Raw genomic sequence first — 56,074 nt, forward strand, 5'->3', positions numbered from 1 at the left:
TCACAGGCGACCGAACCAGGCCGTCACCCCGGCTCCCGCCGAGTCCCTTCCACAAGACCCTACGCGGGCCTCGCAGTAAGGATGGTGCCCTAGTGACCGAGCCGGCCGAGGTCGCCGACGTACCCGGCACCGTACTCGTCCGACCGAGGAGGGCGGAGGCATGACCACCGCCGTACCCGTCCGACCGAGGAGGGCGGAGGCATGACCACCACCGTCGCGCCCCCCGTGACCGCCGCCCCCGCCGCCAAGCCGCGGGTCAGGCGCGGCTGGACCCAGCACGGGCTGGTGTTCGTGGCGCCCTTCCTGCTGATCTACGTGGTGTTCCTGGTCTGGCCCACGCTGCTCGGCTTCAAGATGAGCTTCTCCAGCGTCAACATCGCGGGCGGCAACGACCACTTCGTCGGGTTCGCCAACTACGCCGAGGCCTTCGCCGACCCGCGCATGTGGCGCTCGTTGTGGAACACGCTGGTCTTCACCGTGCTGAGCACGATCCCGCTGGTCCTCCTCGGCCTGGTGTTCGCGCTGCTGGTGCACCACCTGCGCTTCGTGCAGTGGTTGTGGCGGCTGTCGTTCTTCGGGCCGTTCCTGCTGCCCTCGGCCGTGGTGTCGATCCTGTGGCTGCAGATGATCTACCCGCCCGAGTACGGCCTCATCAACGGCACGCTCGGCACCGACGTGTTGTGGCTGGGCGACCCGTCCGTGGCCATGTGGTCGATGGTGCTGACCACCGTCTGGTGGACGGTCGGCTTCAACTTCCTGCTCTACCTCGCCGCCCTCCAGGCCATCCCCCGGCACCTGTACGAGGCCGCCGCCATCGACGGCGCCACCGCCTGGGACCGGCTGCGCTCCATCACCCTGCCGCTGCTCGGCCGCACCACCACGCTCATCGTGGTGCTGCAACTGGTGGCCTCGCTGAAGGTGTTCGACCAGATCTACCTCATGACCGGCGGCGGCCCGCAGGACGCCACCCGGCCGATCATCGAGTACGCCTACGACATCGGCTTCACCGGCTACCGCACCGGCTACGCCTCGGCCGTGTCGTACATCCTGTTCGCCCTGATCGTCATCGTCTCCCTGGCGCAGCTCCGGCTGTTCCGCAAGCGCGAGGAGGTCGCGTCGTGACCAAGCGGTTCAGCTTCAGCCAGCTCGTCCTGCTGGTGGCCGCGCTGGTGCTGGCGGCCCTCTGGCTGGCCCCCATCGCGTGGGCCGTGGCCACCTCGCTCAAGCCCGAGTCCGAGACGACCGTGCTGCCGCTGCGCTGGTTCGGCAGCGAGATCACCTTCGAGGCGTACGCGCTGGTGCTGAGCACCGGCGGCATCCTCAAATGGGCGATCAACTCCACCGTCACCGCCGTGATCGTCACGTTCATGACCGTGCTGTTCTCGGCGATGGCGGCGTACGGGTTCGCGCGCACCCGGTTCAAGGGGCAGCGGGCGCTGCTGGGGCTGATCCTGGCCGGGATCATGGTGCCGCCCCAGGTGCTGATCGCGCCGCTGTTCGCCGAGATGGTCGCCTTCGGGCTGGTGGACACCTGGTGGGCGATCATCCTGCCGCAGGTGGCCGCGCCGCTGATCGTCTACATCCTGGTCAAGTTCTTCCAGGACGTGCCGGTGGAGCTGGAGCAGGCCGCCTTCGTGGACGGGGCCGGGCGCTGGCGGGTCTTCTTCACCATCGTGCTGCCGCTGTCGCGGCCGGTGCTCGCCGCCGTGTCGATCTTCACGTTCATCAACACCTGGAACAACTTCCTGTGGCCGTTCCTGGTCTCCACCGACCCGAACACGATGACGCTGCCGGTGGGGCTGGCCAACGTGGTCCAGGGCACCTTCGGCCTGCGCTACGCCCAGATCATGGCCTCGGTCGTGCTGGCCGGCCTGCCGCTGCTGGTGGTCTTCATCCTCTTCCAGCGCCAGATCATCCGAGGCGTCGCCCACACCGGCCTCGCCGGCCAGTGACCTCCCACCCACCGTCCCTTCGCCGGCCCGCTACCCGGCGGCCGGACACGGGTTCATCGGCCACCGGCCGCGCGTCCGCACCGGGAGCCCTGGCCGGGACGGACGTGACGTGAGCCAGGCGACGAGGGCTCCCGCCCCAGCGGGGAAGCGGCTGGGGGATTGCGCCCCGGCTGAGACGCGGACCGGTCGAGACAGAACAGAACGAACTCAGCCGGGGCAGCTCATGCGGCTCCGTTCAGAGCCTTGACCTGCTCGTCGTCCAAGACCCCTCCGGCCCAGACCCAGGGACCATGCGGTTGATTCGCGGGTACGGGACTGAGCCCATCGAACCTGCCCATCCTCGCTGCCTCCTTGAACACCTCGTACGCCAACGCGGAGGTGTAGACGTGCTGGAGGGCCTTGCTCACCGCCCGGTCCTGGATCGTGATGATGACCTGGGCGCCATCGCTCTCCGGCGTGTAGAGGCCATGCGCGACCTCGTCCTTCCAATCGACCCAGTACTTGGCGCTCATCAGGGCCAGGCGCTCGGGGCACGTCAGGTCGCAGAGCTGGACCATGGTGGTCCGGCCAACGCGGCGGACTGCGAGGCAGGTGTCGGGGGATGTCTCGGCGGGCACTGTCATCGGGGTCTCCGTGCTGCGGCTATCCGGGTAACGTGCTTCGACGGTAGGAGTCCGGCCAGAGTCCGAGCTAGAAAATTTCCCGAGATTGCAGCAGCCTCCGTGCGGCGTCGATCTCTGCTCGTGCGGTCTCGCCGTAGACGGCTTGGGACTGCAACAGCTTGAAGATTCGTAGGTACGTCTCGATCTCTCCTGGACGCTTGGTGCGGTAGCCGCCAGTCCAGTGCTCGCTGCGGACCAGCGCCTCGTCATAGACGTAGAACCCTTCCCCCGGCCAGATGGTCCGGAGCCGGCCGAGGGGGATGACGCCCAGCGCCACGTTGGCGAAGGCGGCCGCGCGTTCGAGGTAGTCGAGTTGATCCAGCATCACGGCGACGCTGCCGCGTTGGGCGTAGAGCGCTCCGGCCTCAACGACCAAGGAGAACATGCATGTGCCGGACTCAAGGACGCGCAAACGGTTCAGCCGCCCCTCGACGGCTTGGTCTATGTCGTCGGTCAGCCCGTGGAATCGGGACACGTCTTCGATGACGGCTCGCGTGTATCCCGGTCGCTGGAGGAAGCCGGGAATGGTCTGCGGCTCGTAGGCGCGTATCAGTTTGGTTCGTTCATAGAGCGGCTTGATGCGCTCGCTCTGTTGCTTGAGACCGGCTCGCAGTGTCTGCCGGTGTTCCTCCCACATCTCGTCAATCTGCCGGTGTGCGGCGATCAGCTCCGGTATCTGATCCTCTGCGTCACACGCACGGCACCAGATCCGTATGTCGTTCTCCGTAGGGTTCTGCCGACCCAGTTCGATCCGGGAGATCTTGGAGTCGCGCATCCCGGATCGAGCTGAGAGCTGTCGGCCGTTGAGGTTGGCGTCCAGGCGTATGCCGCGAAGTCTCTGCCCGAACGCCTGACGGGCAGCTTGTACCTGGTCTTGTTCGGACAAGGGCGGACGTGGGGTTAGGCGGGACAGTGGTCGCGGTGCGGGATGGCCGACTCCCAGAGTGCGGAGAAGGCGTCCGCGCGGTACTTCACGATGACGGGATCTCGGCCGAGCGGGATCTCGGCGCGCTGGTCCATCCCGTCGAAGACGTCGAACACGACCATCTCGCCGTCGAGCAGCCAGAAGTCGTTTCCTGGCAGGCTGACTCGGTCACACCATGGCCTGAGGACGCGTGGCACTTCCTTCCTGCCGCCTGCCTGCCAGTTGGCCGACAGCTCGGCATCGCTGCCGTAGTTGTCCCGTCCCCTGGGGGAGATCGACTCCATAGTGCTCCCTCACGTACTTCCGAACAAATGTGTTCATGGTGCGCTCGGAGAGTTCTCCGAACGTTTCATCTTCCCCGAGTCCGACGAGCTGTGCCCCGACCTGGGGCCCGCGCTTCTTGACCTGGACGACCCAGGAGCCTTGATCCGTCCGGTAGAACGTCTCGCACTCGTTGTCCTGGTTGGACTCGGGGTCCTTGCAGTAGAAGCTGACGGAGAGATCGTCTCCATCACCGTTGGATTGCACGGAGCGTTACCCTCCCGGTCTACATCGTGAGCCCACTAAGAGTGACGCGTCGGGTGCACAGAGTCAAGATGTCGATTCTCGTGATCTGACCTGGGGATTCAGTGATGCTGGGGGCGGCGCTCGTGCTGATGTGCAGGGCGATCACCGGTGAACGGCAAAAGCCCCAGGGTCGCGGTCGTGACCGTGAACCTGGGGCTTCGTCTCGCCTGTGGCCAGGTCGGACCTGGCCTGCCAGAAGAGTGGTGGACGATACTGGGATTGAACCAGTGACCTCTTCCGTGTCAGGGAAGCGCTCTCCCGCTGAGCTAATCGTCCTTGGAGGTGGCGACGGGATTTGAACCCGTGTGGACGGCTTTGCAGGCCGCTGCCTCGCCTCTCGGCCACGCCACCGAGTCAAATCCTCTCCGAGCGGAAGACGGGATTCGAACCCGCGACCCTCACCTTGGCAAGGTGATGCTCTACCACTGAGCCACTTCCGCGTTGCTTCGTGGTCAACAATAGCGCGTTTCTCGACCGGATGCTTACTCGTGGGCCGGAGCTAGGGCCGGGGATCCTTGCGGAGCTGGCGGGCGACGCTGCGCTCGGTGGCCGGCAGGGTGAGGAAGATCTCCAGGATGCGGGTGAGGCGGTGGACCTCGATGCGGTGGAAGGCCGGGCCCTCCGAGCGGGCCAGCAGGAGCGTGAGCGCCAGCGGCGGCAGCGGGGCGTGGATGAGGTGCAGCCCGTCGTCCAGGGTCAGGGCCGTCGGGCGGGAGGGCGCCGCCTCCGGGACGACGACCTCGCGCGGGGCGCGCCAGCTCGCGTAGACCACGCGGTGCTCGGCCGTCGTGGTGGCCGCCCAGTCGGCGCTGAACAGCACGGGCAGCGAGTCGATGAGCGTGGTCAGCGCCCGGTCGCCCGCCGTGGTGATGTACTTGAGTATCTCCAGCTCCGGGTAGGTGCCCGGCGCCTCGCGCGTGGTCCAGATGCCTTCGACCGCCACGCCCTCGACGCTCTCCAGGCTCTTGACCAGGGACTGCCGTGGGGTGTTGTCGGGGCAGAAGACGGTGATGTCGTCGACGGCCTGGCCGGCCCCCCGGTCGAGCACCGTCACCTGGGTGATGTCGGCCCCCGCCACGCCCAGGACCTTGGTCACCTGCGCGAGGGCCCCCGGCCGGTCGGGCAGCGCGACGCGTACACGAAGAAGCATCCATCCCCCTCAGCCGAAGATGCCGATCACAGACTATCCACGAAATACCGGTTGCGGCTTGACCTGCGCTACAACTGAACGGGTGAAGATTGGGCCGATCGAGGTGTGGCCGCCGGTGGTGCTCGCGCCCATGGCGGGGATCACGAACGCGCCGTTCCGGGTGCTCTGCCGCGAGCAGGGCGCGGGGCTGTTCGTGTGCGAGATGATCACGACGCGGGCTCTCGTCGAGCGCAATCCCAAGACGATGCGGATGATCAGGTTCGCCGACTCGGAGAAGCCGCGCAGCATCCAGCTCTACGGGGTGGACCCCGGCATCGTCGGCCGGGCGGTCCGGATGATCGCCGAGGAGGACCTCGCCGATCACATCGACCTCAACTTCGGCTGCCCGGTGCCCAAGGTGACCAGGCGCGGGGGCGGGTCCGCGCTGCCGTACAAACGCAACCTGCTGCGGCGCATCCTGCGCGAGGCGGTGGCCAACGCCGGGTCGTTGCCCGTGACGATGAAGATGCGCAAGGGCATCGACGACGACCACCTGACCTACCTCGACGCCGGCCGGATCGCCGCCGAGGAGGGCGTCGCCGCGATCGCGCTGCACGCCCGCACCGCCAAGCAGCACTACGGCGGCGTCGCCGACTGGGAGGCCATCGCCCGGCTGAAGGAGGCCGTCGCCGAGATCCCGGTGCTGGGCAACGGCGACATCTGGTCCGCCGACGACGCGCTCAGGATGGTGGCGCGCACCGGCTGCGACGGGGTCGTGGTCGGGCGCGGCTGCCTGGGCCGGCCGTGGTTGTTCCGGGATCTGGAGAACGCCTTCAACGGCGACCCCGAGCGGGCCCGGCCGACGCTCGGCGAGGTCGCCGAGATGATGGCCAGGCACGCCGAGGGGCTGACCGCGTGCTTCGACGTCGAGCGGTACGCCGTGGCCGACTTCCGCAAGCACGTCGGGTGGTATCTGAAGGGGTTCGCGGTCGGGGGCGAGCTGCGGCGCGAGCTGGCCAGTGCCGAGTCGCTCGACGGGCTGCGGGAAGGGCTGGCCAAGCTGGACCACGACCAGCCCTGGCCGCCCAACACCGACACGCCCCGGGGCAAGTCGGGCGAGCGCTCCAAGGTGCTGCTGCCCGACGGCTGGCTGGACGACCCGTGGGACTGCCCCGTGCCGGAGGGCGACGCGGAGTCCGACATCTCCGGCGGGTGATCCGAGTCCGGCCGAGGTCTCCGGCAACCGGCCCGGGGCCACGTCTCCGGCGGGTGATCGGAGCGCGTCAGTGCGGGCCGGCGGCCTCCGTGCCGCAGGGGCCGCCGCCGAGCGCCGGTTCGAGGCGCACCGGCTCGCCCGACATCGTCAGCGTCGGGTAGTACTCCGCGATCCGCTCCGCCGAGCGGCCCACGTAGTGGCAGATGAAGCTGCGCCGGAAGCGGTCGGCGGTGCTGTTCGGCTCCGAGCCGTGCACCAGGCTGCCGTTGAAGAAGAGCACGTCGCCGGGGTCCATGTCCACGGGCACCTTGGCCAGGCCGGGCGGCGGGGGCACGTACTCGCGGGTGAACGAGACGTCCTGGTCGGCCTCCTCCGGGCAGAACAGGTCCATCAGGTGCGTGCCGGGGACGACCTCCAGGCCGCCGTTGGCCCGGTCCACCCGGTCGAGCGCCACCCAGGCGGCCACGCAGGTGCCCGGCTCCACCCGGAGGTAGAAGTTGTCCTGGTGCAGCGCCTGCCCCCTGGCGCCCGGCGGCTTGAAGTAGAACATGCTCTGGGCTGCTATCGGCTCCTCGCCCAGGAGGTCGCGCAGTATCGCGCCGATCCGCGGGTCGAGCAGGTGGCGCAGGGCCAGCTCGTTCACCTGGTGGGGGTGCATGATCCGGGGATAGTCGCGCAGGATGTCGTACGGCTGCCCGGGCACCTGCGGCTGCGGCGCGAAGTGACCCGGGATCGGGCCCCGGGCGTGCAGCGCCATGAACTCCTCGCGCAGCTCGGCCACCTCGCCGGCGGAGAGCAGGCCGGGCACCAGCACGTACCCCTGTTCGTGGAAGTCGTTGAGCTCCATGACTCTCACGCTAAGGAGCCGGTTCGTGCGACGGTATGCCTGTGACCGCTGAGAACCTGTCTGTTCCTGCTGCCGAGCTGATGATCGTGGGCCACTACGACAAGGCGCCCGGCTACGCCACGCGCCGGCCCGGCGGGTCGCCGAGCTGGTTGTTGCTGTGGACCGAGGCGGGCGCGGGGGTGGTGACGCAGGGCGGGGCGTCGTTCGAGGTGGGGGCCGGGGATCTGGCGGTGCTGGGGGCGGGGGAGGCCCAGCACTACCGGGTGGCGCCGGGGGCGGGGCGGTGGCGGTTCTGGTGGGTGCACTTCCAGCCGCGCGCCTCCTGGACGGGCCGGCTGGCGCCGTACGCCAGGGGCGGTGGGTGTCATCTGGTGGCGGGCGTGCCGGGCACGGTGCACGAGCGGATCGACCTGGCCTTCCAGCGGGCGCTCCGGGACGCCCGCTGGACCCCCGACGCCTCGCCCTCCGCCAGGCCCTCCGCCGGGCCCTCCGCCGGGCCCTCCGCCGGGCCCTCCGCCGGGTCCTCCGCCGGGTCCTCCGCCGGGTCCTCCGCCGGGTCCGGCGACCCGCCTCCTGCGGGCTCCGCCGTCCCGGGCTCCGCCACGGGTTCCGCCACGGGCTCTGCCGTCCCGGGTTCCGCCGCGAGGGCGGGCGGGGCGGCGCGGGTGCCGGCCGTGGTGGTGGGCGGGGCGGCGCGGGAGCTGGTCATGGGGGCCGTGGAGGAGGTGCTGGTGCTGGCCACCGCCACCGTACGGCCCGGCGGGGGGAGGGGCGAGGAGGGGGACGAGCGGGTGCGCAGGGTCCTGGCGATCATCGCGGCCGAGCCGGGCGCGCCGCACTCGGTCGCCTCGCTCGCCCGCGCCGTCGCCCTGTCGCCCTCCCGGCTGGCCCACCTGTTCGCCGAGGAGACCGGGCAGACGCCGATGCGGGCGGTCCGCAGGGCGCGGGTGCGCCACGCCGCCGGCCTGCTGGAGGTCACCGACCTGGACGTCGGCCAGGTGGCGGCGGCCTCGGGCTTCGTCAGCCCGTTCCACTTCAGCCGCGCCTTCAGGAAGGAGTACGGACTGCCGCCCCGCGACTACCGCGCCCGCCTGCGACCCCCGCCCGCCTGATCCCGCCCGCCTGACCCGCCCGCCTGACCCCGCCCGCCTGACCCTGGACGTGCTCGTGCCGGGTCAGCGGGTGACCGGGAGGGGGCCCTTGTCGGGGGTGAAGAGCTGTTCGTCCAGGTGCTCCACCGCGTAGTCGATGGCCCCCATGACCACGCACTCGTCGCCCAGCGTGGACGCGCGCACCTCCGGCATCCGCATGCACTTGCGCTCCAGCCGCGCCCGCAGCCGGTCGAGCAGCACGTCGGCCGAGCGCGAGAACCCGCCCCCGAGCACCACCATCTGCGGGTCCAGGATGAGGACCATCGCCGCCGCGCCCACCGCGAGATCGTCGACGTAGCGCTCGACCGCCTCGATCGCGACCGGGTCGCCGTCGCGGGCGGCGGACAGGGTGTGGCCGGCCGCGTCCTCGGGCGGGGTGCCCGCGGGCACCGACGCGCACGTGTTCAGGTGCTCGGGGGCGTCGAACCAGCGGGCCTCCGGCAGCATCGAGATCTCGCCGGCCGCCGCGCCGAAGCCCCTGTGCACCTTGCCGCCGAGCATGATGCCGGCCCCCATCCGCCGCCCGACGTGCAGGAAGACCACGTCGTTGGCGCCCCTGGCGACGCCCCGCCTGCTCTCGGCCATGGCGGCCAGGCGGCTGTCGTTCTCGATGAGCACCTGGCAGGGGAACATCCGGCCGAGCTCGCCCGCCAGGTCGAGGTCACGCCAGGCGGGCACGGCGGCGGAGTAGATGACGCGGCCCTCGATGTCGATGACGCCGATGGTGCCGACCGCGATGAGCCACAGGTCCTCCATCCGGGTGCGGCTGAGCGTGAGGCAGCCGGTGACCGCGCGTTCGATGGCGACCAGGCGGTCGGCGAGCGGGGCGTCGAGGCTCACCGGCTGCCGGGTCTCGGCGAGGACCCGGCCGTCGAGGTCGGACAGGGCGGCGCGGATGTTGTGACCCCCTATGTCCACCCCCACCAGGTGGCCGCTGTCGGCGCGAAAGCGGTAGCGGCGGGCCGGCCGGCCCATGGTGCCCTGGCTCGGGGGCACCTCCTCCACCCAGCCGAGCGCCATGAGCTCGGCGGTGACCTCCTTCATGGACGGGCGGGACAGGCCGGTGCGCTCGGCCAGCGCCGACAGGGTGAGCGGCCCGGACCCGCGCAGCTCGCGGATCGCGGTCAGCGAGTTGAGCTGCCGCAGCCGGGAGAGGTCGCCGCCGCGTAGGTCCGCCATGGCCGTCCTTAAGTAGGTCTCCTCTGTAATCAAGAATTATGCCAGCGCCGAGCCGCTGGGCGCGCCCCTCTCCCACCGGCATTTGCCGCGAAGTCCAGGAAATCGGGCGTTGACCCTCCGGAAGCGTCGGTGCTACTAATGAAGCGCTCCTTCGTAAGTGCTGAGGAAATGAGGGACTGATGCCGTTCGCGGACGTCGGCGAGATCAGGTGCGAGCCCGGACGGGCCCGGGTGTTCGAGCACGGCTGGCAGTCCTGGAGTCCCACGGGCAGCTACCGCTGGGACGACACGCCGCCCCGCCCCGCCACCGAGACCATCCAGGTCCTCGCCTACCGCCCGGAGACCCCCATTCCGGACGGGACCTTCCAGGGGGAGGGGCTGCTCGCGGTCGAGCCGGGTGACGGCTCGGTCGAGCTGTGGTCGGCGCCCGACCCGCTCACCGTGCCCTCGATCCGGGTCCGGCAGGAGCGGGGCCGGCTGGTCGTCTCGGCCGACGGCCCCGTACGCCACCACCGCTCGGAGGCCGGCCTCGGCCGGGCGCTGCGCGACTGGGCCGCCTCCCTGGCCCCCGGACGGGACTTCCCGGCCGTGCCGCCCATGTGGTGCACCTGGTACGGCTACTGGGACAAGGTCACCGACGCCGACGTCCTGGAGAACCTCGCGCTCTCGGAGCGGCTCGGCCTGGGCGCCGACATGTTCCTCATCGACGACGGCTACGAGGCCGAGATCGGCGACTGGCTGGAGATCAGGCCCGGCTTCGGCTCGCTGCGGCGGGCCGTGGACGCCGTGACGGACGCGGGCCGGCGGGCCGGGATCTGGATCTCACCGTTCCTCGTCGGGCGCCGCTCCCGCGTCTTCCGCGAGCACCCCGACTGGCTGGTCGGCGGCGCGTACGCGGGCCACATGTGGGACCAGGAGCTGGCCGTGCTCGACGTCACCCACCCCGACGCCGCCGCGCACCTGGTGCACGTCTTCGAGACGCTCGCGCGGATGGGGATCACCCACTTCAAGCTCGACTACCTGTACGCCGGCGCGCTGGCGGGCAGGCGGCACGAGGACCTCGACCCGATCGCCGCCTACCGCCTGGGCCTGGAGCTGATCCGCCGGGGCGCCGGCGCCGGGGCCACGCTGCACGGCAGCGGCGCGCCGATGCTGCCCAGCATCGGCCTGATCGACGTCATGCGGGTCAGCCCCGACATTGCCCCGACCCTGCACCCGCGATCGGGCGACATCAGCCAGCCCTCCCAGCTCGGGGCCCGCCTCACCGGCGCCGCCCGCGAGTTCCTGCACGCCCGCTGGTGGGTGAACGACCCCGACTGCATCATCGTGCGGCCCGAGGTGGAGGCCCGGGAGGAATGGGCCGCGCACATCGAGGGCACGGGCGGGCTGCGCGGGGCGAGCGACCCGATCGCCTCCCTCGACGCGTGGGGCCTGGAGACGACCAGGCGGCTCATGGTGCCGACGGCGACGGATCCGTCGTGACAGGCAACCGCAGCACCGGCAGCCCCCGCAGCACCGGCAACGCAAGCAGCACCGGCAGCTCCAGCAGCACCGGCAACAGCGTCATGACCGGCGATACTGCCGGGACCGGCCCGGCACGTGATCACGCCGGTGGGGCCCCGGCTCCCGGCGACGGCGGGGCGCGGGCGGAGTCGCCGCGCGGCCACGCCGCCGGGCCGCGGCGCAGGCGGCTGGGCGACGCCTGGCACGCCTACCTGTTCATCGCGCCGAGCCTGTTCGGCGTGCTGGCGTTCCTGCTGGTGCCCATGCTCATCGTGATCGTGCTGAGCCTGTTCGACTGGGAGCTGCTGTCCGCCCCCGAGTTCGTCGGCCTCGACAACTACGCCCGCCTGGCGGCCGACGGGGAGACGTGGCACTCGCTCTGGGTGACCGTCGCCTACGTCCTGCTCTGCATCCCCCTGCAGACCGCGCTGGCCCTGGGCCTGGCGATGCTGCTCAACCGGCGGATCAAGGGCGTGCGGTTCTACCGGTCGCTGTTCGTGGTCCCGTGGATGGCCACGCCGATCGTGCTCGGGCTCATCTGGAACTGGATCTTCGACCCGCGCGACGGCGCGCTCAACGGCGCGCTCGCGCTGGTGGGGATCACCGGGCCGGACTGGCTGTCCGACCGGGCCTGGGCGCTGCCGGCCGTCGCGCTGGTCAGCGTCTGGCAGCACACCGGCTACAACATGCTGTTCTTCCTGGCCGGGCTGCAGGGCATCCCGAAGGAGCTGCACGACGCGGCCGAGACCGACGGCGCGACCGCGGCGCAGCGGTTCTGGAAGGTGACGCTGCCGCTGCTCAACCCGACGATGTTCTTCGTCACCGTGACGAACCTGATCGGCGCCTTCCAGGTGTTCGACACCGTGTACGCGATGACGAACGGCGGCCCCGGCCGCAGCACCGAGGTGCTCAACTTCAGGATCTTCGAGACCGCGTTCAAGCAGTTCGACTTCGGTTACGCCGCCACGCTGTCCACGCTGCTCTTCGTGATCATTTTCCTGGTGACGGTGGTGCAGGTCCGGTTCTTCGGCAAGCGCACCACCTACGACCTGAGCTGAGAAGGCATGACCAAGCGCATCCTGCTCTACGCCACGCTCGCCGTCGGCGCGTTCGTCTCCGTCTTCCCCTACCTGCTCGTCGTGCTGACCGCGTTCAAGACGCAGGCGCAGCTCAGCTCGACCCCGCCGTGGCTGCCGGGGCTGCCGCCGACCGCGGACAACCTGGCCGAGATGCTCGGGGGCGACTTCCCGCGCTTCATCCTCAACACGGCCGTGATGACCGCGCTGCTGACGGCCGGGCAGCTGGTGTTCACCACCTTCGCCGCGTACGCGTTCGCGCGGCTGCGCTTCCGCGGCAGGGACGTGCTGTTCTGGCTGTTCGTGGCCACGATGATGGTGCCGAGCGCGGTCACCATGATCCCGCTGTTCCTCATCATGCGGGAGCTGGACCTGGTCAACACCTGGTACGGCCTGCTCGCGCCGTACGTGCTCGGCACCCCGTACGGGATCTTCCTCATGCGGCAGTTCTTCAAGAGCCTGCCCGCGGGGCTGGAGGAGGCGGCGCGCATCGACGGGGCGGGGTCGCTGACGATCCTGCTGCGCGTCATGCTGCCGCTCTGCCGCCCGGCCCTCGGCACCCTCGCGATCATCACGGTCATCTCGTCGTGGAACAGCTTCCTGTGGCCGCTCATCATCACCAGCGGCGACGACACCAAGGTCATCACCGTCGCGATCGCCACGCTCAAGGACGGCATCGGCGTGGACTACCACCTCATGATGGCCGGCAGCCTGATCGCGCTGGCGCCGATGGTGGCGATCTTCATCTTCTTCCAGAAGTACATCGTCAGGTCGGTGGTCCTCACCGGCCTCAAGTAAAAGAGGTCAGCCGATGCGCAAGAACCCCCCGATGCGCCGGGCCCTGCTCACCACCGCCGCCCTGCTCGCCCCCGTGCTCGCGCTCACCGCGTGCGGCTCGGGCGGCGGGGGCGGCGAGCCGGAGAAGGTCACCCTGACCTACCGGCTCTGGGACGACCAGCAGAAGGCCGGCTACGAGAAGGTGATGGCGGCCTTCGAGAAGGCCAACCCGGGCATCGACGTGCAGATCGAGCTGCTGCCGTTCGACCAGTACTGGACGAAGCTCACCGCCGACGCGGTGGCCGGCACCGCGCCGGACGTGTTCTGGATGACGCCCACCCAGTTCCCCGAGTACGTGACCAAGGGCATCCTGACCCCCGTCCAGGTCGACACCGCCAAGTACCACCGGACCGTCGTCGACTCCTTCACCTACGAGGGCAAGCTCTACGGCGTCCCGAAGGACTGGGGCATCGTCGGCCTGCTCTACAACAAGGACCTGTTCAAGAAGGCCGGGGTCGAGATGCCGGACAAGCTCACCTGGTCGGCGGACGGCACCGGCACCCTGCTCGACACGGCCCGCAAGCTCACCGTGGACGAGGCCGGCAAGCACCCCGGCGAGTCCGGCTTCGACCCGGCCAAGGTCAAGACGTACGGCTTCGCCTCCTGGAACCACTACCAGACCCAGTGGATGAACTGGGTGGTCTCCAACGGCGGCAAGCTGGTGGACAAGCCGTTCGGCACGTACGCCTTCAACGACCCGGCCGCCGTGCAGGCCCTGCAGTTCGGCGTGGACCTGGTCAACAAGCACCACGTCTCCCCGCCCGCCACCCAGACCAACCCGCCCACCGGCAAGGTCACCGACATGTTCAAGGCGGGCCAGATCGCCATGTTCCCCGCCAACAACGCGCTGCTGCCGTTCGTGGCCCCCGAGGCGACGTTCGAGGTGGGCGTCGCGCCCATGCCGGAGGGCCCGCAGGGCCGCGCGGTCAACCTCAACGGCCTGGCCGAGGCCGTCTACGCCAAGAGCGACCACCCCGAGGAGGCCATGAAGCTGGCCGCCTACCTCGGCACCGAGGAGCCGCAGAAGCTGATGGCCGACGGCGGCTACGTCCTCCCCGCGCACAACGGGCTGTCGCAGGGCTACGTGGACTTCTGGAAGGCGAAGAAGGTCGACGTGACGCCGTTCGTGGAGCAGGCCGAGGGCACCACCTTCCCCCTGCCGATCACCACCGGCTTCACGGGCTTCGAGACAAAGCTCAACCAGATCTTCAACGAGATGTACCTCGGTGAACTCACTCCGCAACAGGCGGCCGACCAGGCTGTCGCCGAAGGCAACGCGACCGTCAAGTGAGGACCCCCATGATCACCCGGCGTTCACTGCTCGCCGGGGGAGCCGGCCTGGGCCTGTCCGCCGCGCTGGGGGCCACCCCGGCGCGCGCGGCGGCCCGCCGCACCCCCCTGTCCGACCCCTTCCAGCTCGGCGTCGCCTCCGGCGAGCCCACGCACGACGGCGTGGTGCTCTGGACGCGGCTGGCCATGGACCCCACCGCGCCCGACGGCTTCGGCGGCGTGCCGGACCGGCCCGTGCCCGTCCACTGGCAGCTCGCCAAGGACGAGAACTTCCGGCACGTCGTGCGCGGCGGCATCACGATGGCCCGCCGCGAGGCGGCCCACAGCGTGCACGTCGAGCTCGACGGGCTCGACCCCGGCGCCGAGTACTTCTACCGCTTCAAGGCCGAGAGCGAGATCAGCCCCGTCGGCCGCACCCTCACCGCGCCCGCCCCCGGCGCCCGGAGCAGGGCGCTGAACCTGTCGTTCACCTCCTGCGCCGACTACCAGGCCGGCTGGTTCACGCCGTACCGCAGGATGGCCGAGGACCAGCCCGACCTGATCGCCTTCCTTGGCGACTACATCTACGAGTACGGCGACTACAAGTACCCCGTCCGCGACCAGGCCGGCGGCGAATGCCTCGACCTGGCCGGCTACCGCCTGCGCCACGCCCAGCACAAGGCCGACCCCGAGTCGCAGCTCGCCCACGCCATCGCCCCCTGGGTGGTGGTCTGGGACGACCACGACATCGAGAACGGCTGGGCCGGCGACGTGCCCGAGCAGCCCGACCCGCCGTTCCTCAAGCGCCGGGCCGAGGCGTTCCAGGCGTACTACGAGAACATGCCGCTGCGCCGCGCCCAGAAGCCGGACGGGGCCGCGCTCCGGCTCTACCGCAGCATCCGGTGGGGCGAGGTCGCCAACCTGCACCTGCTCGACACCCGCCAGTACCGCGACCTGTACGCCTGCACCGGCAGGAGCGGCACGGTCGGCCCCGACTGCGTGCAGCGCTTCGAGCCCAACAGGACGATGCTCGGCCGCGAGCAGGAGGCGTGGCTGGACGACCGGCTCAGGAGCTCGCGCGCCACCTGGGACCTGCTCGGCCAGCAGGTCTTCTTCATGGAGATGGACTGGACCGGCGGCGCGGGCAAGGGCTACTCCAACGAGGGCTGGGACGGCTACGTCGCCTCCCGCGACCGCCTGACCGCCGCCGTCGACGCCTACCGGCGCAACGCCGTCGTGCTCACCGGCGACGTGCACTCGCACTGGGCCGGCGAGGTCAAGCGCGACTTCCGCGACCCCGAGTCGAAGTCCGTCGCCGTGGAGCTGGTCACCACCTCGGTCACCAGCGCGGGCAACGGGCTCGACGAGTATCCCGACACGCAGACCCTGCTCGCCGAGAACCCGCACGTGAAGTTCTTCAACGGCCGCCGCGGCTACGTGCGCACCCGGATCGACCAGCGGGAGATGAAGGTGGACTTCCGCTCGCTCTCCCGCGTCACCGAGCCCTACGCCCCCGCCTACACCTCCGGCTCCTTCGTCATCGAGCCGGGCGACCCGACGCTCCACCCCGCCTGAGGACAGGACCTCCATGCGCATCCTGACGGCCGCCGCCGCGGCGGCCCTGCTCGCCATGCCGTTCTTACCCCTGCCCAGCGCCGCCGCGGCGGTCTCCGGCCCGCCGATGGGCTGGAGCAGCCGCTCGCTCGGCTGCTCTGTCTCCGAGCAGTCCGTGCGCGGGGCCGCCGACGCCCTGGCCCCCCTCGCCCCGCTCGGCTACCGGTACGTCATCATCGACGGCTGCTGGCAGGCCGCCGGGCGGCAGGACGGAGCCCTGGCCCCCGACGCCGCCCGCTTCCCCTCGGGCATCGCCGCGCTGGCCGCCTACGTCCGCGACAAGGGCCTGAAGCTGGGCCTGAGCCTGTCGGCCGGCACGAAGGCCTGCGCGGGCGGCGGCCCCGGCTCCTACCGCAGCGAGGCCGCCGACGCCGCCCAGGTGCGGGCGTGGGGCGTGGACTACGTCAAGTACGACTGGTGCAACGTGCCCACCGGCGACTTCCCCGGCCAGAACGTGCGGCAGATCGCCGAAGCCCTCTACCCGCCCATGCGCGCGGCCCTCGGCCCCGACGTCGTGTTCGCCATGAACAACGAGGACGGCAGCACCGTGCCCTGGTTCTGGGGCAAGGACGCCGGCGCCACGACCTGGCGTACCAACGTCCACAACCGGCCCATCGCCGACAGCTACCCGAACATGGTCGACATCTGGGAGGTCAACCAGCTCAGGGCCGAGTACGCGGGCCGGGGGAGCTGGGCCGACCCCGACCTCATCCAGGCCGGGCGCGGCGGGATGACCGAGACCGAGTACCGCGCCCAGTTCACCCTCTGGGCGATGGGCGCGGCGCCGCTCATCCTCCAGGCCGACCCGGCCGCCGCGCCGCCCTCGGTCGTCGCCGACCCCGAGGTCATCGCCGTGGACCAGGACCCGCTCGGCGCGCACGGCACCCTCGTCAAGAGCGACGGCTGGTACCACGTGCTGGCCAAGCCCCTGCAGAACGGCGACCGGGCGATCGCGCTGTTCAACGAGAGCGACCGGGCCGCCACGATCTCCACCCACCTGGGCAAGGGCCGCCACCGCGTGGAGGAGCTGTGGTCGGGCGAGGTCTCCTCGACCACGGGGGAGCTGGCCGCCCAGGTGCCCGCGCACGGGGCGCTGCTCTACCGGGTCGGCGGGGGAGGGGAGCAGGCGCCGCCCCTGGTGACGTTCGAGGCGGACCCGCCGGCGTTCCTCGGCGACGACCGGCCCTCGGTCCTGGAGCCCGGCGTGGCCGGGGAGATCGTCACCCGGGTCACCAACACCGGGGCGACCGCCCGGCTGCGGGACGTCGAGGTGACGGCGGAGGTCCCCGAGGGCTGGCAGGTCACGGCCCGGACCCGGACGCGCGAGTCCCGGCTGGACGGCGGCGAGACGTTCACCGTCAGGTGGGCCGTCACCGCGCCCGTCACCGCCACCGGAACCCACCTGCTCACCTTCCGCCAGGGCTCGCGCACCGCCACCGCCGTCGTCCTCGTGGCCCGCGCGCCGGGACCCGGCACGACGTACCTGAGCGACCTGGCCTGGGCCAGGGCCGTCAACCACTTCGGCCCGGTCGAGAAGGACACCAGCAACGGCGAGCGGCCGGCCGGGGACGGCCGCCCTCTCACGATCGAGGGCGTCACGTACGCCAAGGGCCTCGGCGTGCACGCGCCTGCCGACATCGAGTACTACACCGGCGGCCGGTGCTCCACGGTCGCGTTCCAGGCCGGGATCGACGACGAGGTCGGCGCGGCCGGCTCGGCGGTGTTCGAGGTCTGGGCCGACGGAGGCCGGGTGGCCCACTCGGGGCTGCTCACCGGGGCCATGCCCGCCAAGAAGGTCACCGCGTCCATCGCGGGCGCCCGGTTCGTCCGGCTGGTCGCGACCAACGGCGGCGACAACGCCACCTCCGACCACGCCGACTTCGCCGACGCCACCATCACCTGCGCGTAGTCCACCGGCGCCGCCTCCGGACCACGCCCACGCCACCCTCACCCGCGTGCAGTTCGCCGGCGCCGCCTCCGGACCACGCCGACGCCACCCTCACCCCCGTGTAGTTCGCCGGCGCCGCCTCCGGACCACGCCGACGCCACCCTCACCCCCGTGTAGTTCGCCGGCGCCGCCGCCGGCCGCGAGGTGTCCGGCGGCGGCGCCGTCACCCGAGATTAGGGAGTCACCTGTTCATGATCGTTCCCAAGCCCGTCAAGCACGAGCCCGCGCCCGGGTCGTTCGTCCTCGACGACCGGACCTCGCTCACCGCCGGCCCGGCGCTGGGCGAGGTGGCGGCCTGGCTGCGCGCCGAGCTCGCCCCCGTCACGGGCGGCGAGCTGCTGCCCGCCACGGGCGCGCCGGCGGGCCGGGACGGGGATGGCGCGGCGGACCCGGGCGCGATCGTGCTCCGGCTCCAGGACGGACTGGCGCCGGAGGCGTACCGGCTGACGGTCGGGCCCGGCCTGGTGGAGATCGTCGCGGGCGGGCCGGCCGGGGCGTTCCACGGGGCGCAGACGTTCCGGCAGCTGCTGCCCGCCGGGGCCTACCGGAAGGCGCCGGGCGGCCCCGGGACGGCGCCGTTCACGGTGCCGGGCGCGTACGTCGAGGACGCGCCGCGCTTCGCCTGGCGCGGCTGCCTGCTCGACGTCGCCAGGCACTTCCTGACCAAGCACGAGGTGCTGCGCTTCATCGACCTGATGGCCCTGCACAAGCTGAACGTGCTGCACCTCCACCTCACCGACGACCAGGGCTGGCGGGTCGAGATCCGCCGCCACCCCCGGCTCACCGAGGTCGGCGCCTGGCGGAAGGAGAGCCAGACCGGCTGGAACGGCCCCATGGACGGCCGCCCGCACGGCGGCTACTACACCCAGGACGACCTGCGGGAGATCATCGCCTATGCCGCGCGCCGGCACATCTCGGTCGTGCCCGAGATCGACCTGCCGGGGCACACGCAGGCCGCCATCGCCGCCTACCCCGAACTCGGCAACGTCGACACCCCGCTGGAGGTGCGGACCGGGTGGGGCGTGGGCACGAACGTGCTCAACGTGGAGGATTCGACGATCACGTTCTTCCAGGACGTGCTGGACGAGGTGCTGGAGCTGTTCCCGAGCCCGTACATCGTGCTGGGCGGCGACGAGGTGCGCAAGGATCAGTGGCGCGCCAGCCCGGCGGCGCAGCGCCGCATCGCCGAGCTGGGGCTGCGCGACGAGGAGGAGCTGCAGAGCTGGTTCATCCGGCTGTTCGACGGATACCTCACCGAGCGCGGCCGGCGGCTCGTGGGCTGGGACGAGATCCTGGAGGGCGGCCTGGCCCCGGGCGCGGTCGTCGCGTCCTGGCGGGACGAGCGGTGCGCGGTGCAGGCGGCCAGGAGCGGCCACGACGTCATCAACTGCGCCAACACCTCGCTCTACCTCGACTACCGGCAGGGGCCGGGGGAGGAGGAGCCGGTGCCGTTCGGCACGGTGCTGACGCTGGAGGACGTCTACGCCTTCGAGCCCATCCCGGCGGAGCTGCGCGGCGACCCGGCCGCCGGCCGCGTCCTCGGCGCGCAGGCCGCCGTCTGGACCGAGCTGATCGACTCGAACCGGGGCGTCGACTACATGACCTTCCCCAGGCTCGCGGCCTTCGCCGAGACGGTGTGGAGCACGCCGGAGCGCGACCTGGAGGACTTCCTGGCCCGGCTGGCGGAGCATCTGCGGCGGCTGGACGCGATCGGCGTGGAGTACCGCAGGGCGGACGGGCCGCTGCCCTGGCAGACCAGGCCGGGCGTGCCGGGACGGCCGGAGACGCCCGAGCAGTGGCAGGCCACGCTCGACGCCTGGACCAGCAACCTCAGATCGCGCCAGAACCCGGCGCCGCCCCTGACGGCGGGGGACGCCGTCTGAAGCGGCACGGCCGGCCGCCGCCCTGACGGCCGGGAAGCCGTCAGGGACGGCGGGGGCGGCGGCCGAGGTGGTCGTCCAAAGCGGCGGGCCGCGGCCGAGGTGGTCGTCCGGAGCGGCGGGCGGCCGCCGGGCGCGTCCTACACCTGCACGGGGCCGCCGCTGCGCCAGTAGACGTTGCCCTCGCGCGACAGCAGCCCCTCGTCCACCAGGTAGCGGCGCAGCGCCGCGTAGTCGTCGTGGAAGGCCCGCAGGGCCACGTTGACGTCCTTCTCCGGGTAACGCACGCCCGGCTCGAAGACGGTGGCGATGTAGCGCAGCACGACGAGCCGCTTGTCGCGCTTCATCACCGTGGTCGTCAGCCGCCCGTCCACCAGGAACGTGCGCAGCACCCGCTCCTCGGGGCCGAGCTGCTCGGCCGGCTCGGCCGTCGAGCGCAGCAGGTCGCGGAAGCGCTCGGGCGTGGCCCGCCACGCGCCGCTCTCGTCGCGCGCCGCCAGGCCGCCGCTCTCCAGCTTCCGCAACGACTTCTCGGCCAGCCCGCCGGTGGCCCCGAGCACGAGGGAGGCGAAGGTCTTCAGCGTGTCGTCCTGGTAGAGGAGTCCGAGGACGCGCCTGATTTCGTCGTCGTTCACTCGTACCATTTTGACCCATGATCCCTGTGCTTCTGCTGGCGGCCGCGGTCGCCATCCCCAACAACTTCCTCCTGTACGAGAAGGAAGCCGCCAAGAACAAGAACAACCCCGAGGCGAGCTGGTCGGCCAGCGGCAAGCGGACGGCTCCGCTGGTCGTCAACCCGTGCCAGCGCAACGCGCTGGGCCAGGCGGGGCGCAGGCAGGCCAGGACGCTCATCTACACGGCGGTGCCCGACTACGCCAAGTCGGAGCAGGTCGTGCTCTACGCCTCCCCGTCGGCCGCGGCCAAGGCGCTGCGGGACCTTCAGGCGGCCGTACGCGCCTGCGGCCGCTCCGCCTACCGCTACTCCGCCGCCCCCGTCTCCCTGGGCGACAAGGGGCTGTCGATCACCGGGCAGGCGTACCAGCGCGGCAAGCCGGCCATCGGCGGCGAGCGGGCCATCGTGACCCGCCGCGCGAACGCCCTGATCCTCTACTCGGTGGCGGGGGAGTGGGGCAAGCCCGCCAAGGCCGACTTCAAGCGGCAGACCCAGGACACCAGGCGCATGCTCGCCAAGATCTGCACCATCGCCGCCTGCTGATGGCCGGGAATGTCTCGATCTTGGGACACGGCCATGACACGACCCCTACGTTCGGCGAAGGAAACTGAATCGACAGGCCTGTGCCGGGACGCCCTTGCCAGTCCGTTCCGGCACACGGCTTGTCGCCTCTCCCGAAGCGCCGATCGAGCGCCCCTCGCTCAGAGCCGGTTGAGGCCCTGCACGTGCAGGACGGCGCGGCCCTCCTCGTCGGAGGCGGCCAGATCGACCTGGGCGTCGATGCCCCAGTCACCGTCGCCGGCCGGGTCCTTGATGGTCTGGCGCACCTTCCACAACCCGCTCTCCTCCTCGATGCGCAGCAGCGCGGGCCCGCGCGCGTCGGCGTCGGTGAAGATCTCCTCGTGGTCGGCGTAGTAGGCGTCCAGCGCCGCCCCCCAGTCGACGTCGGGGGCCAGCTCCTCCAGCTCCTCCTCCTTCTCCAGCGCGCACAGCTCGACCAGCCGGAACATCGCGTTGCGCACCAGCACGCGGAAGGCCCGCACGTTGGCGGTGACCGGGCGCACCTTGACGTCGAGCTGCTGCTGCTCCTCCAGCGCCGCCGCCGGGTTGGTGAGCTTCTCCCACTCGTCGATCAGCGAGGAGTCGACCTGGCGGACCAGCTCGCCGAGCCACTCGATGAGGTCGACCAGGTCGTCGGTCTTGAGGTGCTCGGGCACCGTGCGCGACAGCGTGCGGTAGGCGTCGGCCAGGTAGCGCAGCACCGTGCCCTCGGAGCGGGCCAGCTCGTAGAACTGGATGTACTCGCCGAACGTCATCGCCCGCTCGAACATGTCGCGCACCACGGACTTCGGGCTGACCGTGTAGTCGCCCACCCACGGGTGCCCGCGCCGGTAGGTCTCGTAGGCCCCGAGCAGCAGGTCCTCCAGCGGCATCGGGTACATCACCTCGGCGAGCTGCTCCATGCGCTCTTCGTACTCGATGCCGTCGGCCTTCATCTGCGCGACGGCCTCGCCCCTGGCCTTCTTGAGCTGGGCCGAGAGGATCTGGCGCGGGTCGTCGAGGATCGACTCGACGATCGAGACCATGTCGAGGGCGTAGGACGGCGACTCGCGGTCGAGCAGGTCGAAGGCGGCCAGCGCGAACGTGGACAGCGCCTGGTTGAGCGCGAAGTCCTCCTGCAGCTCGATCGTCAGCCTGGCCCGGCGGCCCTGCTCGTCGGGCTCGGCGAACTGCTCGACGATGCCGCCCGCCAGCAGCGACCGGTAGATCGCGATGGCCTGGCTGATGTGCCGCCGCTGCCACTTGCGGTCCTCGTGGTTGTCGGTCAGCAGGTGCTTCATCGCCTGGAAGCAGTCGCCGGGCCGGTTGATCACCGCCAGCAGCATGGCGTTGCTGACCTTGAAGCGCGAGTTGAGCGGCTCGGGCTCGGCCTCCTGCAGCTTCTGGAACGTCTCCTCGCTCCAGCCCACGAAGCCCTCCGGCGGCTTCTTGCGGGCGTAGCCGCGCCGCCGCTTGGGGTCGTCGCCGATCTTGGCCAGGGCCTTGGCGTTCTCGATGTCGTGCTCGGGGGCCTGGCAGGCGACGTAGCCGATGGTGTCGAAGCCCGCCCGGCCCGCCCGGCCGGCGATCTGGTGGAACTCGCGGGCGCGCAGCCGGCGCACCTTGTTGCCGTCGTATTTCGACAGCGCCGTGAACAGCACCGTGCGGATCGGCACGTTGACGCCCACGCCCAGCGTGTCGGTGCCGCAGATGACCTTCAGCAGGCCCGCCTGGGCCAGCCGCTCCACCAGCCGCCGGTATTTCGGCAGCATGCCCGCGTGGTGCACGCCGATGCCGTGGCGGACCAGCCGCGACAGCGCCCGGCCGAAGCGGGTGGTGAAGCGGAACCCGCCGATCATGGTGGCGATGGCCTCTTTCTCGGCCTTGGTCGCCATGTTGATCGACATCAGCGCCTGGGCCCGCTCCATCGCCGCGGCCTGCGTGAAGTGCACGACGTAGACCGGCGCCTGGCCGGTCGAGAGCATCTCCTCCAGCGTCTCGTGCAGCGGGGTCATGCGGTAGGAGTAGACCAGCGGCACCGGCCGCTCGGCGTGCTTGACCACCGCCGTCTCCCGCCCGGTGCGCCTGGTCAGGTCGCGCTCGAACATCGACACGTCGCCGAGCGTGGCCGACATCAGGATGAACTGCACCTTGGGCAGCTCCAGCAGCGGCACCTGCCAGGCCCAGCCGCGGTCGGGCTCGGCGTAGAAGTGGAACTCGTCCATGACCACCTGGCCGATGTCGGCCGCCGCGCCGTCGCGCAACGCCACGTTGGCCAGGATCTCGGCCGTGCAGCAGATGATCGGCGCGCCCGGGTTGACGCTGGCGTCGCCGGTCATCATGCCGACGTTCTCGGTGCCGAAGACGGCGCACAGGTCGAAGAACTTCTCCGACACCAGCGCCTTGATCGGCGCGGTGTAGAACGTGCGCACGTCGCGCGTCAGCGCCGTGAAGTGGGCGCCCGCGGCCACCAGCGACTTGCCCGAACCGGTCGGCGTGGCCAGGATCAGGTTGTTGCCGGAGACCACCTCGATGAGGGCCTCCTCCTGGGCGGGATAGAGGGTGAGCCCCCGCTCGGCGTTCCAGGCGACGAACGCGTCGAAGATGGCGTCGGGGTCGGCGTCGATCTCTTCCGGCAGGCGGTCAACGAGTAGGCTCACACCCCTATCCTGCCGAAGTTTGCCGGGTGGTCGAACCGGCGGCGGCCAACTCGGTCAAGATGCCGCCCGGATCGGCCGCTTTCCCCGCGCCAGGCGGGTCAGCTCTTGAGATCGAGTTGCATCAGGACGGTGTCGACCCAGCGGCCGTGCTTGAACCCGACGGCCTTCAGCCGGCCCGAGGGCTCGAAGCCGAACTTCTCGTGCAGCCGCGCCGAGGCCGGGTCGCCCGAGTCGGCGATCACCGCGACGATCTGGCGGGCCTCCGTCCGGGCCGCCCTGTCGATCAGCTCGCCGAGCAGCAGCCGCCCGAGCCCCTTGCCGGTCCGGCCCGGCGCCAGGTAGATCGTGTCCTCCAGGGTGTGCCGGTAGGCGGCCTTGGGGCGGTACTGGGAGACGTAGGCGTACCCGGCGACCTGCCCGTCCGTCTCGGCCACCAGGAACGGCAGCCCCGCCTCCGTGATGCCGGCCGCCTTGGCCCGCCAGTCGTCCAGGCCCGGCGGCGTCTCGTCGAAGGTGGTCACCGTGCCGGTCACGTAGTGGGCGTAGATGCCGGCGATGGCGGGCAGGTCGGTCTCCACGAGGGCGCGCACTTTCGTCATGAGGCACATTCTGCTCAACGGCAGATGACACCCGTGTTACCGGCTCCTCACCGGGCGCGTCCGCCCGTCAGGCGCGCACCCGGGGAGCGGTCAGCAGCAGGCCGCCGAGCAGCGCCAGCAGCGCCAGGAACGGCCAGGCGCCGGGCACGAACCCGCCCACCGTCAGCGTCAGCACCCCGGCGCCGACCAGCCCGGCCGCCACCAGCATGCCGCGCCACCCCGCCGTCCCGTACGGCAGCGCGGGCGGCGTCTCGAACCTGGCGAACCCCTTCAGCAGCGGCCACATGACCAGGCACAGCAGCCCGAACCAGAGCGGCCACCCGGCGAACCACAGGACGCTGCCCGGCCGCGGCGTGCCCAGGCCCAGGCCGACCACGACCACCCCGGTCACCGCGAACAGGGCCGGCATGTGCCACAGGTACATGGTCATGATGCGCGGCCCGGCCCAGGACAGCAGGCGGCGCACCGGCAGCCGTACCAGCGCGGGGCGCAGCAGCACGGCCAGGCCGACCTGCCCGAGCGCGACCGCGAGCATGGCCAGCGTGGGCGGGGCCATGTTGGACATCTCGGCGCCCGGCAGGCCGATCATGCTGCCGGGGTAGGGCCCGTACGCCACCAGCAGCGCCGCCGCCCCGAACCCGCCCGCCGCCAGGGCCCAGGCGCCCCGCAGCCGCCCCTCGGCGTAGAACAGGCCGAGCTGGTGCACGGCCATCCAGACGAACAGCACGTTCAGGTAGCCCACGGGCTCGACACCGGTGGTGAACCTGGCCACGTCCGTCAGCACCGCCGCGGCCGCCAGCGCGGCGGGCACGCGCCAGCCGTACCGCTCGTGCAGGCGCATCGCGTACGGGGTGGCCACGACCGCGATCAGGTACACGGCCAGGAACCACAGGAGCTGGCCGGTCAGCTTCGCCCCCACCTCCAGCGGCTGCGCGGGCACCCCCAGCGACAGCAGCAGGTGCGGCAGCGGGATCCACACCGCGGCCAGCGGCAGCAGCGGCCAGGCCAGCCGCCGCAACCGCACCGCCAGCCACGCCGGCGCCGCCTTGCCCGACCGGCCGAAGCTGATCGCGTTGGCCGCGCCGCCCGCGAAGAACACCAGCGGCATCACCTGGCTGAGCCACGTCACCACCCACACGCCCGGCGTCGACAGCGCGTTGCCCGTGGTCAGCCGGGCGCCGTCATAGGACAGCACCGGGATCGTCCAGTGCTGCAGGACGATCAGCGCCATGCCGAGCACCCGCAGCAGGTCGATGAACGGGTCGCGGGCCGCCGGGCGCGCACCCGCCACGGGGCGCGGCCGCGCGGCCTCGACGGGAGGGCGGTCCAGCAGGACGGTCATGGGGAGCCTCGATTCACGGGGGGAGCGGACGCACTCAAGGCTTCCGCCGCGGCCCCCGGCGCACATTGCCGTGAGCCTCCCTCTTCGGGGCGAGCTCCCCCACCGGGCGTGGTAGGGCTGTCCCTACCCCTGTACACCGGAGCACCGGCTCGTACGGGCCCCCGCCGCCGAATACCGTTGGGGTCATGCGCTCCCTGACGAGGCGTGTCCTTCTCGACACCCGATACACGCTGGTCGGCTTCCCGACCACCCTCATCGGCTTCGTGCTCATGATCGCCGGCTTCGCCGCCGGGCTGGGCACCTCGGTCGTGTGGATCGGGGTGCCGCTGCTCGCCGGCACGCTCATGCTGGCCAGGGGGTTCGCCGACGCCGAGCGCGGCTGGTTGTCCGACGTGCTGCGGCGGCCGCCCGTACGGCCCCGCTACAAGCCGGTGCCGCCCGGCGCGGGGCGCTTCCGCCGGATCGTCAACCCGCTGACGAGCGGGCAGTCCTGGCTCGACCTGCTGCACGGCATCATCAACCTGCCGTTCGCGATCATCGCGTTCGTGCTCACCCTCGCGTTCTGGGCGGTCCCGCTCGTCGCGCTCACCTGGCCGCTGTACGGCTTCTTCGTCATGCGCATCCCCGGCTCCGTCGAGCTGCCCGAGCTGCTCGGACTCGGCGACGGCTACCTGATCACCGCGGCCTTCTACGTCGTGCTGGGCCTGATCTTCCTGATGATCCTGCCGTTCGTGGTGCGCGGCGCCGCGCTGATCAGGGCCGGTCTCGGCCGGGCGCTGCTGACCGGCGTGGCCGAGCTGCAGGAGCGCATCGAGGACCTGGCCGAGGGCCGGGCCGCCGCCGTCTCCGCCGAGGCCAACGCGCTGCGCAAGCTGGAGCGCGACATCCACGACGGGCCGCAGCAGCGGCTGGTCTCGCTGGCCATGGAGCTGTCCAGGGCTCAGCGGCAGCTCGCCAAGGACCCCGAGGCGGCCCAGGCCACGCTCAAGTCCGCGATCAGCGCCACCCGCGAGACGCTCGACGAGCTGCGCGCGCTCTCGCGCGGCATCGCCCCGCCCATCCTGTCCGACCGCGGCCTCGCGCCCGCCCTGGCCGCCCTGGCCGGCCGCTGCACGGTGCCGGTCGACCTCGACGTGCAGACCGTCGAGCGCTACCAGGCCGCCGTGGAGAACGCCATCTACTTCGTCTGCGCCGAGACCCTCACCAACGTGGCCAAGCACAGCCGCGCCACCATCTGCACCGTCCAGCTCGCCCGGGTCGGTGACGCCCTGGTGCTCACGATCGGGGATGATGGGGTCGGCGGCGCACACGTCGCCAAGGGACATGGGCTCGCCGGGCTGGCCGACCGGCTCCGCGCGGTTGACGGGGAGCTGACCGTGCAGTCGCCCGACGGCGGGCCCACATTGATCGTGGCGGAGGTGCCGTGCGCGTAGTCGTGGCCGATGACGCAGTGCTGATCAGGGAGGGCCTGGTCAGATTGCTCGAAGAGTTCGGCTGCGAGGTGGTGGCGACCGTCGGCGACGGCGACGCCCTCGTGGAGGCGGTCGCCGAGCACAAGCCCGACGTGTCGGTGGTCGACGTGCGCATGCCGCCGTCCTTCACCGACGAGGGGCTGCGGGCCGCCGTGCGGGCCAGGCAGCGAGTGCCGGGGGCGCCGGTGCTCATCCTGTCGCAGTACGTCGAGGTCTCCTACGCCGACGACCTGCTCGCCGACGCCAGGGGCGCGGTGGGCTACCTGCTGAAGGACCGGGTGGTCGACGTGGACGAGTTCCTGGAGGGCCTGCGGCGGGTGGCCGCGGGCGGCACCGTGTTCGATCCGCAGGTGGTGTCCCAGTTGATGGTGCGCAGGCGCAAGGACGACCCGCTCGCCCAGCTCACGCCGCGCGAGCGCGAGGTGCTCGGGCTGATGGCCGAAGGGAAGTCCAATCCGGCCATCGGACGCCAGCTGGTGATCAGCGACGGAGCCGTGGAGAAGCACATCAGGAGCATCTTCAACAAGCTCGGCCTCTACGCGGAGGACAGCGATCAGCATCGCCGGGTGCTCGCCGTGCTGACCTACCTGCGTTCCTGATCCCGCGTTCCTGAAACCCGTGCGTTCCTGAAACCCGTGCGTTCCTGAAACCCGTGTGGCCCGACGCCGCGTTCCGGGAGCCGCGGGCGTGGCCGGTGGGGGATTTCCGACCCCTCGGCCCGGCCCGCCGTCGAGCGGGGCGGCTCCGCTCGCAGGTCCCTCCCGGCCGGTGAGGGGTCGCTGGCCGGTCCGCGCGGCGCTGCGCGCGGACCTGGCCGCCCGGCTGTTTAGCCGAGCGCGTCGACCAGCTTCTTGCGCTGCTGGGCGCCCAGGCCGCCGAGACGGCGCTTCTCGTCGACGCCCGCCTCCTCCATCAGCGCGGTGGCCTTGGCCGGGCCGACGCCCTTGACCGCGCGCAGGGCCTGCGACACCTTGATCTTCTTGGCGATGTCGTCATCGCGCTCCAGCAGCTGAGCGAACGTCAGCTCGCCCGCCTTGACCTTGGCCAGCAGGGCCGTGCGGGCGGCACGGGCCTCGGCGGCCTTGGCCAGAGCGGCTTGACGCTGCTCGGGGGTGAGAGTGGGAAGTGCCATCTCGGTTCTCTCCTAGGGGAGTTGACGTTCGGGTTCTGTTACCCGTGGTGCAGTGGCTAATCATGGCGGATGCCGGCGGCTCTTGTTGCGGAAAGCGCCCGGTCAACGTGCTCCCCAGACCGATGCGGCCGCCTCCGCGCAGGCCACGTCCTGCCGGACCGTGCCGCCGCTGACCCCCACGCCGCCGACCACGCGCTCTCTCCCACCGTGACCGGACCACAGCGGAACGCCACCGCCGAAGCACACGAACCGCTCTCCCGCCAGCCCCGACAGCTCCCCTCCCCGGGCGGTCAGCGCGGGCAGCTCCGAAGTGGGCCGGCGCAGGGCCACGGAGGTGTACGCCTTGCCCGGCGCGAGCACCGGCCCGGAGATCTCCGCACCCTCCATACGCTGGAAAGACACCAGATTTCCGCCCTCGTCCACGACGGCGACGGAGATCGCCGCGCCCTCCCGCGACGCCTGCCTGATGGCCGCTTCCGTCATGCGGAGCGCGAGTTCGAGATTCACCCGATCATCCCTCGGATCATGATTCTTTCGCGCATCGGACGTCCCCCTCCATACCCCCGGCGCGGCGGGGGCCTGCAAGATCGTCTGCGCGGCCTCGGACGGTGCCGTTATGTCGCGCTTTCCCCCTTCCGGGTGGAATGCGTCACACTTTGCCGCTCGGGCGTGTCGCGACCCTGGTCAGGGTGGTTTTTGCGCCAGAGTTCGAGGCCCTCGGTCGTCAGGAAGGCGTCGAAGACCGACTCCATCGCGCCCAGCAGCGCGCCGCGCCAGCCGAGCGCCGTGCCCTCGATGCGCGGCGGGGCGTCGCGGCGGATCGCCATGAGCCCCGGCTCGCAGGCCGCACGGAGGGCCGCTCCGGCGCGCTCCAGCAGATCCGCACCGTGCCCCGACAGGGTGACCACCTCGGGGTCGTGCGCGTTCACCAGGGCGGCTATGCCGCGCCCCAGGGCCCTGGCGGTGACGGTGACCGCCTCCTCGCTCGTGGCGAGCACGTGCTCGGCCTGCTCGCGACCCCTGCCGCTGCCGTGGGCCAGGCCGGCGTGGCGCAGCAGGGCGTTCGCGCCGACGTCCATGCCCCAGCAGCCGACGGCGCCGCACGGGCAGCGGCGCCGGTTGCCGGTCAGGGGCATGTGGCCGAACTCGGCGCCGGCGCCGCCCGCGCCGGCGACCGGGCGGCCGTCCACGACCAGCACGCCGCCCAGGTCGAAGTCCACGTGCAGGTGCAGACCGACCCGCACGTCACGCAGCTTCCCGCGCCGCGCCTCGGCCAGGGCCGCCAGCACGGTGTCGTTCCCGACGACCGGCGCGCCGAGCAGCCCGCCGGGCCGGCCGCCCGCGTCTCCCGGCCCGGTGTCCGCGTCTCCCGGCCTGATGTCCGGATCTCCCGGCCCGGTGTCCGCGTCTCCCGGCCTGATGTCCGGATCTCCCGGCGCGGTGTCCGCGTCTCGCCGCCCTTCCGGGTACGCGGCGGGACGCCCTTCCGGGCTCGTGCCCGAGCCGAGGCCGAGGAGGGCGGGGACGTCGACCGAGCGCCAGCCCAGGTGGGAGATGTCCACGAGGCCGCCGTGCCGCACCGGGCCGGCCAGGGCGACCCCGACGCCGATCACCCGGTGCCCGAACCGCGCGGCGTGACCGGCGATGGCCGCGCCGAGCGGCCCCAGGGTGCCTTCGGGGGTGCCGTCGTGGGGGCGTACGGCGAGGATCGTGACCCGCCCGCCCAGCTCGCAGGCCGCCAGCTCCCAGACGTCCTCCCGCACGTCCACGGCCAGGGCGATCGGCCCGCGCGGATGCGGCCCCGGCACCTGGGTCGGCCTGCCCCTGGCATGCCCGGGGGCGGGCCCCTCGTGCAGCAGCTCGTCCTCGGCCAGCCCCGCGACGAGCACGGAGGCCGTGCCCCTGGCCAGCCCGAGGTCCCGGGTGAGCCGGGACCTGGTGCGGGCGGCCCCGGTGTCGTGTACGGCGCGCAGCAGCCTCACCCGGTTGTGCGCCCGCAGTTCCCCGCTCGTAGTGGCTCCATTCACGATCACAGTTTATGCTCTAGCCGTGAACAAAAGCCTCATAGATGCCAGACGGGCTCGTGTCGGAGTTTTCGGATTCTTCTTTCTTGCCGGTTTCGTCATGGGCCTGTGGGCGGCCGGCCTGCCCTCGCTGAACGACCGCCTTGAGCTCGGTCCCGCCAGGCTGGGCACCGTCCTGCTGCTCATCTCGGGCGGCGCTCTGGTGTCCATGCTGGCGGCGGGCCCGCTGGTGGACCGGTGGACGAGCCGGCGGGTCTGCTGGTTCGCCGGGCCGTTCTCCGCCGTGGTGCTGCTCGGGCCCGCGCTCGCGCCCTCGTACTGGGCGCTGGCGGCGCTGGCGGTGCTCTTCGGGATGGGGCTCGGGATCACCGAGGTCGCCATGAACGCCCACTCCGTCGAGGTCGAGCGCCGCTACCGGCGGCCCATCATCTCGGCCTTCCACGGCGTCTGGAGCCTCGGCGGCGCGGCCGGCGGCGGCCTCACCTCGCTCGTGCTGCAGGCCGGGCTGGACGCGCAGTCGCTGCTGATCACGGCGGCGGTCGTGGTGCCGTTCCTGTACCTTCCCGCCGCGTGGCTGCTGCTGCCCGCCACCCGCGAGCCCGAGACCGCCACCGACGCCTCCGGCGCGCCCTCCGGCGGCTCCTCGCTGCGCTGGGGGCTGATCGCGCTGCTGGGGCTGGCCGCGTTCGCCGGGCACCTGAGCGAGGGCGCGGCCATCGACTGGGCCGCGCTGCACGCCCGCTGGGTGCTGGAGACCGACCCGGCCATGGCGCCGCTGGCCTACACGATCTTCTCCGTGGCCATGACGACCGTGCGGCTGCTGGGCGACCCGATCAGGGCGCGGCTCGGCTCCGTACGGACGATCCAGCTCGCCGGCGTGCTGGCCACCGCCGGGTACGTCCTGGTGCTCTGCTCGCCGCTGGTGGGAGAGACGCTGCGGGTGGCGTGCGCCTGGACCGGGTGGGCGCTGGCCGGGGTCGGGCTGGCCACGGTGGTGCCCGTGCTGTTCAGCGCCGTCGGCGCGGCCGGCGGGCGGGTCGGGCGGGCGCTGGCCATGGTGACCGCGTTCGGCTACAGCGGGCTGCTGCTCGGGCCCGCCGTGCTCGGGTTCGTGGCCGAGCACGCGTCGCTGCCGGTGGCCCTCATCATCCCGGCCGTCCTCGCCGCCGTCGTCACCCTCACGGGCTCGCCCGCCATCCGCTCCCTGCTCCGCCTGTCCTCCTCGGCCGCCGCCTTCGAGAAGACGACCGCCCGCCCCGCCCCGGCCCCGGACGGCGACGGGGGCCCCGCCGCTCCGGACGCCGGCGACCGCCCGGGACGCGACCCCCGGCGCGAGCCCGCCCGCGACTGACACGCCACTCCCCGGCACGGCCCGGTGCGGCGAGTGCCCGGGTCGTGCGCGGCGTGCGGTCGTCGAGAGGCCGGCGGCGGGTCTCCGGGGTCGCTCCGGGGTGCCCCGCCGCGGGCCGCTCCGGGATGCCCGGCCGCGGTGCCGTTCCGGGATGACCGGAAGCGTGGGGTTCAACGGGTGATGATTTGCCTCATAGCACGCTGACCTGCTGTTATGGGATCGTGACTTGACCTGCAAGTTACATCCATGTTTCATGTCCCCCACAACCGTAAACGTTTACAGAGATCGTTACGTAAACGTTTACGACGATGGAAGGACAGCCTTGGCCGACGGACCCACGATCAACACGATCGCCGAGCGCGCGGGTGTCTCGATTGCCTCCGTCTCGCGGGTGCTGAACGGCCTGCCGACCAGGCAGGAGACGGTGCGCAAGGTGATGGCCGCCGCCGACGAGCTCGGCTACGTGCGCAACGCCGTGGCCAGGTCGCTCAAGTCGCGCCGCACCCACCAGGTCGCCTTCGCCATGGCCGACGTCGGCAACCCGGCCTACCTGGCCATGCTCCGCGAGATCCAGCCGGTCCTGAAGGCCGCCGGATACCGGCTCGTGCTGCACTCGACCGACGCCGTCGCGGCCGACGAGATCGACGTGCTGCACAGCCTGGGCGAGCGTTACGTCGACGGGCTGATCATGAGCCCGCTGCGCGTCACCGAGGCCCATCTCGAGATGCTGGCCGCGGCCAGGGCTCCCGTCGTGATCATCGGTTCGGTGCCCGAGGGCACCCGCGTGGACAACGTGCGCGCCGACTCGCGCACCGGCGTACGGCTGGCGGTCGACCACCTCCACGCGCTCGGCCGCCGCCGCATCGCCATGGTCAACGGCCCGCTCGACACCGTGCCCGGCGCCGCCCGGGGGGCCGCGTACCGCGAGGCGCTGACGGAGCTGGGCCTGCCCTACGACGAGGACCTCGTGCAGATCGGCGACTTCTACCGGCCCCAGGGCCGGCGCGCGGTGGCCGACCTGCTCGCGAGGGTGCCCGACGTGGACGCCCTGATGTGCGCCAACGACCTGATCGCGCTGGGCGCGCTCGACGTGCTGCGCGCCGCGGGCAGGCGGGTGCCGGAGGACGTGGCGGTGGTCGGCATGGACGACACCGACCTGGCCGCCGCCTCCTGGCCGTCGCTGACCAGCGTCTCGCTCGGGTCGGCCGAGCGCGGCAAGGCCGCCGCCGAGCTGCTGCTGGAGCGGCTGAGGGGTGGCGAGCGCGAGCCCCGGGTGGTCACGGTGCCGCCCCGGCTCGTGGTGCGGGCCTCCACGGCCGGCCCCGAGTACGACAGGAAGGAGGGCGGGGAGTGACGGCGACCGTGACGAGACCGGCGCCGCCCCGGAAGCCGCGGCCGGCGCGCCGCGGGATCTCGCGCGAGACGCGGGAGCTGTGGGTGCTGATGCTCCCGGCCATGGTGCCGGTGCTGCTGTTCAGCGTGGGCCCGCTGCTGTACGGCATCGGCCTGGCGTTCACCGACGCCCGCAACACCCGTGTCCACGAGACCGAGTTCGTGGGGCTGGAGAACTTCACCCGGCTGCTGGGCGACGAGGACTTCTGGGCGTCGTTCCAGATCGGCGCGATCTGGTCCGTCTCCGTGACCGTGCTGCAGTTCCTGGCCGCGCTCGGCCTGGCGCTGCTGCTGAACGAGAAGCTCCGCTTCAGCGGCCTGGCCAGGGTGTTGTCGGTCGTGCCGTGGGCGATGCCGCCGGTGGTCATCGGGCTGATGTGGAAGCTCGTCTACCACCCCGACGCCGGCGTGCTGAACGGCCTGCTCGGCACCGACATCAACTGGCTGGCCGACTTCTCGCTCGCGCTGCCCGCGATCATCGTGGTCGGCATCTGGGCGGGCATGCCGCAGACCACGGTCGTGCTGCTGGCGGGCCTGCAGAACGTCCCCAAGGAGCTGTACGAAGCCGGCGCCATGGACGGCGCGGGCACCTGGCGGCGCTTCTGGAACATCACGCTGCCGCAGCTCCGCCCCGTGATCGTGGCGATCACCTCGCTCGACTTCGTGTGGAACATCAACCAGTTCGGCCTGGTCTACGTGCTGACGCAGGGCGGCCCCGGCGGCCGCACCCGGCTGCCGATGCTGTTCGCCTACGAGGAGGCGTTCAGGTACCGCATGGCCGGTTACGCCTCGATGCTCGGCCTCGCCATGGCGATCGTCGTGCTCGCGGTGCTCGGGCTCTACCTGTGGCGGCAGATGAGGGAGGCCAAGTGAGACGCGTCTGGCAGTACGTCGCGCTGGTCGCGTACGTCGTCTTCCTGGCGTTCCCGCTGCTGTGGCTGCTGTCCACGGCGCTGAAGACGCCGCAGGAGATGGCGCTGACCGACCCGACGTGGATTCCGCGGGAGCCGACGCTGGCCAACTTCGGCGACGCGTTCGGCGAGCAGGACCTGGTGGGCGCCTCGGTGCGCAGCCTGGTCGTGGCGTTGTTCGCGAGCGTGATCACCGTGGCGATCTCCCTGCCCGCCGCCTACGCCATGGCGCGCCACCGCAGCCTGATCAACAAGATCGCCATCGGCTGGGTGCTGGTCAGCCAGGTGTTCCCGTTCATCCTCATCATCATCCCGCTCTTCATGATCCTGCGGGACCTGGACCTGGTGAACACGCTGCCGGGGCTGGTGGTCGTGCACGTGACGTTCACGCTGCCGTTCGCGCTGTGGATGCTGCAGGGCTACGTCCGCGCGGTGCCGCGCGAACTGGAGGAGGCCGCCTCGGTGGACGGCGCGGGCCGGCTGCGCTCGATCGTCAGCGTGGTGGCCCCGCTGCTCGCGCCGGGCGTGGTGGCCACGCTGCTGTTCTCGTTCATCTCGTCCTGGAACGAGTTCATGTTCGCGCTCGTCATCCTCCAGGACCCCGAGGTCATGACCCTCCCTCTCACGCTGGTGCGGTTCACCGGCCCCGAGGGGGTGGCCAGGCTCGGCCCGCTGGCCGCGGCGTCGCTCATGGCGACGATCCCGAGCCTGATCTTCTTCGCAATCATTCAGCGGCGACTGAAGTCCGGCCTGATGGCCGGCGCCGTCAAGGGCTAGGAGGCTCCATATGCGAATCAAGTCCGCGCTGGCGGCGGCGGCGATTCTCACGCTCACCGCCGCGTGCGGCGGGGGAGGCGGCGAGTCGCCGTCCTCCTCCGGCGGGCCCGTCAAGATCGATTTCCTCAGCCTGGCCTGGCAGAAGGACTCCGTCGCGGCGAACAAGCAGCTCGTGGAGGAGTGGAACAAGGCCAACCCGAACATCCAGGTCACCTACGTCCAGGGCAGCTGGGACAACGTCAACGACCAGCTCGTCACCCAGTTCGCCGGCGGCACCGCGCCCGACGTCATCCACAACGACTCGCCCGCGCTGTCCGGCTTCGCCTCCGACGGCTACCTGCTCGACCTCAAGGACAGGCTGCCGGCCGAGCTGAAGAACGACATCCCGCAGGCGGCCTGGGACACCACCACCTTCGACGACGGCAAGGGCGGCCAGGGCGTCTACGGCGTGCCGTTCCTCCAGGAGTCGCAGGTCATCATCGCCAACAAGAAGCTGCTGGACGAGTCCGGCGTCCGGGTTCCCACCCCCGACGATCCGTGGACGTGGGACGAGTTCTCCGCCGCCGCCAAGAAGATGACCACCCAGCGGGTCGTACCCGGGTCCGGCGACGGCGAGGACGCCATGGGCCAGGGGTACGGCGTGGCCTGGCCCATGAAGTCGCCGGTCAACAAGACCCTCAACCTGGCGCTCAACTTCGGCGGCACCTTCTTCCAGACCTCCGGCGGCAAGACCACCGTCAAGGTCGGCCCCGAGGAGCGCGAGGTGCTCCAGCGCATCCACGACCAGCTCCACAAGGACAAGTCGGCCGACCCGGCCGCGCTCGGCCAGGGCACCGCCGACCCGCTGCCCGCCTTCTACCAGGGCAAGTTCGCGCTGCTGCCGGCCGGCGTCTACCTGCGCCAGCAGGTCGTCGAGCAGGCGCCCGACGGGTTCGAGTGGGTCACGCTGCCCGCGCCCAAGGGCACCAGCGCCCAGCAGGGGGCCGTCTCGCAGACGCTGTCGATCGCGCAGGAGAGCGAGCACCCCGAGGAGGCGATGAAGTTCATCGCGTTCTTCCTCAACGGCGCCAACCAGGCCAAGCTCGCCAAGGGCGACTGGCTGCTGCCGACCTCCAAGACGGCCGCCGCCGACCCGGCCATGACGACGAAGGAGAACGGCTGGGACGTGGCCACCGCCTCCGCCAAGAACCTCGTCGTCGCGCCGTTCCTGAAGGTCAACGGGTTCGACGAGTGGAAGAGCAAGGTCGCCACGCCGGTCCTCCAGGAGTACTTCGCCAACAAGATCACCCTCGACGAGGCCGCCAAGAGGCTCGTCGAGGACGGCAACGAGGTGTTGGAGCGGTACCAGCGTTGACGGCTTCGCGTAACGAACTGCGGGACAGGGCCCGGGGGAGCCTGCTCGGCCTGGCGGCCGGCGACGCCCTCGGGGCCCCGGCCGAGAACCTCACCCCGGCGGAGATCCGGCGGCGGTGGGGGCGGCTCACCGAGATCGAGGGCGGCGGCACCGACGACACCGAGTACGCGATCTTCGCGGCCTCGCTCCTCGTCCGCCACGGCCACGGGCTGACCGCGGCCGACGTGGCCGCCGCGTACCGGGAGGAGATCATCCCCCGGGTGACCGGGCCGATGCGCGGGGCCGGCTTCTCCGAGCTGGGCACCGTCGAGGCGCTGCGCCGCGGCCTCCGGCCGCCGCTGACCGGCCTGGTGCACTCCCACGGCTGGTCCGACGGGCTGGCCATGCGCGCCGCGCCCTACGGCGTCTTCTGCCCGGGCGACCCGGCGGAGGCGGCCCGGCTGATCGAGCAGGACGGCCTGGTCAGCGGCTCCGGCGAGGGCATCCTCGGCGGCCGGGCGGTCGCCGGGGCGGTGGCCGCCGCGATGGGCGGCGCCGCGCCGCGCGAGGTGGTGGCGGCGGCGCTGTCGGTCGTCCCGGCCGACTCCTGGACGGCCAGGAACATCGTGCGCGCCCGCGACGTCCTCGGCCGCGTGCCGGGGACCGGCGAGGCCGGTCTCGTCGAGGCCGGTCTCGTCGAGGCGCTGCACGAGGCCGTCGTGGTCGCGCACTACCCCTGGACGGACGTCGCCCCCGAGGCCGTGGCGCTGGCGCTGGCCGCGTTCCTGGCCGGCGACGGCGACGTGGAGGCGTCGGTGACGTTCGGGGTGAGCCTGGGAAGGGACGCCGACACGATCGGCGCCATCGCCGGGGCCGTGGCCGGGGCGAGCCGGGGAGAAGGCGGCGTCCCGGAGCGCTGGGCCGCCCGCATCACCCCGGTGACCGGCAAGTGCCTGCCCGTCGTGGCCGGCAGACATGTGCTCGACGTCGCCGATGAACTGGCGGAAGGACTGTAGATCGTCATGTCGGGGGACAGAATCAGGGGAGCCTTCGCCGGGCTCGCCGTGGGTGACGCCGCGGGCTGGCCGGCGGCCAGGCACCGCGCCGCGCTGCACGCGCCGTGGAGCCGCCGCCTGCACCGCGAGCTGGACGCGTTCGCCGAGGAGCACCGCGTCACCACCCTGCCGGTGCCGTTCGCGCTCAACCAGCCCGTCGCGCCGCTGCGGGTGGGCCCGTCCGACGACGCCGAATGGCTGGCGTGGACGGCGCTGACCATCGACCGGCCGCGCGCCGAGGCGTTCAGGGAGCTCATCGCCGGGCGCGAGGAGGGCGCGGCCGCGCCCGTCAGGGCCCGGATCTCCGTGGCGACCGCGCTGGACAACCTGGCCAAGGGCGTCGAACCGCCCGCGTCCGGCCACGACAACCCGCACCACTTCGACGACGCCGCCGCCGTGCGGGCCGTCGCGTTCGGGGTCCTGGGGAGGGACCCCGCGCCGGACGCCCAGGTGACCAACGCCGGCGACGGAGTGCTGGGCGCCCTGGCCATGGCCGCCGCCGTGGCCGAGGCCGTGGCCTCGGGCGACGTGCGGCGCGCCGTCGAGGCGGCGCTGGCCGTGCTGCCGGAGGGCACCGCCATCGGGCACAACGCCCGTCTGGCGGTCGCGACGGCCAGGGCGGCGGGCGACCCGTTCGGCGCGGTCCCCGCGCTGGACGCCGCGCTGCTCGACCACGTCTACAGCTACGGCGTGGGGGCGGCGCAGACCGTCCCGGTGGCGCTCGCGCTGGCCGAGGCGGCCGGCGGCGAGCTCGCCAGGGCCGTGCCCGCGGCGGCGTGCCTGGCCCCGCTGGCCGACTCGGCGCCCGCGCTCACCGGGGCGCTGGCGGGGGCGTGTGGCGGGTACGAGGCGATCCCGGAGGGGTGGACCGCCTCGGCCCGCACGCTGACCGGTTGTTGCCTGCCAGAGCTGGCGGGCCGAGATTTGATCGAACTTACGGAGGGAATCGCATGACGCCGCTTGAGGACAGGGCCACTGGCTGCGTGGCGGGGGCGGCGGTCGGTGACGCGCTGGGCGGCGCCACCGAGGGCTGGACTCCCGAGCAGATCGTCGAGCGGTACGGAGGCCGCGTCGAGGGCATCGTGCCGCCGTTCAACGAGGACTGGCGCAACGCCCGCCCCATCGCCCCGTACCACAAGGGCGACGGCCACATCACCGACGACACCCTGATGACCCACGCCCTGATCCGCGTGTACGAGAAGGCCGGCGCCCACCTCGACGCCTACGCCATGGCCGAGCGCATGGTGCCGGAGCTGATGGGCGAGCGGCGCTGGATCCCCGAGCTGGAGGCCGAGGCGCTGCCGCTGCAGCGGATCTTCCTGGCCGAGAAGTGGATCGTGGCCCGCCTGCACTACGGGCACGTCGACCCGCGCGAGGCCGGCGTCGGCAACATCGTCAACTGCGGCGCCGCCATGTACGTCGCCCCCGTCGGCATCGTCAACGCCGCCGACCCCGACGCCGCCTACGCCGAGGCCATCGACCTGACCGGGGCCCACCAGTCCAGCTACGGCCGCGAGGCCGCGGGCGTGATGGCCGCCGCCGTGGCCGAGGCCATGCGGCCCGGCGCCACCGTCGACTCCGTGGTGGCCGCCTGCCTGCGCCTGGCCAAGGACGGCACCAGGGCCGCCATCGAGGCCGTCTGCGAGACCGCCGCCGGGCTGGGCCACTGGGAGGGCTCGTTCGAGGCGCTGCGCGCGGCCGTCAGGCCGTACGACACCGTCGCCGACACCTACCGCGACCAGGGGCTGGGCGCGCGGCGGCCGAGCCGGACGCACAGCATCGAGGAGCTGCCGCTGGCGCTCGGGTTCCTGGTGATCGCCAAGGGCGACTTCCGCGACACCGTGCTGGGCGGGGTCAACTACGGGCGCGACGCCGACTCGATCGCCTCCATGGGCGGCGCCATCGCGGGCGCGCTCGGCGGGCTGTCGTCCGTGCCGCGGGAGTGGGTGGAGCGGGTGGCGGCGGCCAGCCGTACGGACCTGGTCGGTCCCGGGCTGGCCATCGCCGAGGTGGCGCGCCGCGTGCACGCCGACGACGTGGCCCGCCGCCGCGCCCACGAGTCCGCCTTCGCCGACCTCGACCGCAGCGCATGACCGGGCACACCCCGCCGCGCCCCCGGGCCGGCGTCGTGACCGGGCGCGCCCGCCTCCGGAGCGGGGAGGACGCGTGATCAGGCTCACCTGGGTGCAGCCCGAGGACCTCGTCGGGCACGAGCTGCGCCAGGCCGCCGAGGACGGGCGTGACGGCCGCGACGTGCGCGACATCGCCGCTCGCTGGCACGCGGCGGGCGGGCACGACGCCCCGCCACGCGCCGGCGCGTCCGAACCGGGCGCGGCACGGCTGCGCGGGCTGGCCGAGGAGCTGCTGGACGAGCTGGCCGCCATCCCGTCCCCGCTGGCCGAGCCGCCGGACCTGGCCGGCATCATCGCCGCCTGCCCCGACTGGCCCGCCGCCGGCCCCGGCGGGGGAGGCCCGGCGGGCGGTCCCGGGCGCGAGCCGCGGGACCGACCCGAGGTGGAGCCGGCGCGGGTGCTGGGCGCGTGGCTGGGGCGGGCGGCCGGGTGCGTGCTCGGCAAGCCCGTCGAGAAGCTCCCGCGCGAAGGCATCAGGCAGATCGCCGAGGCCACCGGCAACTGGCCGATCAGTGGCTGGTTCACCGCGCGCGGCCTGCCGGACGACGTCGCCCGCCGCTGGCCGTGGAACCGCCGCAGCGCCGTCAACTCCCTGGCCGAGAACATCGACGGCGTCCCCGAGGACGACGACCTCAACTACCCGCTGCTGGCCCTGGCCCTGCTGGAGCGGCACGGCCGCGGCTTCACCACCGACGACGTGGCCAAGCTGTGGCTGGACGAGCTGCCGGCCGGCCGCACGTTCACCGCCGAGCGCGTGGCGTACCGCAACCTGCTGGCCGGCGTCGAGCCGCCGGCCACCGCGACGCACCGCAACCCGTTCAGGGAGTGGATCGGCGCGCTGATCAGGACCGACGTGTACGGCTGGGTCAACCCCGGCGACCCGGCCACGGCGGCCGAGTACGCCTGGCGAGACGCCCGCCTGACCCACACCGCCAACGGCATCTACGGGGCCATGTTCGCCGCCGCGATGTGCGCCGCCTCCCTGGTGGCCACCTCGGCGGAGGAGGTCGTGCGGGCGGGCCTGTCGGTGGTGCCGAGGGAGTCGCGGCTGCACGAGGCCGTCACCCTGGCTGTCGCCGACGCCCGCCGCGAGGACGACTTCGAACGCGTCATCGACCGCCTCCACGAGCGCCACGGCGGCCTGCACTGGGTGCACACGATCAACAACGCCGCCCTGATCGCCGCCACGCTGGTCCACGGCAAGGGCGACTTCACCGCCACGATCGCCGGAGCGGTCGCCGGCGGCTGGGACACCGACTCCGCCGGGGCCACCGCGGGCTCGATCGCGGGCGCGCTGAACGGCGGCGTGCCGGAGCGGTGGCGGATGCGCGACAGCCTGGCCAGCAGCCTCACCGGGTTCGACGGGGTGGGTCTTGCCGCGCTGGCCGGCCGTACTCAGGAGATGATGAAGGCATGATCTCGGTTTTCGGCAGCGCCAACATGGATCTCGTCGCGTACGTCTCCCAAGCCCCGAGACGCGGCGAAACGGTCACCGGGCACCGGTTCCGCACGGTGCCCGGCGGCAAGGGCGCCAACCAGGCCATCGCCGCCGCCCGCGCGGGCGGCGAGGTGGCCTTCCTGGGGGCGGTGGGCGACGACGGGTTCGGGGCGGAGATGCGCAGCACGCTGACCGAGGCCGGGGTCGACGTGCGCGGCCTGCGCCAGGTGCCCGGGCCGAGCGGCATCGCGCACATCGTGGTGGACGACGGCGGCGGCAACTCCATCATCGTCGTCCCCGGCGCGAACGGCACCGTCATCGGCCCCTCCGGCCACGACCTGGCCACCATCGCCGGCTCGCGGGCGCTGCTGCTGCAACTGGAGCTGCCCATGGCGGCCGTCGTGGACGCGGCGCAGGCGGGCAACGTGGCCGGCGTGCCGGTCTACCTCACCCCGGCGCCCGCCCAGCCGCTGCCCGCCGAGCTGCTGGAGGCGGTCACGACGATCGTCCCCAACGAGCACGAGGCCGCCGCGATCACCGGCGTGAGCGGCCCCGACGCCGCTCTGGACGCGCTGCTGGAGCTGGTCGAGGAGGCCGTGATCACGCTGGGCTCCGAGGGCGCCCTGTACGGGGCGCGCTCCGGGGAGCGGCTGCGGGTGCCCGCGGTGAAGGTCGACGCGGTCGACACGACCGCGGCCGGCGACACGTTCGTGGGGGCGCTGGCCGTGGCCCGCACCGAGGGGCGGGGGATGGCCGACGCCCTGCGGTTCGCCTCCATGGCGGCGGCGCTGTCGGTGCAGCGCGAGGGCGCCAGCACCTCCATGCCCACCCGCCACGAGATCGAGAACGCCCTGGGCTGACGCCCGCACCCGCCCAGGCCGGACCGGGGCTCTCAGAGACGTTCGCACCCGCCGAGGCCGGACCGGGGCTCTCAGAGACGTTCGCACCCCGGCCCGGCCATCCGGCGAGGGCGGGTCAGGGGCGCTCGTAGCGGAGCAGGGTCGTGCGGGAGTCGAACGTGCGCGACTCCACCAGCCGCAGGTCGAGCCGCTCCCGCTGCGCCGGGAACAGCGGCCGGCCCCCGCCGAGCACGACCGGGTGCACCATGACGTGGTATTCGTCGATCAGCCCCAGCGCGGTGAGCGCCCCGGCCACCTGGGAGCCGCCGTTCAGCAGCAGGTCCCGGTCCGAGCGCCGCTTCAGCTCGGCGACCTCCTCGGCCAGGTCTCCGGAGATGATCCGGTCGGCCCACTCCGACTCCTTCAGCGTCGTGGAGAAGACGATCTTCGGCGTGCGCCGCCAGACAGGCGCGAACTTCAGGTCGTGCGGGTCGTCCGACAGCGTCTCGGCCCGCGGCCACCAGCCGGCCATCATCTCCCACACGTTCCGGCCGTACAGGAACGTGCCGACGCGGGCCTGGACCTCGTCCCCGTACGCCGACAGCTCCGGCCCCATCTCCGCCCAGTCGAACGCCCCGCCCGGCCCGTCGATGAACCCGTCGACGGAGGTGTGGACCCAGTAGATCAGCTTGCTCATGAGGTGTGCTCCCTTCCTTCTGCCACTGGGTCGGAGCCGTCCCCGGGTTCTTGACATCGTCCGGCGAACAATTCGCGGCCCGGTTCGGAGAGTGCCGTCAGGGCAGGTGGTGGCTATGAGCGAGACATCCGATGAGCTGCCGGAAGCCGTGGGCGGCGTGAGCGGGGAGAGCGACGTGGTGGCCGAGCGGTCGGGCTCGTCCACCCCGAGGTCGCGCCGGCCCGTCTGCGCGGACCCGCCGGACGAGCAGGACGAGCCGGAGCCCGAGGAGGAGCCGGGCGAGGACGAGGACGTCATGCGCCCGGACATCGGCCCGACCGGCTGACCTGCCCGCCGGTCGTCAGGGGGTGCGTTCGTGCAGGTGGGCGAGCGTCTGCTCCAGCTCCGCCTGGAGGATCTCCTCGGCCGCCGCCCCGTCGCCCCGCCGGATGGCCGACACCAGCGCGGCGTGCGTGTCGTGCCCCGGGTTACGGTCGTGCCCGCGCAGCCCCAGCACCTCCACCAGGTCGATCAGCCGCTCCCGCAACGCCGGCGCGAACTCCGCGAACAGGTCGGACAGCACCGGGTTGCCCGCCGCCGCCACGACCGCCGCGTGCAGCGCGATGTCGGCGTCCACGAAGGCCGCGTCGTCGCCGCCCGCCGCCCGCTCCCGCCCGGCCAGCGCCGCCTCCAGGGCCGCCACGTCCTCGTCGCCGCGCCGCTCCGCCGCCAGCCGGGCCGCCCGGGTCTCGACGATCATGCGGACCTCGTACACGTCGGTGATGGCGGCCCGGCGCAGCCGGGTGGACCACTCCCCGGCGGGCCCGGTGGCGACGGTGGCGATCACGAACACCCCCGAGCCCTGCCGCGCCTGCACCAGCCCCGCGCCCGCCAGCGCCCGCAGCGCCTCGCGCACCGTGGAACGGCCCACCCCGAGGGTCCTGGCCAGCGCGTTCTCCCCGGGCAGCCGGGTGCCGACCGGCCACTCGCCCTGGGTGATCTGCGCGCGCAGGTGCTCGGTGGCCTGTTCGACGAGCGGGCTGGGGCGGAGCGAGCCGAGCGGCATGGCGGCAACCTCTCAGGTTGTCTGAGGACCTGGGTTGTGGTTAGTCTACCCGGCATGACGTCGTACGGTCGCCTTCTTCTCGGCTGCCGCGGCGGGGCCTGACCGGACCGGCACCCCGCCGCGGTGGTCAGGGTGCCCGCCGGTCCTCTCCGTCAGATCCACCGAAGGAAACCACGTGTACGACTGGAACCGGCAACGCCCCAGCAGCATGCCCTACCACCGCTACAGGCCCGCCCACGAGCGCGTCGAGGTGCCGCTGACCGAGCGCGCCTGGCCCTCCCGGCGCATCGCCGCCGTCCCGCTGTGGGTGCCGGTGGACCTGCGCGACGGCAACCAGGCCCTGGCCGAGCCGATGGACCCGGCCCGCAAGCGCCGGATGTTCGACCTGCTCATCCGCATGGGCTTCAAGGAGATCGAGGTCGGCTACCCCTCCGCCAGCCAGACCGACTTCGACTTCGTCCGCGACCTGGCCGCCCCGGGCGCCGTGCCCGACGACGTGAGCGTGGTGGTGTTCACGCCCGCCAGGCACGACCTGATCGAGCGCACCTTCGAGTCGATCGCGGGCATGTCCCGCGTCGTCGTGCACCTCTACACCGCCACCGCCCCCACCTGGCGCGACGTGGTCCTCGGCCACGACCGGCCCGCCCTGCACGCCCTGATCAGGAACGCCGCCGAGCACGTCGCCCGCCTGGCGGGCGACCGCGACGTCCGCTTCCAGTTCTCGCCCGAGGTGTTCAACCTCACCGAGCCGGACTACGCGCTGGAGATCTGCAACGACCTGACGGCGCTGTGGGACGCCTCGCCGGACCGCCCGGTGATCCACAACCTGCCCGCGACCGTCGAGGTGGCCACCCCCAACGTGTACGCCGACCAGATCGAGTACATGCACCGCCACCTCGACCGCAGGGACGCCGTGATCCTGTCCGTGCACCCGCACAACGACCGCGGCACCGGCGTGGCCTGCGCCGAGCTGGCCGTGCTGGCGGGGGCGCAGCGGGTGGAGGGCTGCCTGTTCGGCAACGGCGAGCGCACCGGCAACGTGGACCTGGTGACGCTCGCGCTCAACCTGCACTCCCAGGGCGTCGACCCCATGATCGACCTGTCCGACATCGACGAGGTGCGCCGGGTCGTCGAGCACTGCAACCGCCTGCCGGTGCCCGACCGCCACCCGTACGCGGGGGACCTCGTCTACACCGCCTTCTCCGGCACCCACCAGGACGCCATCAACAAGGGCCTGGCCCACCACGCCAAGCGGGCCGCCGAGCTGGGCGTGCCGCCGGAGCGGGCGCCGTGGGAGGTGCCGTACCTGCCGATCGACCCGGCCGACGTGGGCCGCGGCTACCAGGCCGTCATCCGCGTCAACAGCCAGTCGGGCAAGGGTGGCATCGCCTACCTGCTCAACACCCGCTACGGCCTGGAGCTGCCCCGCCGCCTGCAGATCGACTTCTCCTCGGTCGTGCAGCGGGCCACCGACGGCAGCGGCGAGGAGGCCACGGCCGAGCAGCTCTGGGAGCTGTTCCACGCCACCTACCTGGCGCCGGGGGAGGGCGGCGCGCTGTCGGAGTGGAGCACGGTGGAGACCGGGCCGGGCGCGCACGAGTTCACCGGCACGCTGCGCAGCGGGCGCCGGCTGCACGGCACGGGCAACGGCCCGCTCTCCGCGCTGACCGCCGCCCTGGCCGCAGACGGGATCGACGTGGACATCCTGCACTACGCCGAGCACGCGCTCGACCCCGGCCGGGGCAGCCGGGCCATCGCCTACGTCGAGGCCCGGGTGAACGGCGCCACCCTCTGGGGCGCGGCAGAGGACACCTCGATCCTGACCGCCTCGGTGCACGCGCTGCTCGCCGCCGTCAACCGCGCGATCGCGCCGCAGTAGGATCTTTCCCTCCCGGCGACGGAAGGACACCGATGATCGAGGCGGACGAGGTTCTGCGCGTGCTGGCGGCACTGGAGCGGGCGGGCTGCGCGGTCTGGATCGGCGGCGGCTGGGGCATCGACGCCCTGGTGGGCCGCGTCACCCGGGACCACGCCGACCTCGACCTGCTGCACCGGGCCGAGCAGGAGCCCGCCGCGATCGCCGCGCTGGAGGCGCTCGGATACACCGAGCGCCTCGACGGCGTCCTCCCCGGGCGGCCCGCCCGCTTCGTCATGACGGCCGCCGGCGGGCGCGAGCTGGACCTGCACCCGCTGCACTTCCGGCCCGACGGCTCCGCCGTGCAGCGCCTCGACGACCAGGGCGGCGCCTTCACCTACCCGGCCGCCGCCTTCACGGAAGGGACGATCAAGGGCGTACGCGTGCCGTGCCTGTCGGCGGCCCAGCAGGTGGAGTTTCACCAGGGCTATCAGCCCCGGGAGCGCGACCTGCACGACATGGCCCGGCTGCGCGAGGCGTACGGGATCGAGACGCACTTCTGACCGGCCGGGCCGGGAGGCGTCCGGAGGCGGAGGTTCGCCTCCGAGCGGCCACCCGGCCGGGAGGCCGGGGTCACTTGCGGGCGGCCGAGAGGTGGGCGGCGCACTCGTCGCGGTAGCGGAGCGTGCGCTCCCGCACCTGCTTCGGGTCGGCCAGCACGGCCCTGGACACCGACGGCAGCACGGTGTGCCGCACCGGCCCGAACAGCCGCGCCACGTCGGCCGGGGTCGCCCCCTGGGCGCCGAGACCGGGCGCGAGGATCGGCCCGTTGAGCTCCTCCAGCGCAAGCTCGGCCGAGGGCAGCGTGGCGCCCATGACCAGGCCCACCGGCCCGAACGGCGCGTGCCCCTCGTTCACCGCCGCCGCCCCGGCCAGCACCTGCCCGGCCACCGGCCGCTGCAGCTCCGCCGCCTCCGGGTTGGAGGTGCGGGCCAGCACGAACACGCCCGCGTCGTTGGCCAGCGCCGAGGTGATCGCACCCTCCAGCGACCCGAACCCCAGATACGGGCTGAGCGTCACGGCGTCGGCGGCCAGCGGGCTGCCCTTGTCGAGGTAGGCCTCCGCGTACGCGGCCATCGTGCTGTCGATGTCGCCCCGCTTGACGTCGAGCACCACCAGCGTGCCCGCCGCGCGCAGGTCGGCGATCGTGCGCTCCAGCACCGCGATGCCGCGGCTGCCCCAGCGCTCGAAGAAGGCCGACTGCGGCTTGACCGCGGCGGCCACGTCGGCCACCGCCTCGGCGACCGTGCGGCTGAAACGCTCCAAAGCGGCCGGGGAGTCGTCGAGACCCCATCCGCCGAGCAGGGCCGGGCTGGGGTCGATGCCCACGCAGAGCGGCCCGTACGCGTCCAGCCTGGCGCGCAGACGCGCCCCGAACGACTCGTTCATCTTCATCGCTCCTTCATGACCACGGTAGGCGCCCCGCGGCGGCCGTGGGCACGAAAGGTAGTCCGGTGACGCCATCGTACCGAGGCTCCGTCGGCCGGCCGGAGCCGGGCCAGTCTTCTCCGGGCGGCCTTGGGGGTAGGTCAGCGACATGTACGAGATCGCCCATCGGGTGCTGGCGCTGCGTACCGAGCCGCCGCGTGACGTCGTGGTCACGCTCGGCATGCCTTACGAGGAACCGACGGGCGAGTGGTCGTGCCCGTACCGGATCGACGGGCTCGAAGGGTGGGAGCACGAGCGGAAGGTCTCCGGGCTCGACTCGCTGGAGGCGGTCGAGCTGGCGACGGCCATGGTCAGGGCGGCCCTGGCCGGCTCGCACGAGGCCAGGGAAGGACTGCTGGCCCGGGACGACGCGCCGGAGGGGCGGCGGCCGCAGACGGTGTACGTGAGCGTGGACGGGGAGCGCAACATCGCCTACATCGCGATGAAGCACGAGATCGTGCCGGGGGAGGCCGTCCGGCAGGTCGTGGCGGAGGACATCGTCCTCGACTACGGCGACTCCGGCCGGCTCCTGGGCCTGGAGCTCACCGACGCCGCCCGCCGCCTCCCCTCCGAGATGCGCGTCTGAACCCGCTCGCGAACGGCCGGCCGCCCACCGCGACCCCCGAACGCGCGCTCCCCGCGCGCCGGGACCTGCTCGCCGTGCGCCGAGGCCGCGTTCCCCGCGCGCCGAGGCCGCGTTCCCCGCGCGCCGGGAGCGTGTTCCCCGCGCGCCGGGAGCGTGTTCCCCGCGCGCCGGGAGCGTGTTCCTCGCGCGCCGGGAGCGTGTTCACCGCGCGCTGAGCCACCGCCAGCGCGGCAGTTCCAGCACCACCGTCACCACGGCCAGCACGGAGACCAGCGCGGCGGCGACCGCGTGCCAGGCCACCCACGCCGCCGCCACCGCCACCACCACGTGCAGGAGGACCAGCGCGATCGTGACGAACCCCGGCACCGCGACGATCACGCTGCGCTTGTCGCCCGGGGTGGCGAAGACCGTCGGCAGCCCGATCAGCACCACGACGGAGAGCACCGCCAGCGGCACGGAGTACGCGGCCAGCGCCCACGGCGTCGCGACCCAGGCGACCAGCTCGGTGGCGAACCTGAACGCGGACGCGGCCCGGTCGTCCGGCCGATCATGAGAGGACACCCGCGTACTGTACGGACAATCCGGCCGTACGGACAGTCCGGGTGATCCATCAGTCCGGGTGATTCATCCCATAGAGCCGGCCCGCCGCCGGGCCGCTGGTGCCCGCCCACCCCCGCGGGCGGGCACATGCGACCTCACGCGTCGTCGTCCGAGACGCGCGAGGCGCCCTCGCACCGGGCCGGCGCCTTGCTGAACAGCGGCACCAGACCACCGCACGTGCTCAGCGGCAACGACACCGGCTCGACGATCTCGTCATTGAAGATGATCACGTCGCCTATCAAGGGCCTCGGCCCGGACTTCGCCGGGGCCTCGTCGTCATCGGCGGCGGCGTGGGCGCCGGTGCAGCACAGCAACACGCCCACGACCGCCCCGAGCCCCGCGATCGCGGCGCTCCTCACCCGCATCCGGTCCTCCGGCTCCGGCTCCGGCTCCGGCTCAGACTCCGGCACCGCCATCGACCGGTGCGCCGCCACGCGTCCGACCACGTGCCCGCGCACCCGGCCGGCCGCCCGGCCGGTCGCCCTTCCAGGGCCCCGCTCACTCGCCCGGTCAGGTGCCCGGTCAGGTGCCCGGTCAGGCTCCCGGTCAGGCCACCAGCCGCTCCTGCTGGCGTGCCGAAGCCCGTTCGGCGTTGCCGCTGCCGTGGATCGGGCGTCCCTGCGCCATGATGCGGTCGATCCAGGCGAGCGCCAGCGCCGAGACGACGAAGGTCAGGTGGATCAGGGTTTTCCATAGCAGCTCCCGATCGGTGATGCTCTGTCTGGCGGCGTTGATGAAGATCTGGAGAAGGTGGATGGAGGAGATGCCGATGATCGCCATGGCCAGCTTGACCTTCAGCACGTTCGCGTTGACGTGTGAGAGCCATTGCGGCTGGTCGGGATGTCCCTCGATGCGAAGCCGGGAGACGAACGTCTCGTAACCGCCGATGATGACCATGATGAGCAAATTGGAGATCATCACGACGTCCACGAGGCCGAGGACGATCAGCATGACGGTGGTCTCGGCGGGCGTGCCGCCGAAACCCAGCTGGATCAGGTGCAGCAGCTCCACCATGAAGCGCCACACGTAGACGACCTGGGCCGCGATCAGCCCCAGGTAGAGCGGCGCCTGGATCCACCTGCTGAGGAACATGACGTAGCCGACGCGCCGAAGCGGTGTCCATGGCCGGGTCGGCGTGTCGGCCACGGGCAGTCGCGCGATCCGCACTAGGACGTCAGGACGTTGACGTGCTGGACCATGGTCTGGACGTCGACGAGCGGTGGTCCGCCCCCGTTGAGGCTGCCGAGGATGGGGGTGTGGCCGCTGTCGAGGGCTTCCAGGAGGATCGGGGGTGCGCCGGTCGCCAGCACCATGGCGGCCAGGGCTGTCAGGGCTCGAGCCTTCAACGGAACTCCTTGCTGCTGCTCTTCGTACGCGCTGTCGCGCGACGGGGTGGTTGGGACCGGGTGGCGTGGCGACGCCGCCCGTACCGCTGTCGAGGGGTGGTCCCGAACGATGCCCCGGAAGCTCGTGGATCAGGGCTGGAGGCAGTGCAGGGCGCCGATCTCCGGTGGCACGGTGAGCGTGGCCGGGTCGGCGAGCGCGGTCAGGTCGGCGGCCGAGGTCGCGCATTCGACGATCATGGACGGGTTGACCAGGGACGACGGATCGATGACGGCGTGCGCGGCGGGGGCGGCGAGCCCGGCCAGCCCGACCGCGACGATCGCGGCGGCGACGAACCTCCGAGGCGACAAGAGCATGGGACCTCCTGGGTGACGGTGATGAGCAACCCCCGACTAGCTACCCAGGGTAATGCTTCGGCAACACTTTGTATAAGTAAAGGATTGCCTTCTCTTTACGGTGAGGCTCCTGTTGCTCAAGAGGCGGTTTCCCGGCGGTCCTGCGCCGCCATGACCTCGTCGGCGTGATCGAAGGCCCACTCGCCGAACGCCTCGATCGGGCCGAGGAGGGTGCGGCCGAGGTCGGTCAGCTCGTACTCGACCCTGGGCGGGGCCTCGGCGTAGGCGCGGCGCGCCACCAGGCCGTTGTGCTCCAGCCGGCGCAGCGCCTCGGTCAGGACCTTCGTGCTGATGCCGCCGATCTCCTCGCGCAGCCGCCCGGGCCGGCGCGGGCCGTGGCGCAGGGACCATAGCACGACCGCGTTCCAGGTGTTGGCCAGCAGGTCGAAGGCGAGTCTGGCCTGACAGTCGGCGAGGAACAACCGGGGGCCTTTCGTTGGGCACCGAATGGTGCGCGACGGGATTCCTACAGTCCTTCCCATCAAGTAAAGCGCTTGATGAGAAGGAGGACGGACATGCGGATCGGGATTCTCGGCGCGGGCGGCATGGCGGACGCGCTGGGCACCCAGTGGGCCGGGGCGGGCCACGAGGTGATGGTCAGCGGGCGCGACCCGGGCAGGAGCGCGGCCCGGGCCGCCGGCATGACCGCCCGGGCAGCCGCCGCGCGGCCGGTGCGGGCCGGGGATTTCGCGGAGGCGGCCGGGTTCGGGGAGGTCGTGGTGGTGGCCGTCCGGGAGGAAGGGCTGCCGGCCACGTTGCGGGCGGCCGGTCCGGCGCTGCGCGGCAAGCCGCTCATCGACGTGACGAACGTGCCCTTCCCCGAGTACGACGGCACCCGCTCGCCCGCCCGGCTGATCGGCGAGCTCTCGGGCGGGCACGTGGTGAAGGCGTTCAACCTGTGCCACGTGGACGTGTGGCGGATGACGCCCCCGGTGTTCGACGGCCGGCCGCTGGCCGTGCCCCTGTGCGGGGACGACCCGGCGGCCAAGGCCGCCGCCGGCACGCTGGTCACCGACCTGGGCTGCACGCCCGTGGACGGCGGCGGGCTGGACCGGGCGGTGCTGCTGGAGGCGACGGCGGCGTTCGTGATCGGCCTGTGGTTCGGCGGCGCCGACGCCCAGGCCATCCTCCCGCCCCTGCTCTCCTCGGGCGCCCACGGGCAGGGCTGAGAACCCGTCCTGACCGGACGACCGGCCGGTCAGGACGGGTGGCGGGCGAGGTGGTCGGCGCGGCGGACGGGCTCGGGGAGCCGGTAGCGGGCGGCCAGGCGCAGGACCTGGGCGGTGGCGACGTCCAGGGAGATGCGGTGCCCCTGCGACACGTACACCGGCTTGACCTCGCGCTGCGTGCGCAGCGCCCGGCCGACCGTGGCGCCCTCGTGCACGATCGGCGTCGAGGCCCCGCGCTCGGGGCCGGGCGGCTCGTGCCTGCCGACGAACGGCGTCTTGCCCACCCCCAGCGCCGGCAGCCCGGTCAGCACGCCCAGGTGGCAGGCCAGGCCGAAGCCGCGCGGGTGGGCCAGCCCGTATCCGTCGCAGACCAGCAGGTCGGGCGTCACCGCGAGCCGTTCGAGCGCCGCCACCAGCGCGGGCAGCTCGCGGAAGGCGAACAGGCCCGGCACGTACGGGAACGCCGCCTCCCCGTGCGCCACCACCTGCTCCACCGGCTCCAGCGTGCCGCCGTCGAGGACCACCACGGCGGCCGTCAGCGCGTCGTCGCCGTGGTAATGCACGTCCAGGCCCGCCACCAGGGAGAAGCTCTCCGGCCCGGTCAGCTCGACCCGCCCGCGGAGGCGGTCCTGGATCGCCTCCGCCTCGGCGACGGTGGCGGGCCAGGGGTGAAGTCGCCGTACATACACCCGGCCACGGTATCGCTGATTTCTGTAGCGTCTGGCGGTATGAACGAGGTCCTGGTGGTCGTCGGTCCCGGCGTCGTGGCCGACGCCGCACTGCTCGCGGAGATCGCCGGCCGCGAGTTCGCCGCCCTGGGGGTACGCGGCACGCTCGCGCACGCCGCGTCGGCCGCGCACCTGCGGTCCCTGGCGGGTGAGGGGGACACGGTCGTGGTGCTGCCGGGGCCGGGGGCGGAGGCACGGGCCCTGATCGGGCGGCCGCTCGGGCCCGCGGTCCTGGTGTGGGCGGACCTCGACCATGTCGAGGAGGCAGTCGAGGGGGCAGCCGAGGGAGTTACGCACATTCACGGGCGCGGCGTCCAGGGGCTGGCCTGGGCGATCCGGCACGCCGTGCACCGCTCCCGCCACCCCGGCGTACGGCGCGTCCCCTACGGCCCGTTCCCTGACCAGTGGGCCGAGCTGTACCTTCCCGGCACGTCCGGGTCCCGGGGAGCCGCCGCGACCCGGCCGGGCCTGCCGGGGGAGCCGATCGGACCAGGAGAGCCGGGCCGGCCGGGAGAGCCGGGCCGGTCAGGGGAGCTGGGCCGGTCAGGGGAGCTGGGCCTGCCGGGGGAGCCGGGCGGGGGGTCCGGCGGGCCGGGGAAGGCGGGGAGGGTGCCCGTCGTGGTGCTGATCCACGGCGGCTACTGGCGGTCGAACTGGGCGGCAGACACCCTGGGGGCGCTCTGCGCGGACCTGGCGGGGCGCGGGCTGGCGGTGTGGAACCTGGAGTATCGCCGCCCCGACCTGCACGGCTGGGCCGCCACCCGCGAGGACATCACCGCCGGCCTGACCGCCCTCACCGCCCTCGCCCCACCCCCGGAGACCGGTCCCAGCCCGAGGACCGGCCCGGGCACGGAGACCACCGCGCTCCCCGGGGTGGCCCCGATCCTGGGGGCGGCCCCCGGGCCGGAGGTCGTGCCCGCGATCGATCTCGGGCGGGTGGCGGTCGCCGGGCATTCGGCGGGCGCGCAGCTCGCCCTGCGCGCGGTCGCCGACCACGCGGCCCGCGTATCGACGGAGGCGTCCCGGTCAGGGCCGCCTGCCGCATCCCCGTCAGGGCCGCCGCCAGCACCCCCTGCCACATTCCCGGCGGCGTCTCCGGCGGCGTTCCCTGCGACGTCTCCGGCGGCGTTCCCGGCGGCGTTCCCGGCGGCGTTCCCTGCGACGTCTCCGGCGGCGTTCCCGGTGGGGTTCCCGGCGGTGTCACTGGTCGTGTCGCTGGCGGGGGTGCTCGATCTCGTCGAGTGCGACCGGCGCCGGCTCAGCAACGGCGCGGTCGCCGAGGCGCTGGGAGAGGCGCTGGGCGAGGACGACGCCGAGCTGCGGGCCTCCTCACCCCTCCTCCGCCTCCCCTTGGGCGTGCCCCAGCTCGTCGTCCAGGGCACCGGCGACGACCCGAACCTGGTGGACTTCGCCCGCCGCTACACCGAGGCGGCCCGGCGGGCGGGCGACGAGGTCGGCTACCTGGAGCGGCCCGGCGACCACTTCGACGTCATCACCCCCACGAGCCCTCTCGGCCGCGCCGCCGTCCTGGCCATCGCCGGCGCCCTCGCCCGGACCCACGGCGGGGCCCACGGCGAGGCCCACGGTGGGGCCGACGACGGGGCCGGCGGCGGGGGTCTCGGTGGGGGGCTCGCCTAGACAGCCGCCGCGTGCCGCCGTACGAAGGAGGGATGGAGGTCACGATCGTCGGCGCCGGCCCACATCTGGCCGCGCGGCCGGTCCATGATGATCGCCCTGCCGAACCCGGACCGCTCGTTCACCTGCACCCTGTTCTGGCCGCACGACACGCTCGCGGGCCTCGACAACCCGCGGCGGGTCAGGGCGTACTTCGCCGAGCACTATCCGGACGCGTTCGAGCTGATGCCCGACCTGGTCCCCGCCTACCGCGACAACCCGGTCGGCCACCTGGTCACCATGCGCTGCGCGCCCTGGCACGTCACCACCGGGGCCGTCTCCGTGGGGCTCGTCGGCGACGCCGCGCACGCCATCGTGCCCTTCTACGGCCAGGGCGCGAACTGCGGCTTCGAGGACTGCGTCGAGCTGGACCGCTGCCTCGACGAGGCCCGCGACGACTTCCCGAAGGCGCTGGAGCTGTTCGAGCGGCGCAAGGCCGACACCGACGTGATCGCCCGGCTGGCGCTGGAGAACTTCGTGGAGATGCGCGACAAGGTCGGCTCGCGGGCGTTCCTGGCGGGCAAGCGGCTGGAGCACGCGCTGGAGCGGATGGTGCCCGGCTACGTCTCGCGTTACGAGCTGGTGTCGTTCTCGACGACCCCGTACTCGCAGGTGGAGCGGCGTGTCAGGCGGCAGCGGCGGGCGGTGGCGGCGGCGGGCGCGGCGCTGGTGGCGCTCGGGTTGGCGGCGCGTCGCGGCCGGGCTCTGGTGCGTACGCCGCCGGCCGACTGACACTGTGTGCATGCTGTCGTACTCCAGCGCCACCGCCGGGACGCCGCTCCTGGGCGAGACCATCGGCGAGAACCTCGAACGCACCGTGGCCCGCTTCGGCGACCGGGACGCCCTCGTGGACGTGCCCACGGGCCGCAGGTGGACCTACACGCAGCTCAACGCCGACGTGGACGACCTGGCCGCGGCCCTGCTCGCCAGGGGCGTCGCCAAGGGCGACCGGGTGGGCATCTGGTCGCCCAACCGGGCCGAGTGGGTGCTCGTCCAGTACGCCACCGCCAAGGTCGGCGCGATCCTCGTCAACGTCAACCCGGCCTACCGGGCCCACGAGCTGCGCTACGTCATCGAGCAGTCCGGCATGCGGCTGCTGATCAGCGCCCTGGAGCACAAGGGCGGCGACTATCGCGCCATGGTCACCGAGACCGGCTTCGCCGACGTCGTCTATCTCGACGACCCGAGCTGGGACGCCCTGACCGCCGTCAAGGCCGATCCGGCGGCGCTGCGGGCCCGCATGGCGGAGCTGACCTTCGACGACCCGATCAACATCCAGTACACCTCCGGCACCACCGGCTTCCCCAAGGGCGCGACGCTCTCGCACCACAACATCCTCAACAACGGCTATTTCGTCGGCGAGCTGATCCACTACACCGAGCGCGACCGGGTCTGCCTGCCGGTGCCCTTCTACCACTGCTTCGGCATGGTCATGGGCAACCTGGCCGCCACCTCGCACGGCTCCTGCATCGTCATCCCGTCGCCCGGCTTCGACCCCGAGGCCGCGCTGCGGGCCGTGCAGGACGAGCGGTGCACCTCCCTGTACGGGGTGCCGACGATGTTCATCGCCGAGCTGGCCCTGGCCGCGAAGTTCGACCTGTCGTCCCTGCGGACCGGCATCATGGCCGGCTCGCCGTGCCCGGTGGAGGTGATGAAGCGCGTCGTCGGCGAGATGAACATGCGCGAGGTCGCCATCTGCTACGGCATGACCGAGACCTCACCGGTGTCCACGATGACCAGGTCCGACGACGACCTGGCGCGCAGGACCGAGACCGTGGGCCGGGTGATGCCGCACGTCGAGGTGAAGATCGTGCACCCGGAGACGCGGCTCACCGTGCCCAGGGGCGAGCCCGGCGAGCTGTGCACGCGCGGCTACTCGGTCATGCTCGGCTACTGGAACGAGCCGGACAAGACGGCCGAGGCCATCGACGCGGCGCGCTGGATGCGCACCGGCGATCTGGCCACCATGGACGACGACGGCTACGTCAACGTGGTCGGGCGGATCAAGGACCTGATCATCAGGGGCGGGGAGAACGTCTACCCGCGCGAGATCGAGGAGTTCCTCTACGGCCACCCGGACATCGCCGACGTGCAGGTCATCGGGGTGCCCGACGAGAAGTACGGCGAGGAGGTCATGGCCTGGGTCGTGATGCGGCCGGGGGCCGCGCCGCTGACGGCGGAGCGGGTGCGGGAATACTGCTCGGGCCGGCTGGCGCACTACAAGATCCCCCGGTACGTCCACGTCGTGGACGCCTTCCCGCTCACCGTCACCGGGAAGATCAGGAAGGTGGAGATGCGGGAACGGTCGGTCGAGCTGCTCGGCCTGCAGTCCGCCGCCGCCGTACGGAACGCCTGACCCCGTCCGCCCGGCGCCGCCCGCTCACCGGCCGCACGGGTGCCGTGCCCCGGGCCGTCGCGTGCGCCCTCACCGGCGAGGCCGGGACCCGGCCCCGGGTCAGGCGGCCGGGCCGTCGCGTCGGGTGGCGGTGACGAGGGCGGCGAAGCGGCCGGTGACCTCGCGCCAGACCGGCGTGGAGACCGGCTCGTCCGCCAGCGCCCGCGTGTACAGCTCGGCCGGGTCGAACCCCTCCGCCCGCCACTCCAGCACCCGCTCGGGCGGCACCTCCGGATGGAACTGCACCCCCCACGCCCGCTCGCCCACCCGGAACGCCTGGTACGGGCAGCGCCCGGTCTCGGCCAGGTGCACGGCGCCGCCGGGCAGCCGGGTGACGGCGTCCTTGTGGTGCTCGATCGCGGGCACCACCGGGGGCAGCCCGTGAAAGAGCGGGTCGGCGGCGGCCTCGGGCCTGATCGTGATCGGCAGGCTGCCGTTCTCCGGCGCGCCCGTGTCGCCGGTCACCGCCCCGCCCGCGACCTCGGCGAGCATCTGCCCGCCCAGGCAGATCCCGAACACCGGCACGCCGCCGTCGAGGGCCTGCCCCATCAGCCGCCGCGCGTCGCGCAGCCACGGGGCCCGCCCGTCGTCGCCGGGCAGGTAACCGCCGCCCAGCATGATCATGGCGTCGTGTTCGAGGCGGCCGGGCAGGGGCACGCCCTCGTGGGCGGGCA

General features: G+C 72.5%; 56 protein-coding genes and 3 tRNA genes (1 of these 59 cut by a window edge). 32 read left to right on the plus strand and 27 right to left on the minus strand.

The window, feature by feature from the left end; all coding sequences use genetic code 11:
* Positions 1–201 precede the first annotated feature (201 nt).
* Positions 202–1,122, plus strand: coding sequence for a carbohydrate ABC transporter permease (locus tag IO39_RS49285; protein WP_043641078.1), 921 nt, complete (start codon positions 202–204; stop codon positions 1,120–1,122).
* A complete protein-coding gene (locus IO39_RS49290) occupies positions 1,119–1,952 on the plus strand; it encodes a carbohydrate ABC transporter permease (protein WP_043641081.1) in 834 nt (277 codons plus the stop codon). The genes IO39_RS49285 and IO39_RS49290 overlap by 4 nt, the downstream gene beginning before the upstream one ends.
* Before the next feature lie 221 nt (positions 1,953–2,173).
* Here IO39_RS49290 and IO39_RS49295 read toward each other — a convergent pair whose 3' ends face one another.
* The 7 genes from IO39_RS49295 to IO39_RS49325 form a co-directional block, all read right to left on the minus strand.
* Positions 2,174–2,575 carry a hypothetical protein gene (locus tag IO39_RS49295; RefSeq protein WP_043641083.1) on the minus strand — a complete coding sequence of 134 codons (402 nt, stop codon included), beginning with the start codon at positions 2,573–2,575 and terminating at the stop codon, positions 2,174–2,176.
* A 67-nt stretch (positions 2,576–2,642) separates the two neighbouring features.
* Entirely contained in the window at positions 2,643–3,500 is an 858-nt protein-coding gene (locus IO39_RS49300; RefSeq protein ID WP_043641086.1) for a helix-turn-helix domain-containing protein, read from the minus strand.
* 14 nt (positions 3,501–3,514) lie between these two features.
* Positions 3,515–3,823, minus strand: a complete 309-nt coding sequence (locus IO39_RS56555; RefSeq protein WP_052424361.1) for a DUF6879 family protein — start codon at positions 3,821–3,823, stop codon at positions 3,515–3,517.
* Positions 3,824–4,307: 484 nt separating this feature from the next.
* Positions 4,308–4,382, minus strand: a tRNA-Val gene (locus IO39_RS49310).
* 1 nt (position 4,383) lies between these two features.
* Positions 4,384–4,457: transfer RNA gene (locus tag IO39_RS49315), tRNA-Cys, on the minus strand.
* A 17-nt stretch (positions 4,458–4,474) separates the two neighbouring features.
* Positions 4,475–4,546, minus strand: a tRNA-Gly gene (locus IO39_RS49320).
* A gap of 59 nt (positions 4,547–4,605) precedes the next feature.
* Complete coding sequence (locus tag IO39_RS49325) at positions 4,606–5,256, minus strand: ACT domain-containing protein (RefSeq protein ID WP_043641088.1); 651 nt, start codon at positions 5,254–5,256, stop codon at positions 4,606–4,608.
* A gap of 82 nt (positions 5,257–5,338) precedes the next feature.
* Here IO39_RS49325 and dusB point away from each other — a divergent pair, with 82 nt between their 5' ends.
* On the plus strand, positions 5,339–6,451 hold the full coding sequence (gene dusB / locus IO39_RS49330; protein ID WP_245642712.1) for a tRNA dihydrouridine synthase DusB: 1,113 nt from the start codon (positions 5,339–5,341) through the stop codon (positions 6,449–6,451).
* A gap of 67 nt (positions 6,452–6,518) precedes the next feature.
* Here dusB and IO39_RS49335 read toward each other — a convergent pair whose 3' ends face one another.
* Positions 6,519–7,298 (minus strand): phytanoyl-CoA dioxygenase family protein, encoded by a 780-nt coding sequence (locus IO39_RS49335; protein WP_043641093.1) that lies wholly within the window; start codon positions 7,296–7,298, stop codon positions 6,519–6,521.
* A gap of 41 nt (positions 7,299–7,339) precedes the next feature.
* Here IO39_RS49335 and IO39_RS59360 point away from each other — a divergent pair, with 41 nt between their 5' ends.
* Positions 7,340–8,410, plus strand: a complete 1,071-nt coding sequence (locus tag IO39_RS59360) for an AraC family transcriptional regulator (protein WP_169789255.1) — start codon at positions 7,340–7,342, stop codon at positions 8,408–8,410.
* 63 nt (positions 8,411–8,473) lie between these two features.
* Here the strand turns inward: IO39_RS59360 and IO39_RS49345 are convergent, their stop codons facing one another.
* Entirely contained in the window at positions 8,474–9,628 is a 1,155-nt protein-coding gene (locus tag IO39_RS49345; protein WP_043641098.1) for an ROK family transcriptional regulator, read from the minus strand.
* Positions 9,629–9,807: 179 nt separating this feature from the next.
* On the opposite strand from IO39_RS49345, the gene IO39_RS49350 reads away from it, so the two are divergent.
* The 7 genes from IO39_RS49350 to IO39_RS49380 all read left to right on the plus strand — a co-directional run bounded on the left by IO39_RS49350 (position 9,808) and on the right by IO39_RS49380 (position 19,757).
* Positions 9,808–11,109: a glycoside hydrolase family 36 protein gene (locus IO39_RS49350; RefSeq protein ID WP_043641100.1), complete on the plus strand. Its 1,302-nt coding sequence runs from the start codon at positions 9,808–9,810 to the stop codon at positions 11,107–11,109.
* On the plus strand, positions 11,106–12,188 hold the full coding sequence (locus IO39_RS49355; protein ID WP_211267441.1) for a carbohydrate ABC transporter permease: 1,083 nt from the start codon (positions 11,106–11,108) through the stop codon (positions 12,186–12,188). The genes IO39_RS49350 and IO39_RS49355 overlap by 4 nt, the downstream gene beginning before the upstream one ends.
* A gap of 6 nt (positions 12,189–12,194) precedes the next feature.
* Positions 12,195–13,004 (plus strand): carbohydrate ABC transporter permease, encoded by an 810-nt coding sequence (locus IO39_RS49360; RefSeq protein ID WP_043641102.1) that lies wholly within the window; start codon positions 12,195–12,197, stop codon positions 13,002–13,004.
* A gap of 13 nt (positions 13,005–13,017) precedes the next feature.
* Positions 13,018–14,334 (plus strand): ABC transporter substrate-binding protein, encoded by a 1,317-nt coding sequence (locus tag IO39_RS49365; RefSeq protein ID WP_157549941.1) that lies wholly within the window; start codon positions 13,018–13,020, stop codon positions 14,332–14,334.
* Between the two features lie 8 nt (positions 14,335–14,342).
* Positions 14,343–15,887, plus strand: a complete 1,545-nt coding sequence (locus IO39_RS49370; protein ID WP_043641105.1) for an alkaline phosphatase D family protein — start codon at positions 14,343–14,345, stop codon at positions 15,885–15,887.
* A gap of 13 nt (positions 15,888–15,900) precedes the next feature.
* Positions 15,901–17,835 carry an NPCBM/NEW2 domain-containing protein gene (locus tag IO39_RS49375; protein WP_043641107.1) on the plus strand — a complete coding sequence of 645 codons (1,935 nt, stop codon included), beginning with the start codon at positions 15,901–15,903 and terminating at the stop codon, positions 17,833–17,835.
* A 230-nt stretch (positions 17,836–18,065) separates the two neighbouring features.
* Complete coding sequence (locus IO39_RS49380; protein ID WP_052424362.1) at positions 18,066–19,757, plus strand: beta-N-acetylhexosaminidase; 1,692 nt, start codon at positions 18,066–18,068, stop codon at positions 19,755–19,757.
* Positions 19,758–19,894: 137 nt separating this feature from the next.
* Here IO39_RS49380 and IO39_RS49385 read toward each other — a convergent pair whose 3' ends face one another.
* Positions 19,895–20,389, minus strand: coding sequence for a DUF2087 domain-containing protein (locus IO39_RS49385; RefSeq protein ID WP_052424363.1), 495 nt, complete (start codon positions 20,387–20,389; stop codon positions 19,895–19,897).
* Between the two features lie 17 nt (positions 20,390–20,406).
* Here IO39_RS49385 and IO39_RS49390 point away from each other — a divergent pair, with 17 nt between their 5' ends.
* The gene (locus IO39_RS49390; protein ID WP_157549942.1) at positions 20,407–20,970 is read left to right on the plus strand and encodes a hypothetical protein; all 564 of its coding nucleotides are present in this window, start codon (positions 20,407–20,409) and stop codon (positions 20,968–20,970) included.
* Positions 20,971–21,128: 158 nt separating this feature from the next.
* On the opposite strand, the gene IO39_RS49395 is transcribed toward IO39_RS49390, so the two are convergent.
* From IO39_RS49395 to IO39_RS49405, 3 genes are all read right to left on the minus strand, one after another.
* Positions 21,129–23,627 (minus strand): DEAD/DEAH box helicase, encoded by a 2,499-nt coding sequence (locus IO39_RS49395; protein ID WP_043641114.1) that lies wholly within the window; start codon positions 23,625–23,627, stop codon positions 21,129–21,131.
* Between the two features lie 98 nt (positions 23,628–23,725).
* Positions 23,726–24,226, minus strand: coding sequence for a GNAT family N-acetyltransferase (locus IO39_RS49400; protein WP_084774822.1), 501 nt, complete (start codon positions 24,224–24,226; stop codon positions 23,726–23,728).
* Positions 24,227–24,293: 67 nt separating this feature from the next.
* On the minus strand, positions 24,294–25,568 hold the full coding sequence (locus tag IO39_RS49405) for an acyltransferase family protein (RefSeq protein ID WP_052424364.1): 1,275 nt from the start codon (positions 25,566–25,568) through the stop codon (positions 24,294–24,296).
* A 185-nt stretch (positions 25,569–25,753) separates the two neighbouring features.
* Between IO39_RS49405 and IO39_RS49410 the strand changes: the two genes are divergently transcribed.
* Both IO39_RS49410 and IO39_RS49415 read left to right on the plus strand, forming a co-directional pair.
* Positions 25,754–27,001 carry a sensor histidine kinase gene (locus IO39_RS49410; RefSeq protein WP_043641115.1) on the plus strand — a complete coding sequence of 416 codons (1,248 nt, stop codon included), beginning with the start codon at positions 25,754–25,756 and terminating at the stop codon, positions 26,999–27,001.
* Entirely contained in the window at positions 26,992–27,639 is a 648-nt protein-coding gene (locus IO39_RS49415; RefSeq protein ID WP_043641118.1) for a response regulator transcription factor, read from the plus strand. The genes IO39_RS49410 and IO39_RS49415 overlap by 10 nt, the downstream gene beginning before the upstream one ends.
* A gap of 227 nt (positions 27,640–27,866) precedes the next feature.
* Here IO39_RS49415 and mihF read toward each other — a convergent pair whose 3' ends face one another.
* From mihF to IO39_RS58680, 3 genes are all read right to left on the minus strand, one after another.
* A complete protein-coding gene (gene mihF, locus IO39_RS49420) occupies positions 27,867–28,172 on the minus strand; it encodes an integration host factor, actinobacterial type (protein ID WP_043641121.1) in 306 nt (101 codons plus the stop codon).
* Positions 28,173–28,274: 102 nt separating this feature from the next.
* Positions 28,275–28,679, minus strand: coding sequence for a GlcG/HbpS family heme-binding protein (locus IO39_RS49425; protein ID WP_084774807.1), 405 nt, complete (start codon positions 28,677–28,679; stop codon positions 28,275–28,277).
* A 107-nt stretch (positions 28,680–28,786) separates the two neighbouring features.
* Entirely contained in the window at positions 28,787–30,199 is a 1,413-nt protein-coding gene (locus IO39_RS58680) for an ROK family protein (protein WP_043641237.1), read from the minus strand.
* 22 nt (positions 30,200–30,221) lie between these two features.
* Between IO39_RS58680 and IO39_RS49435 the strand changes: the two genes are divergently transcribed.
* The 10 genes from IO39_RS49435 (at position 30,222) to rbsK (ending at position 41,445) form a co-directional block, all read left to right on the plus strand.
* Positions 30,222–31,547, plus strand: a complete 1,326-nt coding sequence (locus IO39_RS49435; RefSeq protein ID WP_281200452.1) for an MFS transporter — start codon at positions 30,222–30,224, stop codon at positions 31,545–31,547.
* A 322-nt stretch (positions 31,548–31,869) separates the two neighbouring features.
* Positions 31,870–32,901, plus strand: coding sequence for a LacI family DNA-binding transcriptional regulator (locus tag IO39_RS49440; protein ID WP_043641124.1), 1,032 nt, complete (start codon positions 31,870–31,872; stop codon positions 32,899–32,901).
* Complete coding sequence (locus tag IO39_RS49445; RefSeq protein ID WP_043641125.1) at positions 32,898–33,812, plus strand: carbohydrate ABC transporter permease; 915 nt, start codon at positions 32,898–32,900, stop codon at positions 33,810–33,812. The genes IO39_RS49440 and IO39_RS49445 overlap by 4 nt, the downstream gene beginning before the upstream one ends.
* Positions 33,809–34,627 (plus strand): carbohydrate ABC transporter permease, encoded by an 819-nt coding sequence (locus IO39_RS49450; protein ID WP_043641127.1) that lies wholly within the window; start codon positions 33,809–33,811, stop codon positions 34,625–34,627. The genes IO39_RS49445 and IO39_RS49450 overlap by 4 nt, the downstream gene beginning before the upstream one ends.
* Before the next feature lie 10 nt (positions 34,628–34,637).
* Complete coding sequence (locus IO39_RS49455) at positions 34,638–35,981, plus strand: ABC transporter substrate-binding protein (RefSeq protein ID WP_043641130.1); 1,344 nt, start codon at positions 34,638–34,640, stop codon at positions 35,979–35,981.
* Positions 35,978–36,976 carry an ADP-ribosylglycohydrolase family protein gene (locus IO39_RS49460; protein ID WP_043641132.1) on the plus strand — a complete coding sequence of 333 codons (999 nt, stop codon included), beginning with the start codon at positions 35,978–35,980 and terminating at the stop codon, positions 36,974–36,976. Before IO39_RS49455 ends, IO39_RS49460 begins: the two co-directional genes overlap by 4 nt.
* Positions 36,977–36,982: 6 nt before the next feature.
* On the plus strand, positions 36,983–37,969 hold the full coding sequence (locus IO39_RS49465) for an ADP-ribosylglycohydrolase family protein (protein WP_043641134.1): 987 nt from the start codon (positions 36,983–36,985) through the stop codon (positions 37,967–37,969).
* Positions 37,966–39,108, plus strand: coding sequence for an ADP-ribosylglycohydrolase family protein (locus tag IO39_RS49470; RefSeq protein WP_043641137.1), 1,143 nt, complete (start codon positions 37,966–37,968; stop codon positions 39,106–39,108). The genes IO39_RS49465 and IO39_RS49470 overlap by 4 nt, the downstream gene beginning before the upstream one ends.
* A 73-nt stretch (positions 39,109–39,181) precedes the next feature.
* Positions 39,182–40,564: an ADP-ribosylglycohydrolase family protein gene (locus IO39_RS49475; protein WP_043641140.1), complete on the plus strand. Its 1,383-nt coding sequence runs from the start codon at positions 39,182–39,184 to the stop codon at positions 40,562–40,564.
* Positions 40,561–41,445 (plus strand): ribokinase, encoded by an 885-nt coding sequence (gene rbsK / locus IO39_RS49480; RefSeq protein WP_043641142.1) that lies wholly within the window; start codon positions 40,561–40,563, stop codon positions 41,443–41,445. The genes IO39_RS49475 and rbsK overlap by 4 nt, the downstream gene beginning before the upstream one ends.
* Before the next feature lie 115 nt (positions 41,446–41,560).
* On the opposite strand, the gene IO39_RS49485 is transcribed toward rbsK, so the two are convergent.
* Complete coding sequence (locus IO39_RS49485) at positions 41,561–42,121, minus strand: dihydrofolate reductase family protein (protein ID WP_043641143.1); 561 nt, start codon at positions 42,119–42,121, stop codon at positions 41,561–41,563.
* A 115-nt stretch (positions 42,122–42,236) separates the two neighbouring features.
* Between IO39_RS49485 and IO39_RS55790 the strand changes: the two genes are divergently transcribed.
* Positions 42,237–42,446 carry a hypothetical protein gene (locus tag IO39_RS55790; protein ID WP_157549943.1) on the plus strand — a complete coding sequence of 70 codons (210 nt, stop codon included), beginning with the start codon at positions 42,237–42,239 and terminating at the stop codon, positions 42,444–42,446.
* 15 nt (positions 42,447–42,461) lie between these two features.
* Here the strand turns inward: IO39_RS55790 and IO39_RS49490 are convergent, their stop codons facing one another.
* Complete coding sequence (locus tag IO39_RS49490) at positions 42,462–43,166, minus strand: FadR/GntR family transcriptional regulator (protein WP_043641145.1); 705 nt, start codon at positions 43,164–43,166, stop codon at positions 42,462–42,464.
* A 208-nt stretch (positions 43,167–43,374) separates the two neighbouring features.
* Between IO39_RS49490 and leuA the strand changes: the two genes are divergently transcribed.
* Both leuA and IO39_RS49500 read left to right on the plus strand, forming a co-directional pair.
* Positions 43,375–45,045 (plus strand): 2-isopropylmalate synthase, encoded by a 1,671-nt coding sequence (leuA, locus tag IO39_RS49495; protein WP_043641242.1) that lies wholly within the window; start codon positions 43,375–43,377, stop codon positions 45,043–45,045.
* A gap of 32 nt (positions 45,046–45,077) precedes the next feature.
* Positions 45,078–45,584 (plus strand): nucleotidyltransferase domain-containing protein, encoded by a 507-nt coding sequence (locus IO39_RS49500; protein ID WP_043641147.1) that lies wholly within the window; start codon positions 45,078–45,080, stop codon positions 45,582–45,584.
* A gap of 70 nt (positions 45,585–45,654) precedes the next feature.
* On the opposite strand, the gene pyrF is transcribed toward IO39_RS49500, so the two are convergent.
* Positions 45,655–46,470 (minus strand): orotidine-5'-phosphate decarboxylase, encoded by an 816-nt coding sequence (gene pyrF / locus IO39_RS49505; protein WP_043641244.1) that lies wholly within the window; start codon positions 46,468–46,470, stop codon positions 45,655–45,657.
* Between the two features lie 148 nt (positions 46,471–46,618).
* Between pyrF and IO39_RS49510 the strand changes: the two genes are divergently transcribed.
* Positions 46,619–47,095, plus strand: a complete 477-nt coding sequence (locus IO39_RS49510; protein ID WP_043641149.1) for a DUF2283 domain-containing protein — start codon at positions 46,619–46,621, stop codon at positions 47,093–47,095.
* A 201-nt stretch (positions 47,096–47,296) separates the two neighbouring features.
* Here the strand turns inward: IO39_RS49510 and IO39_RS49515 are convergent, their stop codons facing one another.
* The 6 genes from IO39_RS49515 to IO39_RS49535 all read right to left on the minus strand — a co-directional run bounded on the left by IO39_RS49515 (position 47,297) and on the right by IO39_RS49535 (position 49,856).
* The gene (locus IO39_RS49515; protein WP_043641151.1) at positions 47,297–47,656 is read right to left on the minus strand and encodes a hypothetical protein; all 360 of its coding nucleotides are present in this window, start codon (positions 47,654–47,656) and stop codon (positions 47,297–47,299) included.
* 134 nt (positions 47,657–47,790) lie between these two features.
* Positions 47,791–48,141, minus strand: a complete 351-nt coding sequence (locus tag IO39_RS49520; RefSeq protein WP_157549944.1) for a hypothetical protein — start codon at positions 48,139–48,141, stop codon at positions 47,791–47,793.
* A 100-nt stretch (positions 48,142–48,241) separates the two neighbouring features.
* A complete protein-coding gene (locus IO39_RS57310; RefSeq protein ID WP_043641155.1) occupies positions 48,242–48,862 on the minus strand; it encodes a TIGR00645 family protein in 621 nt (206 codons plus the stop codon).
* Positions 48,862–49,041, minus strand: a complete 180-nt coding sequence (locus tag IO39_RS57315; protein WP_211267442.1) for a hypothetical protein — start codon at positions 49,039–49,041, stop codon at positions 48,862–48,864. The genes IO39_RS57310 and IO39_RS57315 overlap by 1 nt, the downstream gene beginning before the upstream one ends.
* A 129-nt stretch (positions 49,042–49,170) precedes the next feature.
* Positions 49,171–49,395: a hypothetical protein gene (locus IO39_RS49530; protein WP_043641157.1), complete on the minus strand. Its 225-nt coding sequence runs from the start codon at positions 49,393–49,395 to the stop codon at positions 49,171–49,173.
* Positions 49,396–49,511: 116 nt separating this feature from the next.
* The gene (locus tag IO39_RS49535; protein ID WP_043641160.1) at positions 49,512–49,856 is read right to left on the minus strand and encodes a winged helix-turn-helix transcriptional regulator; all 345 of its coding nucleotides are present in this window, start codon (positions 49,854–49,856) and stop codon (positions 49,512–49,514) included.
* A gap of 93 nt (positions 49,857–49,949) precedes the next feature.
* Here IO39_RS49535 and IO39_RS49540 point away from each other — a divergent pair, with 93 nt between their 5' ends.
* Positions 49,950–50,603, plus strand: a complete 654-nt coding sequence (locus IO39_RS49540) for an NADPH-dependent F420 reductase (protein ID WP_043641162.1) — start codon at positions 49,950–49,952, stop codon at positions 50,601–50,603.
* 29 nt (positions 50,604–50,632) lie between these two features.
* Here the strand turns inward: IO39_RS49540 and IO39_RS49545 are convergent, their stop codons facing one another.
* A complete protein-coding gene (locus IO39_RS49545) occupies positions 50,633–51,292 on the minus strand; it encodes an endonuclease V (protein ID WP_043641164.1) in 660 nt (219 codons plus the stop codon).
* 39 nt (positions 51,293–51,331) lie between these two features.
* Here IO39_RS49545 and IO39_RS59365 point away from each other — a divergent pair, with 39 nt between their 5' ends.
* The 3 genes from IO39_RS59365 (at position 51,332) to IO39_RS49560 (ending at position 55,361) form a co-directional block, all read left to right on the plus strand.
* Positions 51,332–52,969 carry an alpha/beta hydrolase gene (locus IO39_RS59365; protein ID WP_052424366.1) on the plus strand — a complete coding sequence of 546 codons (1,638 nt, stop codon included), beginning with the start codon at positions 51,332–51,334 and terminating at the stop codon, positions 52,967–52,969.
* An 84-nt stretch (positions 52,970–53,053) separates the two neighbouring features.
* Positions 53,054–53,737, plus strand: coding sequence for an FAD-dependent oxidoreductase (locus IO39_RS49555; RefSeq protein WP_157549945.1), 684 nt, complete (start codon positions 53,054–53,056; stop codon positions 53,735–53,737).
* 10 nt (positions 53,738–53,747) lie between these two features.
* Positions 53,748–55,361, plus strand: coding sequence for an AMP-binding protein (locus tag IO39_RS49560; RefSeq protein WP_043641166.1), 1,614 nt, complete (start codon positions 53,748–53,750; stop codon positions 55,359–55,361).
* 99 nt (positions 55,362–55,460) lie between these two features.
* On the opposite strand, the gene IO39_RS49565 is transcribed toward IO39_RS49560, so the two are convergent.
* A protein-coding gene (locus IO39_RS49565; protein ID WP_043641168.1) for a type 1 glutamine amidotransferase crosses the window boundary here: on the minus strand, positions 55,461–56,074 show its 3' portion. 94 nt of this gene lie beyond the right edge of the window; only the last 614 of its 708 coding nucleotides appear in the window; its start codon lies off the right edge, out of view — the gene reads right to left on this strand; it ends in the stop codon at positions 55,461–55,463.

Origin of the sequence: Nonomuraea candida (genome assembly GCF_000725485.1) — a bacterium.
In the GTDB taxonomy this organism is placed as follows: Bacteria; Actinomycetota; Actinomycetes; order Streptosporangiales; family Streptosporangiaceae; genus Nonomuraea; species Nonomuraea candida.

Excerpts from the sequence above, each read along its gene's own strand:
- IO39_RS49285 (WP_043641078.1), top strand. The coding sequence starts at position 202 with ATGACCACCACCGTCGCGCCCCCCGTGACCGCCGCCCCCGCCGCCAAG.
- IO39_RS49295 (WP_043641083.1), bottom strand. The coding sequence starts at position 2,575 with ATGACAGTGCCCGCCGAGACATCCCCCGACACCTGCCTCGCAGTCCGC.
- IO39_RS56555 (WP_052424361.1), bottom strand. The coding sequence starts at position 3,823 with ATGGAGTCGATCTCCCCCAGGGGACGGGACAACTACGGCAGCGATGCC.
- IO39_RS49325 (WP_043641088.1), bottom strand. The coding sequence starts at position 5,256 with ATGCTTCTTCGTGTACGCGTCGCGCTGCCCGACCGGCCGGGGGCCCTC.
- IO39_RS49335 (WP_043641093.1), bottom strand. The coding sequence starts at position 7,298 with ATGGAGCTCAACGACTTCCACGAACAGGGGTACGTGCTGGTGCCCGGC.
- IO39_RS49345 (WP_043641098.1), bottom strand. The coding sequence starts at position 9,628 with ATGGCGGACCTACGCGGCGGCGACCTCTCCCGGCTGCGGCAGCTCAAC.
- IO39_RS49350 (WP_043641100.1), top strand. The coding sequence starts at position 9,808 with ATGCCGTTCGCGGACGTCGGCGAGATCAGGTGCGAGCCCGGACGGGCC.
- IO39_RS49360 (WP_043641102.1), top strand. The coding sequence starts at position 12,195 with ATGACCAAGCGCATCCTGCTCTACGCCACGCTCGCCGTCGGCGCGTTC.
- IO39_RS49365 (WP_157549941.1), top strand. The coding sequence starts at position 13,018 with ATGCGCAAGAACCCCCCGATGCGCCGGGCCCTGCTCACCACCGCCGCC.
- IO39_RS49370 (WP_043641105.1), top strand. The coding sequence starts at position 14,343 with ATGATCACCCGGCGTTCACTGCTCGCCGGGGGAGCCGGCCTGGGCCTG.
- IO39_RS49375 (WP_043641107.1), top strand. The coding sequence starts at position 15,901 with ATGCGCATCCTGACGGCCGCCGCCGCGGCGGCCCTGCTCGCCATGCCG.
- IO39_RS49380 (WP_052424362.1), top strand. The coding sequence starts at position 18,066 with ATGATCGTTCCCAAGCCCGTCAAGCACGAGCCCGCGCCCGGGTCGTTC.
- IO39_RS49390 (WP_157549942.1), top strand. The coding sequence starts at position 20,407 with ATGATCCCTGTGCTTCTGCTGGCGGCCGCGGTCGCCATCCCCAACAAC.
- IO39_RS49400 (WP_084774822.1), bottom strand. The coding sequence starts at position 24,226 with ATGACGAAAGTGCGCGCCCTCGTGGAGACCGACCTGCCCGCCATCGCC.
- IO39_RS49405 (WP_052424364.1), bottom strand. The coding sequence starts at position 25,568 with ATGACCGTCCTGCTGGACCGCCCTCCCGTCGAGGCCGCGCGGCCGCGC.
- IO39_RS49410 (WP_043641115.1), top strand. The coding sequence starts at position 25,754 with ATGCGCTCCCTGACGAGGCGTGTCCTTCTCGACACCCGATACACGCTG.
- mihF (WP_043641121.1), bottom strand. The coding sequence starts at position 28,172 with ATGGCACTTCCCACTCTCACCCCCGAGCAGCGTCAAGCCGCTCTGGCC.
- IO39_RS49455 (WP_043641130.1), top strand. The coding sequence starts at position 34,638 with ATGCGAATCAAGTCCGCGCTGGCGGCGGCGGCGATTCTCACGCTCACC.
- IO39_RS49465 (WP_043641134.1), top strand. The coding sequence starts at position 36,983 with ATGTCGGGGGACAGAATCAGGGGAGCCTTCGCCGGGCTCGCCGTGGGT.
- IO39_RS49470 (WP_043641137.1), top strand. The coding sequence starts at position 37,966 with ATGACGCCGCTTGAGGACAGGGCCACTGGCTGCGTGGCGGGGGCGGCG.
- rbsK (WP_043641142.1), top strand. The coding sequence starts at position 40,561 with ATGATCTCGGTTTTCGGCAGCGCCAACATGGATCTCGTCGCGTACGTC.
- IO39_RS49485 (WP_043641143.1), bottom strand. The coding sequence starts at position 42,121 with ATGAGCAAGCTGATCTACTGGGTCCACACCTCCGTCGACGGGTTCATC.
- IO39_RS55790 (WP_157549943.1), top strand. The coding sequence starts at position 42,237 with ATGAGCGAGACATCCGATGAGCTGCCGGAAGCCGTGGGCGGCGTGAGC.
- IO39_RS49490 (WP_043641145.1), bottom strand. The coding sequence starts at position 43,166 with ATGCCGCTCGGCTCGCTCCGCCCCAGCCCGCTCGTCGAACAGGCCACC.
- leuA (WP_043641242.1), top strand. The coding sequence starts at position 43,375 with ATGCCCTACCACCGCTACAGGCCCGCCCACGAGCGCGTCGAGGTGCCG.
- IO39_RS49500 (WP_043641147.1), top strand. The coding sequence starts at position 45,078 with ATGATCGAGGCGGACGAGGTTCTGCGCGTGCTGGCGGCACTGGAGCGG.
- pyrF (WP_043641244.1), bottom strand. The coding sequence starts at position 46,470 with ATGAACGAGTCGTTCGGGGCGCGTCTGCGCGCCAGGCTGGACGCGTAC.
- IO39_RS49510 (WP_043641149.1), top strand. The coding sequence starts at position 46,619 with ATGTACGAGATCGCCCATCGGGTGCTGGCGCTGCGTACCGAGCCGCCG.
- IO39_RS49530 (WP_043641157.1), bottom strand. The coding sequence starts at position 49,395 with ATGCTCTTGTCGCCTCGGAGGTTCGTCGCCGCCGCGATCGTCGCGGTC.
- IO39_RS49540 (WP_043641162.1), top strand. The coding sequence starts at position 49,950 with ATGCGGATCGGGATTCTCGGCGCGGGCGGCATGGCGGACGCGCTGGGC.
- IO39_RS59365 (WP_052424366.1), top strand. The coding sequence starts at position 51,332 with ATGAACGAGGTCCTGGTGGTCGTCGGTCCCGGCGTCGTGGCCGACGCC.
- IO39_RS49555 (WP_157549945.1), top strand. The coding sequence starts at position 53,054 with ATGATGATCGCCCTGCCGAACCCGGACCGCTCGTTCACCTGCACCCTG.
- IO39_RS49560 (WP_043641166.1), top strand. The coding sequence starts at position 53,748 with ATGCTGTCGTACTCCAGCGCCACCGCCGGGACGCCGCTCCTGGGCGAG.